This window comes from Naumannella cuiyingiana, from assembly GCF_013408305.1.
Lineage (GTDB): Bacteria > Actinomycetota > Actinomycetes > Propionibacteriales > Propionibacteriaceae > Naumannella > Naumannella cuiyingiana.
The window spans coordinates 3,172,035-3,229,705 of record NZ_JACBZS010000001.1 but is presented as its reverse complement, the minus strand read 5'-3'; the positions used below and the strand labels follow the sequence as shown (position 1 = coordinate 3,229,705).

General features: G+C 70.6%; 51 protein-coding genes and 3 rRNA genes (2 of these 54 cut by a window edge). 9 read left to right on the top strand and 45 right to left on the bottom strand.

The features are described from left to right. The 5 genes from GGQ54_RS15170 to hisF all read right to left on the bottom strand — a co-directional run. Positions 1–518 carry the 5' portion of an acetolactate synthase large subunit gene (locus GGQ54_RS15170; protein ID WP_179446118.1) on the bottom strand. It extends 1,273 nt beyond the left edge of the window, so only the first 518 of its 1,791 coding nucleotides appear in the window; its start codon is at positions 516–518; its stop codon lies off the left edge, out of view. Between the two features lie 283 nt (positions 519–801). Next, positions 802–2,532, bottom strand: coding sequence for a dihydroxy-acid dehydratase (ilvD, locus tag GGQ54_RS15165; protein ID WP_179446117.1), 1,731 nt, complete (start codon positions 2,530–2,532; stop codon positions 802–804). Between the two features lie 70 nt (positions 2,533–2,602). After that, a complete protein-coding gene (locus GGQ54_RS15160) occupies positions 2,603–3,019 on the bottom strand; it encodes an HIT domain-containing protein (RefSeq protein ID WP_179446116.1) in 417 nt (138 codons plus the stop codon). Between the two features lie 61 nt (positions 3,020–3,080). Beyond that, complete coding sequence (locus GGQ54_RS15155) at positions 3,081–3,998, bottom strand: 2-hydroxyacid dehydrogenase (protein ID WP_179446115.1); 918 nt, start codon at positions 3,996–3,998, stop codon at positions 3,081–3,083. After that, entirely contained in the window at positions 3,995–4,771 is a 777-nt protein-coding gene (gene hisF / locus GGQ54_RS15150; protein WP_179446113.1) for an imidazole glycerol phosphate synthase subunit HisF, read from the bottom strand. Before hisF ends, GGQ54_RS15155 begins: the two co-directional genes overlap by 4 nt. A gap of 33 nt (positions 4,772–4,804) precedes the next feature. Between hisF and GGQ54_RS15145 the strand changes: the two genes are divergently transcribed. Further along, on the top strand, positions 4,805–5,518 hold the full coding sequence (locus GGQ54_RS15145) for a FadR/GntR family transcriptional regulator (protein WP_179446112.1): 714 nt from the start codon (positions 4,805–4,807) through the stop codon (positions 5,516–5,518). A gap of 46 nt (positions 5,519–5,564) precedes the next feature. On the opposite strand, the gene GGQ54_RS15140 is transcribed toward GGQ54_RS15145, so the two are convergent. From GGQ54_RS15140 to GGQ54_RS15115, 6 genes are all read right to left on the bottom strand, one after another. Next, the gene (locus tag GGQ54_RS15140; protein WP_218843891.1) at positions 5,565–6,554 is read right to left on the bottom strand and encodes an ABC transporter substrate-binding protein; all 990 of its coding nucleotides are present in this window, start codon (positions 6,552–6,554) and stop codon (positions 5,565–5,567) included. Positions 6,555–6,650: 96 nt separating this feature from the next. Beyond that, positions 6,651–7,658 carry an ABC transporter permease subunit gene (locus GGQ54_RS15135; protein ID WP_218843890.1) on the bottom strand — a complete coding sequence of 336 codons (1,008 nt, stop codon included), beginning with the start codon at positions 7,656–7,658 and terminating at the stop codon, positions 6,651–6,653. After that, a complete protein-coding gene (locus tag GGQ54_RS15130; protein ID WP_179446110.1) occupies positions 7,655–9,181 on the bottom strand; it encodes a sugar ABC transporter ATP-binding protein in 1,527 nt (508 codons plus the stop codon). Before GGQ54_RS15130 ends, GGQ54_RS15135 begins: the two co-directional genes overlap by 4 nt. Continuing rightward, positions 9,174–10,052, bottom strand: coding sequence for an amidohydrolase family protein (locus GGQ54_RS15125; protein ID WP_179446109.1), 879 nt, complete (start codon positions 10,050–10,052; stop codon positions 9,174–9,176). The genes GGQ54_RS15130 and GGQ54_RS15125 overlap by 8 nt, the downstream gene beginning before the upstream one ends. After that, positions 10,049–11,035 (bottom strand): aldo/keto reductase, encoded by a 987-nt coding sequence (locus tag GGQ54_RS15120; protein ID WP_218843889.1) that lies wholly within the window; start codon positions 11,033–11,035, stop codon positions 10,049–10,051. Before GGQ54_RS15120 ends, GGQ54_RS15125 begins: the two co-directional genes overlap by 4 nt. After that, positions 11,019–12,338: an enolase C-terminal domain-like protein gene (locus tag GGQ54_RS15115; RefSeq protein WP_343045984.1), complete on the bottom strand. Its 1,320-nt coding sequence runs from the start codon at positions 12,336–12,338 to the stop codon at positions 11,019–11,021. Before GGQ54_RS15115 ends, GGQ54_RS15120 begins: the two co-directional genes overlap by 17 nt. Positions 12,339–12,532: 194 nt before the next feature. Between GGQ54_RS15115 and GGQ54_RS15110 the strand changes: the two genes are divergently transcribed. From GGQ54_RS15110 to GGQ54_RS15100, 3 genes are read left to right on the top strand one after another with little or no spacing between them, the layout of a single operon-like run. Then, positions 12,533–13,300, top strand: coding sequence for an SDR family NAD(P)-dependent oxidoreductase (locus GGQ54_RS15110; RefSeq protein ID WP_179446108.1), 768 nt, complete (start codon positions 12,533–12,535; stop codon positions 13,298–13,300). Between the two features lie 33 nt (positions 13,301–13,333). Continuing rightward, on the top strand, positions 13,334–14,818 hold the full coding sequence (locus GGQ54_RS15105) for a TldD/PmbA family protein (protein WP_179446107.1): 1,485 nt from the start codon (positions 13,334–13,336) through the stop codon (positions 14,816–14,818). Continuing rightward, positions 14,815–16,200, top strand: coding sequence for a metallopeptidase TldD-related protein (locus GGQ54_RS15100; RefSeq protein ID WP_179446106.1), 1,386 nt, complete (start codon positions 14,815–14,817; stop codon positions 16,198–16,200). The genes GGQ54_RS15105 and GGQ54_RS15100 overlap by 4 nt, the downstream gene beginning before the upstream one ends. Positions 16,201–16,269: 69 nt before the next feature. On the opposite strand, the gene GGQ54_RS15095 is transcribed toward GGQ54_RS15100, so the two are convergent. Beyond that, positions 16,270–17,808 (bottom strand): M20/M25/M40 family metallo-hydrolase, encoded by a 1,539-nt coding sequence (locus GGQ54_RS15095; protein WP_179446105.1) that lies wholly within the window; start codon positions 17,806–17,808, stop codon positions 16,270–16,272. A gap of 112 nt (positions 17,809–17,920) precedes the next feature. After that, positions 17,921–20,782 (bottom strand): DEAD/DEAH box helicase, encoded by a 2,862-nt coding sequence (locus GGQ54_RS15090; RefSeq protein ID WP_179446104.1) that lies wholly within the window; start codon positions 20,780–20,782, stop codon positions 17,921–17,923. A 40-nt stretch (positions 20,783–20,822) separates the two neighbouring features. Here GGQ54_RS15090 and GGQ54_RS15085 point away from each other — a divergent pair, with 40 nt between their 5' ends. Then, the gene (locus GGQ54_RS15085) at positions 20,823–21,149 is read left to right on the top strand and encodes a hypothetical protein (protein ID WP_179446103.1); all 327 of its coding nucleotides are present in this window, start codon (positions 20,823–20,825) and stop codon (positions 21,147–21,149) included. Positions 21,150–21,152: 3 nt separating this feature from the next. On the opposite strand, the gene GGQ54_RS15080 is transcribed toward GGQ54_RS15085, so the two are convergent. From GGQ54_RS15080 to GGQ54_RS15055, 6 genes are read right to left on the bottom strand one after another with little or no spacing between them, the layout of a single operon-like run. Next, positions 21,153–22,070: a diacylglycerol kinase family protein gene (locus tag GGQ54_RS15080; protein ID WP_179446102.1), complete on the bottom strand. Its 918-nt coding sequence runs from the start codon at positions 22,068–22,070 to the stop codon at positions 21,153–21,155. After that, the gene (gene tatC, locus GGQ54_RS15075; RefSeq protein WP_179446101.1) at positions 22,067–22,915 is read right to left on the bottom strand and encodes a twin-arginine translocase subunit TatC; all 849 of its coding nucleotides are present in this window, start codon (positions 22,913–22,915) and stop codon (positions 22,067–22,069) included. Before tatC ends, GGQ54_RS15080 begins: the two co-directional genes overlap by 4 nt. 19 nt (positions 22,916–22,934) lie before the next feature. Further along, a complete protein-coding gene (gene tatA, locus GGQ54_RS17705; RefSeq protein ID WP_179446099.1) occupies positions 22,935–23,201 on the bottom strand; it encodes a twin-arginine translocase TatA/TatE family subunit in 267 nt (88 codons plus the stop codon). A gap of 21 nt (positions 23,202–23,222) precedes the next feature. Then, complete coding sequence (locus tag GGQ54_RS15065; RefSeq protein ID WP_179446098.1) at positions 23,223–23,468, bottom strand: hypothetical protein; 246 nt, start codon at positions 23,466–23,468, stop codon at positions 23,223–23,225. 11 nt (positions 23,469–23,479) lie between these two features. Next, a complete protein-coding gene (locus GGQ54_RS17700) occupies positions 23,480–24,511 on the bottom strand; it encodes a WYL domain-containing protein (protein ID WP_179446097.1) in 1,032 nt (343 codons plus the stop codon). After that, a complete protein-coding gene (locus tag GGQ54_RS15055) occupies positions 24,508–25,476 on the bottom strand; it encodes a helix-turn-helix transcriptional regulator (protein WP_179446096.1) in 969 nt (322 codons plus the stop codon). The genes GGQ54_RS17700 and GGQ54_RS15055 overlap by 4 nt, the downstream gene beginning before the upstream one ends. A gap of 9 nt (positions 25,477–25,485) precedes the next feature. On the opposite strand from GGQ54_RS15055, the gene gluQRS reads away from it, so the two are divergent. The 4 genes from gluQRS to GGQ54_RS15035 all read left to right on the top strand — a co-directional run bounded on the left by gluQRS (position 25,486) and on the right by GGQ54_RS15035 (position 28,538). Beyond that, on the top strand, positions 25,486–26,451 hold the full coding sequence (gluQRS, locus tag GGQ54_RS15050) for a tRNA glutamyl-Q(34) synthetase GluQRS (protein WP_179446095.1): 966 nt from the start codon (positions 25,486–25,488) through the stop codon (positions 26,449–26,451). A gap of 20 nt (positions 26,452–26,471) precedes the next feature. Then, on the top strand, positions 26,472–27,098 hold the full coding sequence (locus tag GGQ54_RS15045; protein WP_179446094.1) for a biotin transporter BioY: 627 nt from the start codon (positions 26,472–26,474) through the stop codon (positions 27,096–27,098). A gap of 70 nt (positions 27,099–27,168) precedes the next feature. Next, a complete protein-coding gene (locus tag GGQ54_RS15040) occupies positions 27,169–27,837 on the top strand; it encodes an energy-coupling factor ABC transporter ATP-binding protein (protein WP_179446093.1) in 669 nt (222 codons plus the stop codon). Beyond that, the gene (locus GGQ54_RS15035; RefSeq protein ID WP_179446092.1) at positions 27,834–28,538 is read left to right on the top strand and encodes a CbiQ family ECF transporter T component; all 705 of its coding nucleotides are present in this window, start codon (positions 27,834–27,836) and stop codon (positions 28,536–28,538) included. The genes GGQ54_RS15040 and GGQ54_RS15035 overlap by 4 nt, the downstream gene beginning before the upstream one ends. A gap of 110 nt (positions 28,539–28,648) precedes the next feature. On the opposite strand, the gene GGQ54_RS15030 is transcribed toward GGQ54_RS15035, so the two are convergent. The 26 genes from GGQ54_RS15030 to argB form a co-directional block, all read right to left on the bottom strand. Beyond that, on the bottom strand, positions 28,649–29,701 hold the full coding sequence (locus tag GGQ54_RS15030; protein WP_343045983.1) for an FKBP-type peptidyl-prolyl cis-trans isomerase: 1,053 nt from the start codon (positions 29,699–29,701) through the stop codon (positions 28,649–28,651). A gap of 10 nt (positions 29,702–29,711) precedes the next feature. Then, complete coding sequence (gene pafA, locus GGQ54_RS15025) at positions 29,712–31,208, bottom strand: Pup--protein ligase (protein ID WP_179446090.1); 1,497 nt, start codon at positions 31,206–31,208, stop codon at positions 29,712–29,714. 4 nt (positions 31,209–31,212) lie between these two features. Continuing rightward, a complete protein-coding gene (locus tag GGQ54_RS15020; RefSeq protein WP_179446089.1) occupies positions 31,213–31,959 on the bottom strand; it encodes a pseudouridine synthase in 747 nt (248 codons plus the stop codon). After that, the gene (scpB, locus tag GGQ54_RS15015) at positions 31,952–32,698 is read right to left on the bottom strand and encodes an SMC-Scp complex subunit ScpB (RefSeq protein ID WP_179446088.1); all 747 of its coding nucleotides are present in this window, start codon (positions 32,696–32,698) and stop codon (positions 31,952–31,954) included. The genes GGQ54_RS15020 and scpB overlap by 8 nt, the downstream gene beginning before the upstream one ends. Next, positions 32,695–33,534 carry a segregation and condensation protein A gene (locus GGQ54_RS15010; protein ID WP_343045982.1) on the bottom strand — a complete coding sequence of 280 codons (840 nt, stop codon included), beginning with the start codon at positions 33,532–33,534 and terminating at the stop codon, positions 32,695–32,697. Before GGQ54_RS15010 ends, scpB begins: the two co-directional genes overlap by 4 nt. Then, complete coding sequence (locus tag GGQ54_RS17695) at positions 33,531–33,890, bottom strand: hypothetical protein (protein ID WP_218843888.1); 360 nt, start codon at positions 33,888–33,890, stop codon at positions 33,531–33,533. Before GGQ54_RS17695 ends, GGQ54_RS15010 begins: the two co-directional genes overlap by 4 nt. Continuing rightward, positions 33,875–34,759: a ParA family protein gene (locus GGQ54_RS15005; RefSeq protein ID WP_343046026.1), complete on the bottom strand. Its 885-nt coding sequence runs from the start codon at positions 34,757–34,759 to the stop codon at positions 33,875–33,877. Before GGQ54_RS15005 ends, GGQ54_RS17695 begins: the two co-directional genes overlap by 16 nt. 307 nt (positions 34,760–35,066) lie before the next feature. Beyond that, positions 35,067–35,981: a site-specific tyrosine recombinase XerD gene (locus GGQ54_RS15000; protein WP_343045981.1), complete on the bottom strand. Its 915-nt coding sequence runs from the start codon at positions 35,979–35,981 to the stop codon at positions 35,067–35,069. After that, positions 35,978–36,646, bottom strand: a complete 669-nt coding sequence (locus GGQ54_RS14995) for an NUDIX domain-containing protein (protein WP_179446087.1) — start codon at positions 36,644–36,646, stop codon at positions 35,978–35,980. Before GGQ54_RS14995 ends, GGQ54_RS15000 begins: the two co-directional genes overlap by 4 nt. Beyond that, positions 36,639–38,360 (bottom strand): CTP synthase, encoded by a 1,722-nt coding sequence (gene pyrG / locus GGQ54_RS14990; protein WP_179446086.1) that lies wholly within the window; start codon positions 38,358–38,360, stop codon positions 36,639–36,641. The genes GGQ54_RS14995 and pyrG overlap by 8 nt, the downstream gene beginning before the upstream one ends. A gap of 59 nt (positions 38,361–38,419) precedes the next feature. Beyond that, positions 38,420–40,123 (bottom strand): DNA repair protein RecN, encoded by a 1,704-nt coding sequence (gene recN, locus GGQ54_RS14985; protein WP_179446085.1) that lies wholly within the window; start codon positions 40,121–40,123, stop codon positions 38,420–38,422. Positions 40,124–40,160: 37 nt separating this feature from the next. Continuing rightward, on the bottom strand, positions 40,161–41,108 hold the full coding sequence (locus GGQ54_RS14980; protein WP_179446084.1) for an NAD kinase: 948 nt from the start codon (positions 41,106–41,108) through the stop codon (positions 40,161–40,163). 11 nt (positions 41,109–41,119) lie between these two features. Then, a complete protein-coding gene (locus GGQ54_RS14975) occupies positions 41,120–41,935 on the bottom strand; it encodes a serine/threonine protein kinase (protein ID WP_179446083.1) in 816 nt (271 codons plus the stop codon). Further along, positions 41,932–42,702, bottom strand: a complete 771-nt coding sequence (locus GGQ54_RS14970; RefSeq protein ID WP_179446082.1) for an SAM-dependent methyltransferase — start codon at positions 42,700–42,702, stop codon at positions 41,932–41,934. The genes GGQ54_RS14975 and GGQ54_RS14970 overlap by 4 nt, the downstream gene beginning before the upstream one ends. A 22-nt stretch (positions 42,703–42,724) precedes the next feature. Next, positions 42,725–42,967 carry a hypothetical protein gene (locus GGQ54_RS17200; protein WP_179446081.1) on the bottom strand — a complete coding sequence of 81 codons (243 nt, stop codon included), beginning with the start codon at positions 42,965–42,967 and terminating at the stop codon, positions 42,725–42,727. 52 nt (positions 42,968–43,019) lie between these two features. After that, the gene (locus tag GGQ54_RS14960) at positions 43,020–44,048 is read right to left on the bottom strand and encodes an HAD-IIA family hydrolase (protein ID WP_179446080.1); all 1,029 of its coding nucleotides are present in this window, start codon (positions 44,046–44,048) and stop codon (positions 43,020–43,022) included. Further along, entirely contained in the window at positions 44,045–44,752 is a 708-nt protein-coding gene (locus GGQ54_RS14955; protein ID WP_179446079.1) for a hypothetical protein, read from the bottom strand. The genes GGQ54_RS14960 and GGQ54_RS14955 overlap by 4 nt, the downstream gene beginning before the upstream one ends. 1,318 nt (positions 44,753–46,070) lie before the next feature. After that, positions 46,071–46,187 (bottom strand): 5S ribosomal RNA (gene rrf, locus GGQ54_RS14950). Between the two features lie 73 nt (positions 46,188–46,260). After that, positions 46,261–49,365, bottom strand: a 23S ribosomal RNA gene (locus GGQ54_RS14945). Positions 49,366–49,689: 324 nt separating this feature from the next. Then, positions 49,690–51,207 (bottom strand): 16S ribosomal RNA (locus GGQ54_RS14940). The 16S, 23S and 5S rRNA genes sit together here, the layout of an rRNA operon. A 681-nt stretch (positions 51,208–51,888) precedes the next feature. Then, entirely contained in the window at positions 51,889–53,166 is a 1,278-nt protein-coding gene (gene tyrS / locus GGQ54_RS14935) for a tyrosine--tRNA ligase (protein ID WP_179446078.1), read from the bottom strand. A 5-nt stretch (positions 53,167–53,171) separates the two neighbouring features. Beyond that, entirely contained in the window at positions 53,172–54,662 is a 1,491-nt protein-coding gene (gene argH / locus GGQ54_RS14930) for an argininosuccinate lyase (protein WP_179446077.1), read from the bottom strand. An 89-nt stretch (positions 54,663–54,751) separates the two neighbouring features. Continuing rightward, positions 54,752–55,279: an arginine repressor gene (locus GGQ54_RS14925; protein ID WP_179446076.1), complete on the bottom strand. Its 528-nt coding sequence runs from the start codon at positions 55,277–55,279 to the stop codon at positions 54,752–54,754. After that, on the bottom strand, positions 55,276–56,211 hold the full coding sequence (gene argF / locus GGQ54_RS14920; RefSeq protein ID WP_179446075.1) for an ornithine carbamoyltransferase: 936 nt from the start codon (positions 56,209–56,211) through the stop codon (positions 55,276–55,278). Before argF ends, GGQ54_RS14925 begins: the two co-directional genes overlap by 4 nt. Continuing rightward, positions 56,208–57,413, bottom strand: coding sequence for an acetylornithine transaminase (locus GGQ54_RS14915; RefSeq protein ID WP_179446074.1), 1,206 nt, complete (start codon positions 57,411–57,413; stop codon positions 56,208–56,210). Before GGQ54_RS14915 ends, argF begins: the two co-directional genes overlap by 4 nt. After that, positions 57,410–57,671, bottom strand: partial view of an acetylglutamate kinase gene (argB, locus tag GGQ54_RS14910; RefSeq protein ID WP_179446073.1) — the end only. Its footprint extends 695 nt past the window's final position; the window shows 262 of its 957 coding nt (coding positions 696–957); its start codon lies off the right edge, out of view; the stop codon is at positions 57,410–57,412. The genes GGQ54_RS14915 and argB overlap by 4 nt, the downstream gene beginning before the upstream one ends.

Genomic DNA, 57,671 nt, shown 5'->3' with positions numbered 1-57,671 from the left:
CGGCCGGTGGCCGCCAGGTGGAACGCCGCGGCGATGGCGTGCGGGATCTCCACCGGATCGGTGACGAGGAAGTTGTGCTTGGTGATCGGCATCGTGATGCCGCGGATGTCGGCCTCCTGGAAGGCATCGGTGCCGATGGCGGCGCTGTTCACCTGGCCGGTGATCGCGACGATCGGCACGGAGTCCATGTAGGCATCGGCCAGCGGGGTGACGAGGTTGGTCGCGCCCGGCCCGGAGGTGGCCATGCACACCCCGACCTTGCCGGTCGCCATGGCGTACCCCTGGGCGGCGTGGCCGGCGCCCTGTTCGTGCCGGACCAGGATGTGCCGGACGGCCTCGGAGTCGTACAGGGGGTCATAGGCCGGCAGGATCGCGCCGCCGGGAATGCCGAAGACGGTGTCCGCGCCGACGAGTTCGAGCGCCCGTACCAGGGCCTGGGAGCCGGTGAGCCGCGTCGGGCGGGGCCGGGCGGGGCGTTCGGGCTTCGGAGCTGCTTCGCTCGCTCGGGTGTCGGACATCGTGGGCCTTTCTGACCGTTTCGCTGTTGGCTCGGGGTGCTGCGGTGCCGGCACCCTCCTCGGTGATCATCAGGTGCTTCGCCGGGACTCGTGATCCCAACAAAAAACCCCGCTGCCGGTGGGCATACGGGGTGGCGCGTCGGAGAGCTGGTGGTCTCAGCCGACACGCCTGACGATTACGAGGAGGATGCTGCGCACGAGGACACTCAACCCGCGGCATCCCCCTCGTGTCAATCATCGGGACGGATTTTCCACATGCCGAGACGCGCGCGTCGTCATGCGGTCAGCCACAGACGGCTCCCCGGCTGGCGGACTGCACCGTGGCGGCGTACTTGCGCAGCACACCGCGGCGCGCTCGCTCCGGCGGCTCGGGAGCGGTCCAGGCCGCGCGGCGCCGGTCCAGCTCCTCCTCGGAGACGTCGACGGTGAGCGATCCGTTCGCGACATCGAGGGTGATGGCATCACCGTCGCGCAGCAGCGCGATCGGGCCCCCGTCGGCGGCCTCCGGCGCGATGTGCCCGACACACAGGCCGGTCGTGCCACCGGAGAACCGGCCGTCGGTGATCAACATGACGTCCTTGCCGAGCCCGGCGCCCTTGATCGCGCCGGTGATCGCCAACATCTCGCGCATCCCCGGGCCGCCCTTCGGGCCCTCGTACCTGATCACCACGACGTCGCCGGCCGCGATCGTGCCGTCTTCCAACGCATCCATCGCCGCGCGCTCGCCATCGAAGACCCGCGCCGTGCCGTTGATCACCGACTCGTCGAAGCCGGCGCTCTTCACCACCGCTCCCTCGGGCGCGAGATTGCCCGTCAGGATGGTGATTCCACCGGAGGGATGGATCGGCGCATCCATCGCCCGGATGATCGTTCCGTCGATGTCCGGCGGGGCGATGTCGGCCAGGTTCTCGGCCACCGTCCTGCCCGTGACGGTCAGGCAGTCGCCGTTGATCAGGTCGGCGTCCAGCAGGGCCTTCATCACGACGGGTACGCCGCCGACCCGGTCGACATCGGACATCACATAGCGGCCGAACGGCTTCAGGTCGCCCAGGTGCGGGACCCGGCGGCCGATCCGGGCGAAGTCGTCGATGGTCAGCTCGACGCCCGCCTCGTTGGCGATCGCCAGCAGGTGCAGGACGGCATTGGTCGAGCCGCCGAAGGCCATCGTCACGGCGATCGCGTTCTCGAAGGCCGGCTTGGTCAAGATGTCGCGCGCGGTGATCCCGCGGCGAAGCAGCTCGACAACGGCCTCGCCCGACCGGCGGGCGATGCCGTCGCGGCGCCGATCGACCGCGGGCGGCGCCGCCGAACCCGGCAGCGCCATGCCGAGCGCCTCGGCGGCGCTGGCCATCGTGTTGGCCGTGTACATGCCGCCGCAAGCGCCCTCGCCCGGGCAGATCGCCTTCTCCACCTCGGTGACCTGCTCGCGCGTGATCAGGCCCTTGACGCAGGCACCGACCGCCTCGAAGGCGTCGATGATCGTCACGTCCTTGTCGCCGAGGCGACCGGGCAGGATCGATCCGGCGTAGACGAAGACCGAGGCGAGGTCGAGGCGGGCCGCGGCCATCAGCATGCCGGGCAGCGATTTGTCGCAGCCGGCGAGCAGCACGCTGCCGTCCATCCGCTCGGCCGCCATCACCGTCTCCACCGAATCGGCGATCACCTCGCGGCTGACCAGCGAGTAGTGCATCCCCTCGTGGCCCATCGAGATGCCGTCGGAGACGCTGATCGTCCCGAACTCCAGCGGATAGCCGCCCGCGGCGTGGACGCCGTCCTTGACCGCCTTGGCGAGCCGGTCCAGGGAGAGGTTGCAGGGCGTGATCTCGTTCCAGCTCGATGCCACCCCGACCTGCGGCTTGGCGAAGTCGTCGTCGTCCATCCCGACCGCCCGCAACATGCCGCGCGCGGCGGTGGCCTCGAGCCCGTCGGTGACGGTACGGGAGCGGGGCTTGGGGTCCACGCCGACGGCGTTGCCTGGGGAATCGACGGCTGCGTCGGGCAGATCAACGGACATGGCACCACCCTAGACCCGTGCGAGGCGTTCCGGCTCCCGCGCCCGCAGGGTGACCCCGCATCCGGGCGGGTCAGGCCGTGAGCTCGGCGTGCACGATGTCGAGATCGTCGCCGGCGGCGAGATCGCGGTCGAACAGGCCGCGCAGGCCGGGGCGCTCGGCATAGCGCGGGATCAGGTGCACGTGGGTGTGGAAGATCTCCTGGCCGGCGACCGGACCGGCCGAGGAGAAGATGTTCATCCCGGCGGGCTGCAGCCGGTCGCGCAGCAGCCGTGCCGTGGCATCGACGGCCGGTGCGATCTCCCCCAGCCCGGCATCGCCGGCCAGCAGGTCCGGCGCGTGCTCCCGGGGCACCACCAGGGTGTGTCCGCGATGGAACGGGTTGATGTCGAGGAAGGCGATCGCCGCGTCGTCGGCATACACCTGCCGCGAAGGGATCTCCCCCGCGATGATCTTGCAGAACAGGCAGTCGGGATCCTGGGTGGCCATGCCCCATTCGACCACAACGCCGCCGGAGCCGACCCGCAGGAGTCAGTTCACGACGCAGGAGTCAGTTCACGACATTGAGCAGCGGCTCGCCGGCGGCGAAGGCACGCAACTGGGTACCGATCAGCCGCCCGATCCGGGGCGGGAACGATGACGCGGCCCCGCCGACGTGAGGGGTGAGCAGTACGCCATCGGTACGCCACAGCGGGTGCTCGCTCGGCAGCGGCTCGGGATCGACGACATCGAGCGCGGCCCGCAGCCGCCCCGATGCGGTCTCTGCCGTCAGGGCCGCGGTGTCGACCAGCGGCCCGCGTGAGACATTCACCAGCAGGGCCCCGTCGGGCATCCGGGCCAGCCGGGCGGCGTCGAAGAGCCGATCGGTCTGCGGGGTGTGCGGGGCGATCAGGAACACCACATCGGCGTCGGGCAACAGCTCGTCCAGCTCGTCGACACCGTGTACGCCCGGGCGCGCGCGGCTCGCCACCCGGGTGATCGACGCGGTCTCGAACCCGGCGAGCCGGGCCTCGATCGCCTTGCCGATGCGACCGTGGCCGACGATCAGGATCCGCTGATCGGCGATCGAGCGGCCCCACTGCGGATCCCAGGTCCCGCTCGCCTGGTCCCGGGCGTACTCACCGATCCGCCGCCCGCTGGCCAGAGCCAGCGCGATGGCCAGCTCGGCGGTCGCCGTGTCGTGCACCCCGGCCGCATTGCACAAGGTGACACCCTCGGGAATCAGGGGCGCGATGTTCTCATAACCCGCGGTCTGGGCCTGCACCACGCGCAGCGACGCCATCTCGCCGACCCGGTCGAGCGCCGTCGTGCCCAACATGTAGGGCAGCACGTAGAACTCGACCTCGCCGATGCTGTCCGGCCAGCCGCGGGCGGGCCCGCGGAAGAGGTCGATCTCGACCCCGTCGGGCAGCGGTCCGGCCAGCCGCTCGGCCTCCTCCATCGAGGCATACGGCAGCCAGGCCCTCATGCCTTGCTCCCGATCCGCACCTCGACCCCGGCGTCGGCCAGCGCGCGCTTCACCTCGTCGATCGAGAGAACCCCGTAGTGGAAGACGCTCGCGGCCAGCACGGCGTCGGCGCCGGCCCGTGCCGCCGCGACGAAGTCCTCGACCCGGCCGGCACCGCCGGAGGCGATCACCGGAATGTCCACCACCTCGCGCACGGCCGCGATCAGCTCGGTGTCAAAGCCGTCGGTGGTGCCATCGGCGTCCATCGAGTTCAACAAGATCTCCCCCGCGCCGCGCTCCGCGGCCTCACGCGCCCAGGCGATCGCATCCCGGCCCGCGGACCGCCGCCCGCCGTGGGTGGTCACACCGAATCCCGACGGCTGACCGGGCTCGCGCCGAGCGTCGACCGACAACACCAGCACCTGATCACCGAATCGCTGGCCGACCTCGCCGATCAGGTCGGGCCGCGCCAGCGCGGCGGTGTTGATGCCCACCTTGTCGGCACCGCTGCGCAACAACTGATCGACATCGTCGACGCTGCGCACGCCGCCACCGACCGTGAGCGGGATGAAGACCCGCTCGGCGGTCGCCCGCACCGTCTCGCGGGTGGTCGCCCGCTCCTGCGCGGAGGCCGAGATGTCGAGGAAGACGATCTCGTCCGCGCCCGCGGCCCCGTAGCCGGCAGCCAGGTCGACCGGATCCCCCGCGTCGGCCAGGTTCGCGAAGTTCACGCCCTTGACGACCCGGCCGTCGTGGACGTCGAGACACGCGATCACGCGAAGAGCCAACGCCATGGACGTGAGTCTACGTCGGCCTACACTGCGCGCATGAGTCTGACCGATGAGGCCGTCGCGAAGATCAGGCAGATGATCGCTTCCGGCGAGCTCGGCTCCGGTGATCGCCTGCCTCCGGAGAAGGAGCTGAGCGAACAGTTGGGGCTGTCGCGCGGTTCGCTGCGCGAGGCGGTGAAGGCGCTCGAGATGATCAACGTGTTGAGCGTGCGACGCGGTGACGGCACCTATGTGACCAGCCTGCAGCCCGCGATGCTGCGCGATGCCGTCTCGTTCATGGTCGAGTTGCAGCGCGATTCGTCGATCCTCGATCTGATGGCGGTACGCCGGGTGCTGGAGGCGTCGGCGGCCGCGCTGGCGGCGCCCCGGATCACCGAGGCGCAGGTTGCCGAACTGCGGGCCAATGTCGACGACGTGGACCCCGACGATGTCGAGGACGTGGTGGGCCACGACATGGCGTTCCATCACCTGATCGCGGAGGTCGGCGGCAACGGCTACCTGACCGGCCTGCTCGATGGTCTGGCGTCCTCGACCGTGCGGGCCCGGTTGTGGCGCGGGATCACCCAGAAGCGGTCGGTCGAGCGGACGCTGAACGAGCACCGCAGCATCGTCGATGCCCTCGCGATCGGCGACCCGCGGCTCGCCGAGTCGGCGATGATCGTGCACATCGGTGGGGTGGAGAACTGGATCCGGCGCGCCGTGCTCGACGAATCCGGCGCGGTGGCCGAGCCGTCCGGCGACGGGGAGTGAGCCCCGCCCGCCGCCGGATCGGTCGGATCCACCCGTGGAGCCGGGCTCACTCGTAGAGATTGGCCGCGATCTCCGGATCGTCGATGTTGTTCTTGTCGTACCAGTAGAACCCGGTGTCGACGAACGGTTCGACGGCCTCACCGCGGATCGCCTTCGCCGCGATCTCGACCGTCTTCTGGCCGATCCCGACCGGATTCTGGGTCACCGCACCGGCCATCACGCCGCTGCGGATCGCATCCGTCTGGGCCTTGCCGGAATCGAATCCGACGACCGTCAGGCCGCTCACGCCGGTCTCCTTGACGGCGTTCACGACGCCGATCGCCGAGCCCTCGTTGGTGCCGTAGATGCCCTTCAGGTCCGGGTTGGCGCTGATGATCGCCTTCGCCAGGTCGGTCGACTTCAACTGATCACCGCCGCCGTACTGGATGTCGACGATCTCCACGTCCGGCGCATTCTGCTTCATCCACTCGACGAACCCGTCGCGCCGGTCGCGTCCGCTGGTCGAGGTCTGGTCGTGCGCGATGACGGCGACCTTGCCCTTGCCGCCGATCAGCCCGGCCATGTTCTCCGCCGCGGCCGCGGCCGCCGCCGAGTTGTCGGTGGCGACGGTGCTGACGGGGATCTCCGAGTCGACTCCGGAGTCGAAGGCGACCACCGGGATCTTGCGGTCCTGGGCCTGCTGCAGCAGCGGCGCCGCCGCCTGGCTGTCGAGCGCCGCGACGGCGAGCGCCTGCGGATTGTTGGCCATCGCCGCATTGAGCTGGTCGACCTGCTGGGCGACATTGGTCTCGGTGTCCGGGCCCTCGAAGGTGATCCGGACGCCCTCCTTGGTGGCCTGCTCCTCGGCACCCGACTTCACGGCCTGCCAGAACTGGTGCTGGAAACCCTTCGACACGATCGCGACATAGGGCTGCTCACCCCCGGCCTGCCCGCCGGGCGCCGCGCTCTGGCCATTGCACGCCGCCAGGCCCAGCGCCACCACGGCCGCCGCCGCGGCCAGCAGTGTCGTCCGGCCTCGTCCTGCCATTCGTCCCATGATTCTCTCCTGACTCCTCTTCGAGTGCTGCGATTGGTCGAGTGCTGCGATTGGTCGAGTGCTGCGATTGGTCGAGTGCTCCGCTTGCTGGTTGGCTCACGCGTCGCCGGCCCGCCGACGACGGAGCATGTCGAGATAGACCGCCAGCAAGATGACGATGCCGACGGCGACGCGCTGCCATTCCTGGGGAATGGCCATGATCCGCAGGCCGTTGGTCAGCACGGCCATGATCAGCGCGCCGATCACGGTGCCGATCACCGAGCCCTTGCCGCCCTGCAGCGAGGTCCCACCGATGATCACCGCGGCGATCGCCTCCAGCTCGTAGCCCATTCCGAGTCCCGGCTGCGCGGACGAGAGCCTCGACGCCATCACCACCCCGGCCAGTCCGGTGAAGCCCCCGGCGAAGGCATAGATCGCGATCTTCCACAGCCGGGTGTTGATACCGGACAATGCGGTGGCGTCCTCGTTCGAGCCGATCGCGTACACATAGCGACCGAAGACGGTACGGCTCAGCACCAGATGGGCCAGCAGGGCCGCGGCGAAGAAGATCAGCACCGCATTGGGCAGATTGGGGATCACCTCGCCCATCGCGATCCGGTAGAAGTCCGGGGTGCGGGTGAAGTAGATCGGCTGGGTGCCGGAGATCACCAGGGCGAGCCCCTGGGCGACCATCATCATCGCGAGCGTGGCGATGAACGGCGGGACCCGGAGCAGCGAGATGATCACACCATTGATCAGTCCCATCAGTACGCCGGCCGCGATCCCGCCGAGCACGCCGACCAGCAGCGGCAGACCGAGATAGGTGAGCAGGACGCCGGTCATCACCGAGCACAGCGTCATCCCGGTGCCGATCGACAGGTCGATCCCGGCGGAGATGATCACGAAGGTGGTGCCGAGCGCCAGCAGGCCGGTCACGGCGGCGGACAACAAGATGCCGCTGAGATTGCCCAGGCTGAGGAACTGGGGGCTGGCCACCGCGAAGAAGATCACCAGGATCAGCAGACTGGCGAAGGCCAGCAACTGCTGCAGCGAGGATCGCCACCCACCCGGGCCGCGGGCCACCTTCGGCGGCTCGTTCGCCGTCGTCGACTGCGTTGTCGTCACTGGGTCACCTCCGTGGTGTCGGCGAGGAGCTCCGCCTCGCTGCGCGTCGCCAGTCTCATGATCTGCTCCTGGTCCGCCTCGGCCTGGCCGAGCTCTCCGGCCACCCGGCCCTGGGCCATCACCACGACGCGGTGGGCGAGCCGCAACACCTCGGGCAACTCCGAGGAGATCACCAGGATCGCCTTGCCCTGCCGGGCCAGCTCGTCGAGCAGCCGGTGGATCTCCTCCTTGGCGCCGACGTCGATGCCCCGGGTCGGCTCGTCGAAGATCAACACATCGGAGTCCTTGAGCAGCCAGCGGGCGATGATCACCTTCTGCTGGTTGCCGCCCGACAGGTTGCGGACGATCTGGCGTACCGACGGGGTACGCACTCGCAGCCGCTCGACCCAGTCGGCGGCGGCCGCGGCCGCCAGCTTGTCCCGGACCCAGCCGAGGCGGCTCATCCGCGGCAACGAACCGATGTCGATGTTGGCGGTGACGCTGCTCTCCAGCAACAGGCCGTAGCGCTTGCGGTCCTCCGACAGGTAGCCCACCCCGAGCCGCGCGGCCGCCGCGGGATCGGGGATCCGGACGGGGCGGCCGGAGCGCAGTAGGCCGCCGGCGGTGATCTTGTCGACGCCGACGATCGCTCGCGCGACCTCGGTGCGGCCGGCGCCCATCAACCCGGCCAGGGCGACGATCTCCCCCGGCCGCACCGCGAGGCTGACGTCGCGGATGTGGCGGGTGCTCACGTTCACCAGCTCCAGCGCCGGCGTACCGGTCCGTACCGGTTCGGGCTCGCGCGGGGCCAGGTCGAGCTCGCGGCCCACCATCATCGTGATCACATCGTCCAGCCGCGTGCCCGCCGTCGGGACCGAGCCGACCAGGCCGCCGTCGCGCAGCACCGTGATCCGGTCGGTGATCCGCTGCAACTCCTCCATCCGGTGCGAGATGTAGATCGCCCCGGTGCGCGGCCCGACGAAGTCGCCGATGATGGTCAACAACGCGTCGACCTCGGCGTCGTTCAGCGCGGCCGTCGGCTCGTCCAGGATCAGCACCCGGGCATCCACCGACAGCGCCTTGGCGATCTCGGTCATCTGTTGCCCGGCGACGCTGAGATCGCGCACCCGGGCGCGCGGCTCGAGCCGGATGCCCAACCGCTCGAGCAGCTCGCCGGCCCGCCGATTGAGCGCCGACTCGCTGAGCCAGCCGGCCACCCGCGGTTCGCGGCCGATGAAGATGTTCTGAGCGACCGTCAGGTCGGGCATCAGGTTGAATTCCTGGTGGATGATGCTGATCCCGAGATCGCGCGCATGCCGCGGACCGGCGATCCGCACCGGTCGGCCGTCGACCTCGATGGTGCCCGAGTCCGGGGCGTAGGTACCGGCGAGCAGCTTCATCAGCGTCGACTTGCCGGCGCCGTTCTCCCCGACCAGGCCGAGCACCTCACCGTGGTCGAGTGCCAGGTCGACATCGTGCAGTGCCCGCACGCCCGGGAAGGACTTGCCGATCCCGCGTACCCGCAGCAGCGTTCCGTCACTCATCTCGGTCACCGATCCCGCGATAGGTACGCCGGGCCGTCCCGGCCCAGATCGCGGCCTGTTCGGTCACCGACAGCTCGCCGATCAGCTCGGCGAGCACCTGCCAGGTCGGGAGGTAGCCGCCGGCCGGCAGGCTCATCGGCCAGTCGCCGCCATACATCAGCCGGTCCGGACCGAATGCATCGAGGGCGATCTCGATCGCCGGCCGCAGGGTGGCCACGTCGTAGCGGGCTCCCGGGATGCGCAGCCCGGACAGCTTTGCCACGGCCCGGGGCGCGGCCGCGACCGCGCGCATCTCGCGCGCCCAGGTCGCGAAGTCGTCGCTGCCCGGCCCGGCGGCCAGCGGCGGCTTGCCGAGGTGGTCGATCACGACGGTCAGCTCGGGCAGGTCGGCGGCCAGCCGGGCGGCGGAGGCGAGATCACGCGGAAAGGCGTCCGGCACGTCGAGGGGCAGGCCGGCACCGGCGATCCGGCGCAGGGCCGAGCGGACCTCGGGCGCATCCAGCAGGCCGGCGCGCGGGTCGTCGTGGATCAACTGCCGGACGCCGACCAGCCGGCTGGCGTAGGTCTCGAGGTACTGCGCCGTCCGGGCCTCGTCGTCGATCGGCAGCCAGCCGACGACGCCGACGATCCAGTGCTGGGCGGCGCGCTGGCCGAGGAGGAAGTCGGTATCGGCCAGGGTGTCGTCGGCCTGCACCAGGATCGCCGACGCGACACCGACGGTGTCCAGCTCGGCCCGGGCCCGGTCCGCGCCGATCGGCCCGCGCAGCTCTTCCGGCGCCCCGCCCAGCCAGGCGTACCCCCCGCCGCGCGGGTCCCACAGGTGCAGGTGGGCGTCGATCACCTCGCCGGCCGGCGCGTTCGCGGTCGTCATCGAGCACCCGCCAGCTCGGCCCGCAACAGCCCCGCGGCGACCAGCTCGGGCCACAGCTCATCCGGCACGGTCGCGGCCATCCGGTCGACATTGCTGCGGGCCTGTTCGGGGCTCGCCGCGCCGACGATGACGCTGCCGATCGCCGGGTGGCGCAGCGGGAAGTGCAGAGCCGCGGTCGGCAGGTCCGTGCCGTGCCGCTCACAGACCTCGGCGATCCGGCGGGCGCGCTCGATCAGCTCGCGCGGCGCGGCACCGTACTCGTAGGGCGCATCCTCGGGCACCCGCAGGCTCGCCAACAGCCCCGAGTTGTACACGCTCACGGCGATCACCGCGACGCCGCGGCTCAGGCACAGCGGCAACAGCTCCTCGGCCGCCGGTTGTTCCAGCAGCGTGTAGCGACCGGACATCATGATCACGTCCAGATCGCCCGCGGCGACGAAGTCGATCAGCGTCCGGGTGCTCTTCGAACCCACGCCGACGGCGCGCACCTCGCCGTCCTCGCGGATGCCGGCCAGTGCCGGCAGCCCGACGCGCAGTCCGTCGGCCTCGTCGTTCTCGTCGGGGTCGTGCAGGAAGGCGAGGTCGATCTCGTCGATGCCCAGCCGCTCCCGGGAGGCATCGAGCGACCGGCGGATGCCGTCGCGGCTGGCGTCCCAGCGACGCACCCGGCTGGCCGGCACGTCGAAGCCGTTGGCCAGGTCGTCGCCGACCGGACCGTCGACGGGGTCGAGCAGCCGACCGACCTTGGTGGACAGCAGGTACTCGGAGCGGGAGTGCTCGCCGAGCACGCGCCCGAATCGCCGCTCGGACAGGCCGAGCCCATAGTGCGGCGCGGTGTCGAACAGGCGTACCCCACCGTCCCAGGCGGTACGCAGGGTCGACTCGGCCGCCTCGTCGGTGACGGCCCGGAACAGATTGCCCAGGCCCGCGCCGCCGAGACCGAAGGCGGGCAGCGCCGGCAGCCTCTCAGCCGGCCCGGACACGGCTGTCCTCCGCGCGCCACTGCGGGCCGTCGGGGTAGGCGAAATTGCGCAGGCTCGACTCGTGCATCTCCGCCCCGGTGCCGGGGTCCGTCGGCGCGAGATAGCGGCCGTCGCGGATCACCACGGGGGTGACGAAATGCTCGTGCAGGTGGTCGACGAACTCGATCCGACGCCCCTGCTGGCTGCCGCTCAGCGCAACATGGTCGAACATCGAGAAGTGTTGGACCGCCTCACACAGCCCGACCCCTCCCGCGTGCGGACACACGGGTACGCCGAACTTGGCGGCAAGCAGGAGGATGGCCAGGTTCTCGTTGACGCCCGCGACCCGGGCGGCGTCGAGCTGGAGCACCTGCAGCCCGCCGGCCTGCAGGTACTGCTTGAACATGATCCGGCTCTGGCACATCTCGCCGGTCGCGACCGGGGTCGGGGCCACCGCGCGGGCGATGGTCGCGTGGCCGAGCACGTCGTCGGGACTGGTCGGCTCCTCGATCCAGGCCAGCGGGCCGACCTCGGCCAAGGCCCGGATCCAGTCGATCGCCTCGTCCACGCCCCAACGCTGGTTGGCGTCGACGGCGATGCCGATGCCGGGCCCGACCGCCTCGCGGGCCAGGGCGAGCCGCCGGATGTCGTCGTCGAGGTCGGCACCGACCTTGAGCTTGATCAGGTCGAAGCCGGCCTCGACGGCCTCCCGGCACAGTCGCTGCATCTTGTCATCGGTGTAGCCCAGCCAGCCCGGGGTGGTGGTGTAGCCGGGGTAGCCCGCACGCAGCAGCTCGGCCTCGCGCTCGCGCCGTCCGGGCTCGGCGTCACGCAGCAGTTGCAACGCCTCCTCGGGGGTCAGCGCGTCGGTCAGGTAGCGGAAGTCGACCAGACCGACGAGCTCCTCGGGGCTCATCCGGGCCAGTAGCTGCCACAACGGCAGGCCCTCGCGTTTGGCGCGCAGATCCCACAGGGCATTCACCACGGCCCCGATGGCCATGTGCATGACGCCCTTCTCCGGCCCCAGCCAGCGCAACTGCGAATCGTGCACCAGCTCGGCCCAGGCGGCGCCGAGATCGGCCAGCAGCGGTTCGGCATCGCGGCCCAGGTAGCGCTCGCGCAGCGCCTCGATGGCACCGGCCACCACGTCATTGCCGCGCCCGATGGTGAAGACGAATCCGTGGCCGGAGCCACCGTCGTCCAGCCCGATCCGCAGGTAGGCCGCCGAGTAGTCCGGGTCCGGATTCATCGCATCGGAGCCGTCGAGCAGCCGCGAGGTGGGGAAGCGGACGTCGATCACGTCGAAGTCGCTGATCAGAGCCACGTCGTGCCACCTCTCCTGCCGGATGCGGGGGTACGCTCCGGCGCGTACACCCGATGCCCGGCACAAACATCAGATGTATGGTGGCACACGATCGGCGATCCCGCCGCCGCGGGACGGCCGATGACTGCCAAACTGTTATCAACACCCGCTCGCACCGAGACCGGCACCGCACGTGCCCGGGACGGAGGATGATCATGAACCAATCGAGCACCCCGGGCCCCCTGCGCGGACTGGTGGCAGCGGTCACCGGCGGCGCGTCGGGCATCGGCGCCGCGATCGCCGATCGGCTCGCGGCACTCGGCGCGAGTGTGGCCGTGCTCGACGTGAATCCCGACGGCGCCGACGAGCGCTTCCTCGCCGTGGCCTGCGATGTCACCGACGATGCCTCGGTCCGCACCGCGATCGAACGGGTGGGCAACGAGCTCGGCGGCCTCGACATCGTGATCAACAACGCGGGCATCGGCGCCCAAGGCACGGTTGCGGACAATCCCGACAGCGAGTGGCAACGGGTCTTCGACGTCAACGTCTTCGGCATGGCCCGGGTCAGCCGAGCCGCCCTGCCCTGGCTGCGGCGTTCCGAGCACGCGGCGATCGTCAACACCTGTTCCATCGCGGCGACGGCCGGGTTGCCGCAACGCGCCCTCTACAGCGCGTCGAAGGGAGCCGTCCTCTCGCTCACCCTGGCGATGGCCGCCGACCACGTACGCGAGGGAATCCGCGTGAACTGTGTCAATCCCGGCACCGTCGACACTCCGTGGATCGGCCGCCTGCTGGACAGCGCCGCCGACCCGGCTGCCGAGCGGGCCGCCCTGGACGCCCGCCAGCCGACCGGTCGCCTGGTCAGCGCACCCGAGGTGGCGGAGGCCGTCGCCTATCTGGCCTCCCCCGCCGCCGGCGCCACCACCGGGACCGCCCTCGCGGTCGACGGCGGGATGCAGGGCCTGCGCCTGCGACCGCAGTGAGCGTGCCGCCGGCCGGGACGCTACGCTCGCCCGATGCCGCTTGATCAACTCCCCGTGGACGCGCTCGCCGACGCAGCGCTGCAGCGCGCCACGGAGCTGGGCGCCCGGCATGCCGACGTGCGGATCGAGAGCTCGCGCAGCCTGCACCGCCGACTGCGCGACGGGCGTACCGAATCCGCGACGAATTCCGTGACCGCCGGGATCGGCGTCCGGGTGATCGTGGACGGGGCCTGGGGCTTCGCCGCGGACAGCAGCCTGGACACCGGCGCGGCGGCCCGCGTGGCCGAGCGGGCCGTGGCCATCGCCCGCGCATCGGCGCCGCTGTCCGTTCCGGTCGAGCTGGCAGCAGAGCCGGCCCACCCCGACGGCCGCTGGCGCTCCGCCTTCCGGCTCGACCCGTTGGACGTCTCCGACGACCTGATCACCGACCGGCTGGTCGAACTGTCCGGGGCGCTGCTGGGCGGCCGCGGTGTCGATCATGCCGACGCCTCGTTGCTGGCGGTGTCGGAGGAGAAGTTCTATGCCGACCTGGCCGGGACCCGCACCCGCCAGCACCGGGTGCGCACGGTGCCGTCGTTCACCGCGACAACGATCGGTGATCATGGCTTCGCCACCATGCGCACCCTGGCGCCGCCGGCGGGCCGCGGCTGGGAGTATCTGCTCGGCGACGGGTGGGACTTCGACGCGGAGATCGCCGAGCTGCCCGAACTGCTTGCCGAACATGCGGTCGCCCCGAGCGTCGAGCCGGGTCGCTACGACCTGGTGATCGACCCGACCAATCTGTGGCTCACCATCCACGAGTCCGTCGCGCATGCGACCGAGCTGGACCGCGCGCTCGGCTACGAGGCGGCCTACGCGGGCACCTCGTTCGCCACCCCGGACCAGCTCGGCACCCTGCGCTACGGCTCGCCGGTGATGAACGTGACCGGGGACCGCACCACCGAACACGGCCTGGCGAGCGTCGGCTGGGACGACGAGGGGGTCGCCGCAACCGAGTTCGACATCATCCGCGACGGCACGCTGGTCGGCTACCAGTTGAACCGGCAGATGGCGCCCCTGCTCGGGCTGCCCCGATCCAACGGCTGCGCCTATGCCGACTCCCCCGGGCACATCCCGCTGCAACGGATGCCGAATGTCTCGCTGCAGCCGGCAGCGGACGGCCCCGACACCGCCGGGCTGATCGCCGGCGTGTCCGACGGGATCTATGTGGTCGGCGACAACTCGTGGTCGATCGACATGCAGCGCTACAACTTCCAGTTCACCGGGCAGCGCTTCTTCCGGATCCGCAACGGGCGCCTCGCCGGACAGCTCCGCGACGTCGCGTACCAGGCGACCACCACCGAGTTCTGGCGCTCGCTGGAGGCGGTCGGCGGCCCGCAGACCTGGCTGTTGGCGGGCGCCGCCAACTGCGGCAAGGGCCAGCCCGGCCAGGTTGCCCCCGTCTCGCACGGCTCGCCGAGCGCGCTGTTCCGCGGAGTGAACGTCCTGAACACCGTGACGGAGGGTGGTGCAGCATGACCGCAGCGCAGTGGGTCGAGGAAGCCCTCGCGGGGGCCGAGGGCGACGCCGTGCTGATCGTCGAAGACATCGGCCAGGTGAATCTGCGTTGGGCGAACAATGCGCTGACCACCAACGGGGTGCTGCACGAATCGCTGGCCACGGCCCACGCCTTTGTCAGCGGCACCCGGGGAGTGGCGGCCGGCTCGGCGAGCGGTCCGGTCGGCTCCGCGGCCGACTGCGCCGACCTGCTGGGCCGGGCGCGAGCCGCCGCGCTCGCCGGGGCGCCCGCCGACGATGCGACCGAGCTGGTCGACGGCGGGCGCGACGCCGACTTCGCCGAGCCCGCGCCGGTCACCGATGCCGCGGCCCTGGACGGCGTACCCGAGGCGCTGGCGTCGGCCTTCGCCCGGGCCGCGGAGCGTGATCATCTGCTGTTCGGGTTCGCCGAGCTGATGGTCACCACGACCTGGCTCGGCGCCAGCACCGGCACCCGGCGCCGGCACGTCCAACGATCCGGGCGGATCGAGATCAATGCCAAGCAACCGGACATGATCGCGTCGGCCTGGACCGGCCGGCACGTTCGCGACTTCGCCGATGTCGATGTCGCCGCGATGCACCAGGAGTTGATCAGGCGCCTCGGCTGGTCGGCGAACCGGATCGACCTGCCCGCCGGCCGGTACGAGGCCGTGCTGCCGCCCTCGGCCGTCGCCGACCTGATGATCTACCTGTCGTGGAGCCTGTCGGCCCGCGATGCGGCGCAGGGGCGCAATGTGTTCGCCGCGGCGGACGGGCGCACCCGGGAGGGCGAGCGACTGGCCGCGCTGCCGGTATCGCTGGTCAGCGACCCCGCGTACCCGGGGCTGCAACGCGCGCCGTTCGCGATCGTGCACGCCACCTCGGGCGCCGAGCAGTCGATCTTCGACAACGGGGCGCCCGTGGGCCGCGTCGAGTGGCTGCGCGACGGCGTCCTGACCGCCCTGGCCCGGGACCGCGCCCTGGCCGCCGGTGAGGGTGCGGCGGCCGGGCCGTTCGCCTTCCCCACCGAGAACCTGATCATGGACGCCGGCGGGAGCGATGATCTTGAGGCGATGATCGCCCGCACCGAACGCGGACTGTTGCTGACCTGCCTGTGGTACATCCGCGAGGTGGACCCGGAGACCCTGCTGCTGACCGGGCTGACCCGCGACGGCGTCTACCTGATCGAGAGCGGCGAGGTGGTCGGCATGGTGAACAACTTCCGGTTCAACGAGTCACCCGTCGCGCTGCTCGGCCGGATCAGCGAGGCCGGCCGCGCCGAGCCGGCGCTGCCCCGGGAGTGGCAGGACTGGTTCGCCGACGCCGTCGCGCCGCCGGTCCGCGTACCCGATTTCAACTTCTCCACGGTCTCCGACGCGCACTGACCGGCGAACCCGGCGGACCTGCGCGGGGCCCGGTCGGTCGACCGGGCCCCGCCGAACCGTCAACCCCGGTCAGGATGCCGCGAGGTGCGGAGCCGCCTGGGCGCCGACCTTCTTCGCCTTGCCCTGGTTACCGGGCTTGATCTTGCCGGACTTGCCGGGGCTGGTCTCGCCGTTGACCATCGAGGTGTCGTAGGCGAAGACGATCGCCGCATGGGCCATGGCCTTGGTGTTGATCGCGATCGCCTCCGGGTTGATGTTGTCGATGTCGTCGGCGGCGGTGTGATAGTTCGGGTCGTACAGGAGGCCCGCGGTGCCACCGAACAGCTCGACCTCCTCGGGCGTCTTCACGCCGTCGGCGCCCGTGAACAGCCCCGAGGACGGTACGCCGTTGTCGATGAACGGCTGGTAGTCCGACCGCCCCGAGAACTCGGTGTCCACCCAGGGCTGGTCCACGCTGTCGTAGTAGTCGGTGAACACCTTCTCCACGGCGGCCGAACCCTCCGGCACGGGTACGGGCGCCGGGTAGGTCGACTGGTCTGCGTCATAGACGCCGATGATGTAGTTGGGCGAACCCACCATGTCGTAGTTCAGGTACAGCGCGATGTCGCCGAGCGCCTGCGGGTCGTTCTCCACCAGATCGTTGACATAGTGGCGCGCGCCCACCAGCCCGCGCTCCTCCGCGCCCCAGAAGGCGAACCTGATCTTGTTGTTGACCTTGTTGACCTTCGCCATCTGCACCGCGGTCTCGAGGTTCGCGGCCGCGCCCGAGCCGTTGTCGCTCATCCCGGGCCCCTCCTGCGCGCCGTCGAGATGCGAGCCGATCATCACCACGTTGTCGTCGCGACCGGTCGTTGTCTCGGCCAACACGTTGAAGGTCTCGCGCTCCTCGACGAGCGACTGCAGGTTGAAGGTGACGACCACGGGACCGGCGGCCGCCTCGGCCGCGAGCGCCTGGCCGTCGTCCTGGGTGATCCCGGTGGTCGGCACGTACCCCTCGTTCGGCGCGCTGAGCGTGCCGTTCAGCATCCCGGGCTCGTTGTTGTAGATGATCAACGCACTCGCCCCCGCCTCGCCGGCCGCCAGCGACTTCTGGCTGAACGAACAGGCGCCGCGGCTGACCAGGGCGATCTTGCCGGTGGCGTCGGTGTCACCCCACTCCGAGGCATCGCATCCGGTCACGGTGGCGGGCTGGACCAGCTCGCCGGTGATGCCGCCGACCGGGGTGTCGGGCCCGTAGCTCATCGGGCGCTGGTCGATCGATCGCGCGGTCGGTGACACCTCCTCCAGCGAGGTGGTGGTCTCGGTGTAGGTGAAGCTGAAGGGCTGGCGCCAGGTCTGATAGCCCGCCGCCTGCAGGGTCCGCTCCACATAGCGCGCGGACTCCTCGTAGCCGGACGTACCGGCCGCCCGGTTGCCGCCGTTGGCGTCGGCGATCGCCTGGAACTGCTCCAGGTGACCCATCACCGCCTCGGCGGTGACCGCCTTGGTGAACTTCTTCGGGTTGTTCGGGTTGCCCCCCGGGGCCGCCGTCGCGGGCGGCACCGAGACCGCGGCGAGCGCGATCGCCGCCGTCGCGGCCAGCACCGCGCTTCCTGGTTGAATCTTCATGAGTCTCCTCCGGTTCGACCCGGGCGGATCACACCCGGGCCAGACGTGATGTGTGTCACAGTGTGGCGGCAACCTACCCAGCCCGGAGGCGGCTGTCAGGCGATTGGCGCGCTCAGCTCCGGCCGGGATCGGTACGCCGGGGCGCGAACGCCTCGTCGGCGAGGTCCTCGTCCAGTCCCTCATCGGCCTCGACGTCCTCGGCGGTGAAGTCGACCACCCCGCGCCGCATGGCGCCGACGGCCCGGCGCGCGGTGTCGCGGACCGCGGTATTGCCGAGCTGCCCCGCCGCATTGCCGATCTGGTCGGCGAAGTCGATCACCTGGCGTACCCAACGGACGAAGTCGCCGGCGGTCAGCCCGGATTCGCCGAGCACGCTGGCCAGGCCGGCGCCCGAGGCCCAGGCATGCGCGGGGCCGGCGAACCCGGCGTCGGGATCGGGGCCGCGCTCCAGTCGGGCATCCCGCTCCGCCAGCGAGACGCGCCGATGAATCCGCCACACCTCGTCGATGGCGGCCTGCGCCGCCGCGTCGGCCACGCGCCAGACCGGACGGCGATCGTCGCTGCGCCGGGCCTCGTAGACCAGGCTGGACAGCACGGCGGCAAGCTGGGCGGGATCGAGATCGTCCAGCACGCCGGCGCGCAACACCTCGGCGGCGACCAGGTCCAGCTCGTTGTAGATCCGGGCCAGCATCCGGCCCTCCCGGGTCACCTCGTCACCGTCGAGATAGCCGTGCGACTCCAGCACCCGGCAGATCCGGTCGAAGCGGGTCGCGATCGTGTTGGTCCGCGTCTGCATCCGCCCCCGGAGCTTGGCGTTCTCGTCCTCCAGCCGCAGCGCGCGCTCGGCCCACCGGGCGTGGGCCTCGCGGTCGGGACAGCCATGGCACGGGTGGGCGCGCAGCTCGGCGCGCAGCTCCTCGATCCGCGCGGCCACCTCCGCGTCCATCGCGCCGGGCCGGAACCGTTCGGGGGTGGCGTCGATCTCCGCCAGCCGGGCATCCATCGCCGCGCCCAGGCTGCGCCGGGAATGCGAGTCGCGCGGGGAGAACCGCTTCGGTACGCGGACCCGGCTGACCGGTTGCACCGGCACCGCGAAGTCGGCCAGGCCGAGCCTGCGGACCTGCCGGTCCTGGCCCAGTACGAGCGGGCGCGGCCCCTGGCGGTCGTCGCCGACCCCCGGTTCGATCACCACGGACCAGCCGCCGTGCCGCCCGCTCGGCACCCAGACGATGTCGCCCGGCCGCAACGCCTCCAGCGCGACCTGGGCCTCCGCGCGCCGATCGCTGCGCCGACTGCGCGCGGCCTGCGCCTCCAGCGTGGAGATCTCCTCGCGCAACCTGGCATAGGAGGCGAAGTCGCCACGCTCGCAGGCGGCGCGCTGCCACAACTCGGCCGCGGCCTCCTCGTTGCGGCTCACCCTGCGCGCGAGCCCGACCACCGAGCGGTCGGACTGGAACTGCGCGAAGCTCTGCTCCAACAGGCTGCGCGCCCGGTCCCGGCCGACGGCGCCGACCAGGTTGACGGCCATGTTGTAGGTCGGCGCGAAGCTCGATCGCAGCGGATAGGTACGCCGCGACGCCAGGCCCGCCACCGCCCGCGGGTCGAACCCCGGCTGCCAGAGCACCACCGCATGCCCCTCGGTGTCGATCCCGCGCCGACCGGCGCGGCCCGTGAGCTGGGTGTACTCCCCCGGCGTGATGTCGACGTGGCTCTCGCCGTTGAACTTGACCAGCTTCTCCAACACGACGCTCCGGGCCGGCATGTTGATGCCGAGCGCCAGCGTCTCGGTGGCGAAGACGACCTTGATCAGCCCGCCGACGAAACACTCCTCGACGCACTCCTTGAGCGCCGGCAGCATCCCGGCGTGGTGAGCGGCGATGCCGCGCAACAGGGCGTCGCGGAACTCGCCGTAGCCGAGCGCGGCCAGATCGGCCTCGGACAGGCCGGCGATGTGCCGGTCGGCGATCGCGGCGATCCGCGCCTTGTCCGCGCGCGTGGTCAGGTCGACCCCGTCGTGCAGCAACTGCCCGACGGCCGCGTCGCAGCCGGCCCGGGAGAAGATGAAGACGATCGCCGGGAGCAGGTTGTCGCGGCGCAGCGCCTCGACGACATCCCCTCGGCGCGGGATCTGGAACCGCTTCGGCACCTTGGCCCGGTGATCTCGGTGCGCACCCCCGCCGTAACCGGAGCGCCGCCCGCTCTTGCCGCGTCCCGACCTGCCCCGCGGCCGGCGGGCGTCGTCGCGGACCAGCCTGGACTCCTCCTTGGCGAAGCGCACCAGCGCCGGATTGACATCGTGCCGGGCCGCGGCGACGGGCTCCGCCGCGGCCGTCGGCGCCTCGTCGGCGAAAAGATCATGCAGCTCGCGGCCGACCATCACGTGTTGGTACAGGGGCACCGGGCGGCGCTCGGAGACCACGATCCGGATGTCACCGCGTACCTCGTCGAGCCAGTCACCGAACTCCTCGGCGTTGCTCACCGTCGCCGAGAGCGCAACCAGTTGCACCGAGTCGGCGAGCCCGATGATCACCTCCTCCCAGACCGAGCCGCGGAACCGGTCGGCGAGGTAGTGCACCTCGTCCATCACCACAAAGCCGAGATTGTCCAGCGCCGCCGACCGGGCATAGATCATGTTCCGCAACACCTCGGTGGTCATCACCACCACCGGGGCGTCGGCGTTGATCGAGGAGTCCCCGGTCAGCAGGCCGACCCGGTCGGCGCCGTGGCGGTTGACCAGGTCGTGGAACTTCTGGTTGCTGAGGGCCTTGATCGGCGTCGTGTAGAACGCCTTGCGGCCCTGCTCCAGCGCCAGCTCGACCGCGAACTCTCCGGCCACCGTCTTGCCGGCACCGGTCGGCGCCGCGACCAGTACGCCGGCACCGGCCTCGATGTGATCGATCGCCTCGCGCTGGTAGTCGTCGAGCTCGAAATCGAAGGACTCGGCGAACCGCTGTGCTGTCGAGGTCCGGGCCATGCCGCCCACCGTAGCCCCCGTGCCGTGCCAGACTCCGACCGTGGCACGCAGACATTCCCAGTCCTTCGTCGTCTCGGCGCCCCCGGAGCAGGTGCACCGCGCATCCTTCGACGCGGTGGCCGACGCGACCGGCCAGCCGGCCCGGTTGAACGGGGCGCAGATCTGTGGTTCGACGAGTGTCGGGCTGACCTCCTGGGGCGAGAACCTGACGGTCGAGGTGGTCCCCGATGCCCGCGGTGCGCGGGTGAGCATCGAGTCCGCCTCGGCGCTGCCGACCCAGTTCATCAACTTCAACCACAAGAAGAACGTGGAGAAGTTCGCGCGGGCGCTGGGCGGCAGGCTCGGCGTACCGGTCGAGCCGGCCTGAGCTTCAGGGCGCGTAGACGAGCAGCGCGCCCGGATCGGCGCGCAGCGACAGCGGGGGCGGCCCGAGCTCCTCGCCGTCGCCCATCGCGTACAGCCCGGCGCCGTCGATGTCGATGGCGGGCGTGCGGAAGCGCTCGACCGACGGATCGCGGACAAAGGAACCGCCGTACATGGTCGGCAGCAGCCGGAGCAGCGTGAACCGGCTGACCGGGTGGATCACGGTGACGTCGAGCAGGCCGTCGGAGGGATCCGCGCCGGGCGCGATCTGCATCCCGCCGCCGTAGTAGGCGGTGTTGGCGACCGCGACGAACATCGCCGGCAGCTCCCGCAACCGCCCGTCGATGGTGATCTTGTAGTGCAACGGCTCGAAGGTGGCCAGCTCGGCCAGCGCCGATGCCGCATAGCGCAGCGAGCCGATCGGCAGCCGGATGTGATTGGCGCGGCGGTTGACCCGGGCGTCGAATCCGCTGGCGACGACGCTGCCGACGAACCGCTCGGTGCCGCCGCGGGCGAGCGAGCCGCGGACCGCGATGGCGTCGACGGGTCGCGGCCGGCCCCGCGCGATCAGCCGGGCGGCGGCCAACGGGTGGGTCGGGATGCCGAGGCCCCGGCAGATGTCGTTGCCCGTGCCGGCCGGGATCAGTCCGAGCGGTACGCCGGTGCCGGCGACGGCATCCATGCCGAGGCCCATCATCCCGTCGCCGCCCATCACGATCAGCGCGTCACCGGGCCGGGCCGCCGCGACGCAGGCACGCGCGCCCACATCGGCCTCGGCGAAGTCGGTGGCGCGGACCACGGAGAGCGCGACCTCGGGCAGCGACCGAACCAGGGCGGCGCTGACCTGGGGCAGGATGCGGCCGGCGCGGCCGCGGCCGGCCGACGGGTTGACCAGAAGGGTCAGCCCGCGGCGCTCGGGACTCACGAATCGGCCACCACGAGCTCGCCGCGGCGCCGCCGGCCCCGGTCGCGCAGCCGCGCGAAGACCTCCGCGGCCACGAACAGGATCGACAACGGAATCCCGAGCGCGATCATCGAGATCGGGTCACCCGGGGTGATCAGCGCGGCCGCGACGAAGCTGCCGAAGATGATGTAGTTGCGGGCCTTGCCGAGCTGCGCGCCGGTGACCACGCCGAGGATGTTCAGCATCACCAGGACCAGCGGCACCAAGAAGGCGAAGCCGAAGACCAGCATGGTGCGCATCATGAAGCTGAGGAACTCCTCGATGTTCAACAGGTTGGTGATGCCCTGGCCCTCGGGGGTGAAGCCGAGCATCACGGCGATGGCGAACGGCATGATGAAGTAGCCGAGCAGGATGCCACCGAGGAACAGCGGCGTCGCGAGGGCGAGGAACAAGATCGCCCAGCGCTTCTCCTTGGCGAGCAGGCCCGGGACGATGAACGCCCAGACCTGGTAGAGCCACAGCGGCGAGGTCAGCACCAGCCCGCTCAGCGCCGACACCTTCATGGCCAGCAGCAGCGGCGCACTCGCCCCGCTCGTCACCACCGAGGTGGCGAGCCCGGGATGGCTGATGGCGAGCGCCGCGGTCGCCCGCTGGTAGGGCAGCAGCAGCAGGCCGAGCAACTGCTGGTAGAACACCGCACTGACCGCGGCGCCGAGCACGACGATGATCACGGCCACGACCACCCGGTAGCGCAACTCCCTCAGGTGCTCGAACAGCGTCATGTTGCCGTCCGGTGGGACGGGCGGCGGCTTGAGCCAACTCAGGGACAGGCGACGGCGCTTGCCGGTCGCCTCCGTCGCGGTCATCGGCGAGGCGGCGGGTCGATCAGCGGTCGGTGCTGCGGGGCCGCTCGACGACCTCGGCCTCGGTCACGTCGTCGGCCGCTCGCTGGGTCTCGCCCGGGGTCTGGGGAGCGCTCGTGGTGGTCTGCGAGCCCGACCCGACGCCCTGGGTCTCCTCCTTGAACTCCTTGATCGCCCGGCCGGTGCTCTTACCGATCCCGGCGAGCCGGCTGCCACCGAACAGCAGCAGCGCGATCGCCAGGATGATGAGCAGCGTCCAGATGCTCGGTGTCCCGATCAGTGGAGCCATGTCTGGTTACCTCGATTCTGTTCAGGCCGGACGCGCGGCGTGTGGGTCCGGCCCGGGTCGGTTCCACTTTACGTCGTCCGCGTCCGGCGCGACAGCGGACTCCCCGCCGACCCGCGCCAGCAGATCGAGGCCCTCCCCCAGTTGCCGGGTCAGCCGGTCGGCCGACCGGAGCAGGGCGCGGAACTTGCGGTAGAGCCGGAGCAGCAGCCAGCCCGCGCTGACCAGCCAGATCAGCACGATCACACCGAACAACAGCGCCCACCACATCGAAGCGAACCCTAGTCGTCCGCGCCGTCCACGGGTCCGGCGGGGCCGTCCCCACCGGCGGCGGGTCCGGCCGGGTCGGCACCGAGCGCCGCATAGGCCGCCAACGCCTCGGCCGCGGCGCGGGCGGCATCGGCGGCGGCGGCAGGCGGATCGAGCACGGTCACCTCGGCCCCGCGCTGCAGCAACAAGCGCCGCAACCAGGCCGGGTCCAGCACCGGCAGACTGACCTCGAGCACCCCGTCGGGCCCCTCGACGACATCCTCGGTCGTGTAGTACTCCGCCACCCAGCGCGCCTGCGGGCTGAGCCGCAGCCGCACCCGCCGGGCGCCGGCCAGCGCGCCGGCCCAGTCCGGGGTGGCGAGCGGGCGGTCCGGATGGTCCTCGACGGGTACGCCGAGCTCGCGCGCCGCCACGATCCGATCCAGCCGGAAGCTGCGCCAGCCGGGCGGGTCGGTCAGGCTCCAGGCCTCGAGGTAGGCGTACCCGTCGCGCGTGCTCAGCTCGGCCGGGTCGACCTCGCGGGTGGTCCGCTCGGCGCGGGAGTCGGCGTCATAGGTGAGCTCGACCCGCCGGCCCGCGGCGATCGCCGCGGCCAGCGTGGCGCGGACGGGCGAGTCCGCCCCCTCGACGGCGACGCTGAGCCGCTCGGCCCCGGCGGCGGATTCGCCGGCGACGACACGCAGCTTGGCGAGGGCGCTGTCAACGGCCTCGACCACGCCCGGACCGGCCAGCCCGCGGACCAGGTCCAGCCCGATGATCAGCGGCGCCACCTCCGCCGGGGTGAACCGCATCGGCCGCGCCAGATAGTCGGCATTGCTGAGATTGATCACGCCGCGGCCGTCGACGGCCTCCATGTCGATCTCGATCAGGTCGCCGGGCAACAGGCCCGGCAGCCCGCACATGTAGAGCACGCCCAGGTCCGCGCGCAGTTGCGCCGGGCTGACGCCGAAGTGGGCGGCGACCTCGGGCAGCGGGGCATTGGGCCGCGCCTGCAGATAGGGCGTCAGGGCCAGCAGCCGGGCCACCTGGTCGACGGCGGTCACGGCGTACCCTCCACGGACGCGCCGGCGGTCTCCCGGAGCCGCGCGACCACCAGCTCGCGCAGCTCGGGCGGGTCGAGGACCAGCACGTCCGCGCCGTGGCCCGCGACCTCGGCGACCAAATCGGCGGAGTTGCGATAGCCGACGGCCAGCGTCTCGCGCCCGTCGCCCGCACCGCCGCGCGCCGTGCCGCGCCGGCGCAAGGCCGGCGCCCGGCCGGGGCGTACCGCCAGCAGCGCGGTGCGTTCGGTTCCCGTCTCGGTGATGCCGACCCGCCTGGTGTCCGCGCCCGCAGGCACCTCGAAGGCCTCGGGCCGCGAGGTGACGCGGACCCGACCGCGGATCCGGGACAGCTTGAACACGCGCCGGTCGGCGCGGTCGCGATCATGGCCGACCAGATACCAGGCGCCCCGCCGCGAGGTGATCCCCCAGGGCTCCACCGTGCGGGTCGCGAGGGCGCCGGTGCGCCGATCCGGGTAGTCGAAGGCGACCCGGGTCCGTTCGACCACGGCCCGCCACAGCGGCTCGAAGGCCGGCTCCCGGGCCGGCACCGCCGGCGCGACCCCGGCGGCGCTCGGCTGATCGACGTCCACCCCGGCGGCGCGCAGCTTGGCCAGCGCGCCCTGGCTGGACGAGCGCAGGCCGGCGGCGTCGAAGGCCCGCGCGGCCAGGCCGACGACGGCGGCCTCCTCCGCGGTCAGCTCGACCGCCGGCAGCTCGAAGTCGCGCGGGTCGATCCGGTAGCCGACGTCGTCGGTGAAGTAGGCGTCGTTGGACCCGGTCTGGATCGGTACGCCCATCGCGCGCAGGTCGTCCTTGTCGCGCTCGAAGGTCCGCTCGAAGGAGGCGTCGGACTGCCCGGCGTAGCCGTCGACCGCCGTGCGGATCTGCTCGCGGGTGAGGAAGCGGCGGGTCGACAACAGGCAGATGGTCAGGTTCAGGATGCGCTCGGACTTGCTGGCTGCCATGCTGGCGCGATGCCTCCCCTCCCACCCGGCGAATCGACCGCCGCGGTCGGGTCGAAACGCTACCAAGCGCGCCCGGGCGCCGGGCGCTACGCGCCGAGCCCCACCTCGGACCTGCACCTGGGCAATCTGCGCACGGCGCTGTTGGCCTGGCTGTTCGCGCGCTCGACCGGGCGTGCGTACCGGCTGCGGATCGAAGATCTGGACACCGCGCGGGTCGCGGCCGCGCCGGAGGTGGCGCGGCGGCAGTTGGCCGACCTGGCCGCGCTGGGGATGGACCACGACGGCGAGATCGTCCGGCAGAGCGAGCGGCTGGATGCCTACGCCGCGGCGGCCGCGGGCCTGGAGACCTATGAGTGCTTCTGCACCCGGCGCGACATCGCCGAGGCCTCCCGGGCCCCGCACGACGGGTGGCGGCCCTACCCGGGCACCTGTCGCGACCTGACCGGGGCCGAGCGCGCGGTCCGGCGTACCGAGCGACCGGCGGCGCTGCGGGTGCGGGTGCCGCCGGGTAGGACGATGACCGTCACCGATGCGCTGGCCGGCCGCTACACCGGTCCGGTCGATGACTTCGTGCTGCGCCGCGGGGACGGGGTCTGGGCCTACAACCTCGCGGTCGTGGTGGACGACCTGGCGGCCGGCGTGGATCAGGTGGTACGCGGCGCGGATCTGCTGGATTCCGCGCCCCGGCAGGCCTGGCTCGCCGAGCGTCTCGGCGGCACCGCCCCGGGCTATGCCCACGTCCCGCTCGCGGTGAACCCGCAGGGTCGGCGGCTCGCCAAGCGCGACGGCGCGGTGACCATGGCCGAGCTCGGTTGGCCGGCCGGTCGCGTGCTCGGCCTGCTGGCGGGCTCGCTCGGGCTGGCCGCGCCCGGCGAGCCGGTGGACGCCGAGCTGCTGCTGGCGCGCTTCGATCCGGCGGCCCTGCCGGGCGAATCGTGGCGGGTCGACGCGCAGGCGCTGCAGCACGCGACTTGAATGGTGTTCAATGATCCCTCGTGAGCACCGAGAATCCCTCCTCCGCCCCCGCCGGCACCGCTGCCCGATCGAACGACGGGGCGGCCCGTGCGCTGGTTCGGGTCGCCGTCTTCGCCGCCCTGATCGCCGTCTTGTCGATCCTGCCCGGGGTGCCCGTCGGTCCCGTGCCGATCACCCTGCAGACCCTCGGCGTGCTGCTCTGCGGGATGCTGCTCGGCCCCCGGCTGGGCACCCTCGCGGTGCTGCTGTACCTGCTGTTGCTGGCGATCGGGCTACCCGTCGGCAGCGGGATGCGCGGGGGGCTCGGGCTGTTCGTCGGCCCGACCGGCGGGTTCCTGATCGGGTTCGCGGTGAGCGCGCTGCTGGTCGGGCTGTTGTCCCGGCCGGCGGTCCGCGGGTTGGCCGCGGGACGGATCGGACCCGGCCGGGCGGCGGCCGGACTGGCCGTCGCGGGCGTGCTCGGCGGGATGGTGCCGAGCTATGCCCTCGGCGTACCGGTCCTGCAACTGGTCACCGGGTTGCCGTGGCCACAGGCGCTGGTCTCGGGAATGGTGCTGTTCCTGCCCGGCGATCTGATCAAGGTCGCGCTGGCGGTGCTGATCACGATCGGCGTGGTCCGCGCGTTGCCGAACGCCTTCGCGCGGTGATCCGGTACGCCCGCGAGGCCGTCGCGGCCGAGCCGGGCGTGCACGCCGTCGGCGCGCTGGCCGGCCGACCATGATCAGCTTCGAGAATGTCAGCGTCCGGCACGGCGACCGGCTCGCGCTGGCCGGGATCGACCTGGCGCTGCCCGAGCGGCGGATCGGCATCCTCGGGGCGAACGGGTCCGGCAAGTCGACGTTGGTCCGCTGCCTGAACGCCCTGACCGTGCCGGACACCGGCCGGGTCCGGGTGGCCGGCATCGACGTGGCCAGGCATCCGGCGCGGGCGCGCCGACTGGTGGGCTTCCTGTTTCCCGACGCCGACGCGCAGATCATCATGCCGACGGTCCGCGAGGATCTGGCCTTCTCGCTGCGCGGCCTGCCGCGGGCCGAGGTGGACCGGCGCGTCGACGCCGCACTGGACCGCTGGGGCCTGGCCGGGCACGCCGATCACCCGTGCCATCTGCTCTCCGGCGGGCAGAAGCAGGTCCTGGCGCTGGCGGCGGTGTTGCTGGTGGAGCCGGCGGTGCTGGTCGCCGACGAGCCGACCACGCTGCTCGACCTGCGCAACACCCGCCGGCTCGGCGCGGCATTGGCGGAGCTGGACCAGCAGCAGGTCGTGGTGACCCATCACCCGGAACTGTTGGCCGACTTCGACCGGGTCCTGGTCCTGGATGCCGGCCGGGTCGCCTGCGACGACGCCCCGGCGGCCGCGATCGCCTTCCATGATCGGCTGATGCGGTGAGCGGCCTCGGGCTGTACCGGCCGGGCGCCACGGTGCTGCATCGTGCGGGCGCGGGCGGGAAGTTGCTGGCGCTGCTGGCGGCAGGGGTGCTGGCCGGGGTGGCCGGCGCGCTCACCGGCGCGCCCCAGCTCGCGCTGAGCGGCGCGCTGGCGCTGGCCGGAGCGATCGCCTGGCTGGTCGCGCGCCTGCCGGTGTCGCTGCTGCGCCCCGCGCTGGCGCCGTTCGGCGTGCTGCTGGTCGCGTTGGCCGCGGCCCAGTGGTGGAGCCGCGGGCCCGAGGCCGCGGCCGGCACCGCGGCGCGGCTGGTCGGGCTGTTGCTGCTGGCGGTCACGGTCTCGGCGACCACCCGGGTCAGCGCGATCCTCGACGCGGTGATCGCGGCGCTCGGACCCCTGCGCCGCCTCGGCGTACCCACCGCGCGGATCGGCCTCGCGGTGGCGCTGGCGATCCGCGCGATCCCCGTGCTGGCCGGCGGCATGCGACGCGCCCGCGAGGCCCGGATCGCGCGGCAGGCACCGGGCGGGCTGCGCGGCCTGCCGGGGCTGGCGGTGCCGACCGTGGTCAGCGCGATGCGGACCGCCGATGCGATGGGCGATGCCCTGGTGGCACGCGGCGGCCCCGATCTCTCGGTGCCCGATCACCCGCCCCCCGCTCCCACACCCCCCGGTCCCGACGACGCCCACCCAACACTTCCTCGGTGACCCAACACCTATAGCTGTCGGGTCACCGAGGAAGTGTTGGGTGGCGCGCGATGGCGGGGCCGGGCCGACTGATCCCGGAGCGACCCGCCGGGATCGCGATTCCTGACCCGTCAGCCGCCCGGGGTCTGCTGGGCGGGCTGGGTGTAGAGGATGTCGACGACGTAGACCAGCGTGTCGCCCTTCTCCACCACGGGCGGGCCGGGCTGGTTGCCCTCGGGGTAGGACTGGGCGGGCGGGATCACCAGCTCGACGCGGCTTCCGACCGTCTGCCCCTTCAGACCGGTACGCCAGCCCTCGATCACGCCCGAGAGCGGCGTCGTCTCGTTGCGTCCCGCATCGATCTCGGCGCGGGTCTTCCACGAGTAGCCGACGTAGTTCACGGTGACCTGGTCGTTCTCGCCAACCTTCTTTCCCTTGCCCTTGATCAGGGTCGCCGTCTGCAGCTTGGCCGGCGGATCGCCGGCGGGAATCTCGATGCTGACCTTGCCGTCGGCGCCCTCGCCGACCGCTGGCATGCCGGCCGGCGCGGCCTGCTTCTCGCCCTCGGGACCGCTGAGGGAGGTGGAGACGATGTCGACGACGAAGATCAGCGTGTCGCCGACCTGGATCGTGCCGTCGCCGGATCCACCGGAGGAGTCGTAGCCGTCGCTGCCGGGCATGGCGATCAGGACCCGGCTGCCCTGGCGCTGCTTGGCCAGGCCCTTCTGGAAGCCCGGGATCACCTGGTCGAGCGGGAACGTCACGGGCTGGCCGTTCTTGTAGGACTCGTCGAAGACCTTCCCGGTCCGGCCGTTCACGCCGATGTAGTTGACCTCCACCGTGCCGGCCTCGCCCACGGTCGGACCATCGCCTTCCTTGAGCACCTTGCTGCGGGTCTGGTCGATCGCCCAGGGCGCCTTGACCTCGATCTTCGGCGGGTCGCCGGTCACCTTGATCGCGTCGAGGTTGTCGGCCGGTTTGATCGTCGGCGTCGGGGTGGCCGACCCGCTCGGCGCGGGCTCGCCGGTCGGGGCAACGGTCGGCATCGGCTCGCCCGGGGTGGCGCCGGGTGCCGGGGCCGCGGGGTTGCCGCAGGCCGCCAGCAGGAGCAGTCCGGCCCCGGTCAGTGCCAGCGCGCGGCCGGCCGGGCGGAGGTCGAAACGATGGGTCTTCTTCGTGCGCACCCGCCGAAGGCTACCCGGTGGGTCCGGCCGGCGACCGATCCTCGCCGGCGCCGGGTCCGGGCTCGGCCCGCATCGAGGCGATCAGGCGGTCGACGCGGTCGTCGTGTGCCGCGAACGGGTCCTTGCAGAGCACGGTGGTGTTCGCCCACGAGCCGCCGGCCGGGCTCGGCCGCGGGGTCGCCCAGGCCCGCGGCACCTGGTCATTGATCTTGAGGTGTACCCAGTCGACGGTGTAGTCCACCCGCGCCTGTTGTGCGGCCTCGATGAACGCGCCGCGCAACCGCGCCCGGGTCGTCGCCGGGGCATGCTCGATGGCCTCGGCCACCTCGACGTCGTCGCAGACCTGGGCCGCGTCGCCGCGAGCCTCGAGCATCCGGAACAGGCCCCGGCCCGGGGCGATGTCGTGATAGGCCAGATCGAGCTGGGCCAGCCTCGGGTGATCGGCGGCGAGGCCGTGCCGCGCCGCATACCGGTCGATCAGGTGCCGCTTGATCACCCAGTCGATCTCGGTCTCGACCGAGCCGAAGTCGCCGGTCTCGATGGCGGTCAGGCAGCGCCGCCACAGATCGATGCTGCGCTTGATCTCCGGGGTCTCCGGGACCCGCTCCCCGACCAGTCCGGTGACGGCCTCGAGATAGCACTGCTGCAACTCCAGTCCGCTGATCGTCTGACCGCTCGCCCGGACGACGGTACGCCGCCCGGTCACGTCGGTGGCGATGTCGCGGATCGCCCGGATCGGGTTCTCCAGGGCAAGATCGCGGATCGCGGTTCCGGACTCGATCAGCCGCAGCACGAGATCGGTCGAGACGATCTTGAGCAGAGTGGTCGTCTGGGACAGGTTGGAATCGCCGACGATCACGTGCAGCCGACGGTAACGCTCGGGATCCGCGTGCGGCTCGTCGCGGGTGTTGATCATCGGCCGGCACCGGGTGGTCGCCGAGGACACGCCGTCCCACATGTGTTCGGCGCGCTGGCTGATGCTGAACGCCCCACCCGGCTGGACCTTGCCGGCCCCGCAGATCAGTTGCCGCGAGACCAGGAAGGGCACCAGCACATCGGCATAGGCGGAGAAGTCTCCGGTCCGGTCCACCAGGTAGTTCTCGTGGCAGCCGTAGGAGTTGCCGTGACTGTCCGAATTGTTCTTGAACAGGTAGATGTCGGCATCGATGCCCTCGTCCACCAGGCGACCGGCGGCCTGCTCGGCGAGGTCGTGCAGGATCCGCTCCCCCGCCCGGTCGTGGGCAACCAGTTGGCGCGGGTCGTCGCACTCGGCGGTGGCGTACTCGGGGTGGGAACCGACGTCGAGATAGACCCGCGATCCGTTGCGCAGGAAGACATTGCTCGACTTCCCCCAGGCGACGACGGTCCGGAACAGCGCGCGGGCGATCTCGTCAGCGGTCAGCCGGCGGCCCTCGCGTACCGTGCAGGACACGCCGTACTCGGTCTCCACTCCGAAGATCCGCCGGTCCCTCGGGTGCGGCGGACGGGACGCAATGGTCGGGGTCATCTCCTCACAACCCCACCCGGTCCAGCAGCGCACCGAGCTCCTCGCGGGTCAGGTCGCGGCTCTCCCCCGGCTTCAACCGACCGAGCCGGACCGGGCCGATCGCGGTGCGGGACAGCTTGCGTACCGGGTGGCCGATCTCGTCGAACATCCGCCGCACGATCCGGTTGCGGCCCTCGTGCAGGACCACCCGGAGCAGGGTGTTCTCGGCGCTCGTGGAAACGATCTTGACCCGGTCGGGCCGGACCGGCCCGTCCTCGAGCTCCACGCCGTCGGCGAGTCGGCGCAGCGTCGCGCGGTCGACCAGACCACGCACCTCCGCCAGATAGGTCTTGTCCACCTCGTGCGACGGATGACTCATCCGGTGCGCGAACTCGCCGTCGTTCGTCATGATCAACAGCCCCTGGGTCTCGGCATCCAGCCGGCCGACGTGGAACAACCGTTCGCGGGACTCGAGCAGGTCGGCGACGGTACGCCTGCCCTGCGGGTCGTCCATGGTGGTCACCACCCCGCGCGGCTTGTTGATCACCACGTAGCGGTGCCGACGCGGTGGCGGGATGCGCGAGCCGTCCACCCGGATCACGTCGCGTTCGGGGTCCACCCGGCGGCCCTGCTCGGTGACCAGGGCGCCGTTCACCTCGACCCGGCCCTCCTCGATCAGCGCCTCGGCCGCCCGGCGCGACGCCACGCCGGCCCCGGCGAGGACCTTCTGCAGCCGGACCCCGTCCTGGTCGGCCGGGTGCTCGTCAGCCATCGTCGCGCCCAGCCTGATCGGCGGGTTCCTCGGGAGCCGCATCCTCGGCGGTGGCCTCCTGATCCGGCGCCGACGCGGGCCCCGGATCTGCGGCGGCGAGCTGGCCGAGCTCGGCCTCCAGGTCGGCGGCATCGGGCAGGTAGGGCGCCAGGGCCGGCAGCTCGTCCAGGCTCTGCATTCCCATCCGCTCGAGGAAGTAGTCGGTGGTCCGGAACAGCGTCGCCGGACCGCCCGCGGGATCGGGTTCGGCCTCCGCGACCAGGTTGCGCGCCACCAGCGTTCGCATCACACCGTCCACGTTAACCCCCCGGACCGCGGCGACCCGCGATCGTGAGACGGGCTGCAGGTACGCCACGACCGCCAGCGTCTCCAAAGCCGCCTGGGACAGCCGGGCCTGCTGCCCCTCCAGCACCGCGCGGGCCAGCACGTCGGCGTGCTCGGGCCGGGTCCACAGCCGCCACCCGCCGCCGACATTGCGCAACTCGAATCCACGTCCGGTCCGGTCATAGCTGGCCTGCAACTCCGCCAGGCAGGCGGCGACCGGCGCCACCGGTACCTGCAGGGCGCTGGCCAGTTGCTCGGTCGAGACCGCCTCCTCGGCCATCAGCAACAGCGCCTCCACCGGACCGCCCAGGTCGGTCGGCGCGGGGCTCGCGGCCTCGCTCCCGGGCTCGGTCCCCGGCGCGGGCCCGGCATCGGGCTCCGCGATCACCTGCGGCTCGTCCTCGGCCGTGCTCATCTGCTCACCTTCCGCGCATCGGGCGTACCGGAATCGGAGTCGGCCGGCGCCGCCTCCTCGTCGAACTCGTCGCTGATCGCCAGGTCTCCGGAATCGCTGCCGACCCAGGCGATCTGCAGCGGCCCCAGCGGATCGGGCTGCTCGAAGCCGACCGCCCGCTCGCGGTAGAGCTCCAGCAGCGCCAGGAACCGGCACACGGTGGTCAGCTTGTCCGGTGCGTCGGCGACCAGGTCGGCGAACGTCAGGCGTCGTTGCTGCCGCAGCCGGCGCACGACCAGCCTGGCCTCCTCCACCACGCTCACGGTGGAGGCATGCAGGTGGCTCAGCGAGACCTCGACGGCCTCCTTCGGCGCGAGCGCACGCGCCGCCAGGCGGGCCAGATCGTCCGGGGTGGCGCGGATCTCGACCTCGGGCAGCAGTCCGCTGAAGCGCTCCTCCAGGCCGCCGGGTCGGGGCGCCCGACGCGACTGCTGCTCCAGCCGCGCGGCGATCCAGTGCGAGACCTCCTTGAAGGCGCGGTACTGCAACAGCCGGGCGAACAACAGGTCCCGCGCCTCCAGCAGGGCCAGGTCCTCGGGATCCTCGACCTCGCCGCTGGGGATCAGCCGGGCGGCCTTCAGATCGAGCAGGGTGGCGGCGACGAGCAGGAAGTTGCTCATCAGCTCCAGGTCCCACTCGGGCCCCATGGCCCGCACATGGGCGATGAACTCGTCGGTGACCCGGGACAGCGCCACCTCGGTGACGTCCAGCTTGTGTTTGGCGATCAGTTGCAGCAGCAGGTCGAAGGGGCCCTCGAAGTTGTCCAGCCGAACCACGAAGGCCGGCTCGGAGGTCACGCGCCCCTCAGTCGCTTCATCAGCTCCGAGTCGCTGCCGCGCTCGACCAGGTCGCCGAGCGCCGCGGCCACGGCCTCGCGCACGATCCGGCCCCGGTCGACGGCCAGCCCGTGTTCGGCCCGCAACGCCAGCCGGGCGTGCTCGAGCGCCAACAACTCCTCGGTGGAGATGTAGACGGTGATCTTCTCGTCGTGGCGGACCCGCCCCGTGCCACGGTGCGGCGGGGTCTGGGTCGCCTCGTCGGCCTGGGGCCGGTCCGCGGCCGACACGTCGCTGCCGTCGAGTTGGTTGACGTCGAGTTGGTTGACGTCGGGCAGTGCATTGCCCGACGTGCTCGCGTTCACTGTTCGTGGCATCTTTGCAATACCTCCAAAGCCAAGGTCCGATACGATCCCGCGCCGGCCGAGGCGGAGGCGTACGTGGTGATCGGCTCACCGGCGACGGTCGTCTCGGGAAACTTCACGGTGCGCCGGACCACGGTGTGGAAGACCTGCTCGCCGAATGCCTGCACCACGCGCTCCAGCACCTCGCGGCTGTGTAGCGTTCGGGCATCGTACATCGTCCCGAGCACGCCGAGAACGGCCAGACCCGGATTGAGCCGCTTCTGCACCTTGCGGATCGTGTCGGTGAGCATCGCGATCCCACGCAGCGCGAAGTACTCGCACTCCAGCGGCATCAGCACCTTGTCGGCTGCCGTCAGTGCGTTAACCGTCAGCAGGCCGAGCGACGGGGCGCAGTCGATCAAGATCACGTCGTAGGAGTCCCGGAACCGGTCGAGCACCCGGCCGAGGGTGTACTCACGCGCCACCTCGGAGACGAGCTGGATCTCCGCGGCCGACAGGTCGATGTTGCTGGGCAGCAGGTCCATCCCCGGCACCGAGGTCGCGGTGAGCACCTCGTCGACGTCGGCCTCGTCGTCGAGCAGCAGGTTGTAGATGCTGGTCTGCAGCGTGTGGGGGTTGATCCCCAGCCCCACCGACAGCGAACCCTGGGGGTCGAAGTCAACCAGCAGGACCTTCCGCCCGTACTCGGCCAGCGCGGCGCCGAGATTGATCGTGGTCGTGGTCTTGCCGACCCCGCCCTTCTGGTTGCACATGGCGATGGTGACTGCCTTCGTCACCTCCGGCGGCGGCCCGGGCGCCCGCAGATGCGGCAGCGGCCGGCCCGTCGGGCCGAGCCCGTCGTCATCGACCGGCCCGATGCCGGCCTCGATCAGCTTGGCGATCGGATCGCCGCTGCCCGCTGGGATCGGCTCGGCGCCGTCGCCGGCCCGTTCGCCCACCGTCTGCTCGCCCACCGTCTGCAACGTACCGCCTTCCCCCGGGGCGAGCCCGGGTCCGACATCCACCGGATCACGCCCCTGCCAGCCAGATCCTGCGATCGGTTTCACCCTACCGCTTCGCCGCGCCGCCACCCGGGACCCGAGGCGAGCCATCAGTCCGCCCCTCTCGATTGTTTCCGTAGTTATGCCCGCCAACCGAGCCCGATAGCGGGCATAACTACGGAAACAATCGAGAGGCGGGGGCGAGAGGTCACCGCGCCCGGGGGTGGGCGCTCAGGTAGACGTCGCGGAGCTGGTCGACGGTGACCAGGGTGTAGAGCTGGGTGGTCGTCACCGAGGCGTGGCCGAGCAGTTCCTGGACGACCCGGACATCGGCGCCGCCGTCCAGCAGGTGGGTGGCATAGGAGTGCCGCAGGGCGTGCGGTGTCACCCGCCCGGCGAGGCCCGCCCGGGCCCCCGTCGCGGCGAGCACGTTGTGCGCGAGCTGGCGGGTGAGCCGCGTGCCGCGGCTGTTCAACAACAGGGCGGGTACGCTGCCCGCCCACGCCGGGCGACCACGCACCAGCCATGCCTCGACGGCCTGCCGGGCATAGCTGCCCAGCGGCACCACCCGCTCCTTGTCGCCCTTCCCGATCAACCGCAGTCCCCCACCCTCCAGGGCCGCGGTCACGTCGTCGACGTCCAGCGCCGTGATCTCGGAGACCCGGGCCCCCGTCCCGTAGAGCAGCTCCAGCAGCGCGGCGTCGCGCAGCCCCGCGACTGTCGAGGTGTCCGGCGCGGCCAGCAGCGTCTGCACCTCCGCGACGGCCAGCGCCTTCGGCAGCCGGCGCGGCAGCTTCGGCGGCTTGATGGTGGCCGCCGGGTCGCCGGGGGTGATCCCCTCCTGCGCGGCGAACCGGTGCAGGCTGCGCACCGCGGCAACCGCGCGGGCAATGCTGGCCGGCGCGAGCGGCGGTCCGGCGGAGGGTGGCGGCTCGGCGAGCACCCGGGCGAATCCGGCGACCTCCGCGGGGCCGATCGCGGCGGCATCGTCGATCCCGGACCCGGCCAGGTGCGCCAGGTAGCGGTCCAGATCGCGCCGGTACGCACCAACGGTGTGCCCGGACAGCCCCCGCTCGACCACGAGATGGTCGAGAAAGGCCCGCACCAGGGAGGGCGGGTTCACTGCCGGACCGAACGCGCCGGCCAGGGCGAGTCGGCGGGCCGCAGCTCCCGTCCGGTGGCCAGGGCCTGTGCCGCGGCCAGACTGCCGGCGACCAGCAGCGGATTCTGCAGGCGCCCGGCGTAGACCCCGTCGACGACCCGCGCCAGCGGCGCCCGCGCGACCCGCATGTCCGCCTCCTCCCCGACCAGGTCGAAACCGTCGGGCCGCGCGGCCGGGCGCAACCCCCGGGCCAGGAAGATCCGCGTCGACTCCGCGCTGGACCCGGGGCTGGTGAACAGGTCGACCAACACGGACCACTCGTCGGCCGCGAGCATCGCCTCCTCGGCAAGCTCGCGCTGCGCCGCGACCAGCCAGGACTCGGCCTCGACATCGAGCAACCCGGCGGGCGGCTCGATCAGCCGGAACCCGGCCGGATGGCGGTACTGCTCGACCAGCACGACCCGCTCCTCCTCGTCCAGGGCGATCACGCCGACCGCGCCGGGATGCAGCAACCAGTCGCGACCGATCGTGGAGCCGTCCGGCGCCTGCACGGTGTCGGTGACCGTCGTGGTGACGCGGCCGCGGTGGCGTACCTGCCGGTCCAGGATCGGCCACCGCTCGGGCCGGTCCGCGAGGTCGGCGCCGCTCAACTCCGGCAGCTCGACCGGCGCCGGCCGCTCAGACATCGGCACGCTCCGGTACGCCCGCGTCCTGGGCAGTGGCGGGCTCGTCGGCGCGGTCCGGCTCGTCGGTGGGCAGCCGGGCCTCGATGGTGTGCCGCAGCGCGGCCCGGACCAGCGCGGAGAACAGCGGATGCGCGGCGGTCGGGCGCGACTTCAGCTCGGGGTGGGCCTGGGTGGCGACGAAGAACGGATGCTTGTCGCGGGGCAGTTCGACGAACTCGACCAGCGTCGAGTCCGGCGAGGTGCCGCTGATCACCAGGCCGGCGGCCTCCAACTGGGCGCGGTAGCGGTTGTTCACCTCGTAGCGGTGGCGGTGCCGTTCGGTGACCCGATGGCGGCCGTACGCCTCGGCGGTCAGCGAGCCTCGGGCCAGATCGGCCGGATAGGAGCCCAGGCGCATCGTGCCGCCCAGATCGCCGTCGCCGCCCACGATGTCGACCTGCTCGGCCATCGTGGCGATCACCGGGTGCGGGGTGTCGGGCTCGAACTCCGAGGACGCCGCGCCCTCCAACCCCGCCAGGTTCCGGGCGACCTCCATCACCATCGTCTGCAGCCCGAGGCACAGGCCGAGGATCGGTACGCGATTCTCCCGCGCGTAGCGGATGGCGCCGATCTTGCCCTCGACCCCGCGTACCCCGAAGCCACCCGGGATCACCACGCCGTCGACGTCACCGAGATTGCGCGCCGCACCCTCGGCGGTGACGCACTCATCGGACGGCACCCAGCGCACGTGGACCCGGGCGCGGTTGGCGAACCCGCCGGCGCGCAGGGCCTCGACCACCGAGAGGTAGGCGTCGGGCAGATCGATGTACTTGCCGACGAGGGCGATCGTCACGTCCTCGGCGGGATTGTGCACGCGTTCCAGCAGGTCGTCCCAGCGGGACCAGTTGACATCGCGGAAGGGGAGGTTGAGCCGGCGTACCACGTAGGCGTCGAGCCCCTCGGCGTGCAGGACCTTGGGGATGTCGTAGATGCTCGGGGCGTCGATGGCGGCGACCACGGCCTCCTCGTCGACGTCGCACATCAGCGCGATCTTGCGCTTCACGCTCTCCGGGATCTCCCGGTCCGAGCGGCAGACCAGCGCATCGGGCTGGATGCCGACCTGCCGCAGGGCGGCGACCGAGTGCTGGGTGGGCTTGGTCTTCAGCTCACCCGACGGGCCGATGTAGGGCACCAGCGATACGTGCAGGAAGAAGACATTGTCGCGGCCGACATCGCGGCGTACCTGCCGGGCGGCCTCCAGGAACGGCAAGGACTCGATGTCGCCGACCGTGCCGCCGATCTCGTGCAACACGACGTCGACGTCCGCCCCGCCCATGGCGAGCATCTCGTCCTTGATCTCGTTGGTGATGTGCGGGATCACCTGGACCGTGTCGCCGAGGTAGTCGCCGCGGCGCTCCTTGGCGATCACCTGGGAGTAGATCTTGCCGGTGGTGACATTGGCGTCCGCGCTCAGGTCCCGGTCGAGGAAACGCTCGTAGTGGCCGATGTCGAGGTCGGTCTCGGCGCCGTCCTCGGTGACGAAGACCTCCCCGTGCTGGAAGGGGTTCATCGTGCCCGGATCGACATTGAGATAGGGGTCGAGCTTCTGCATCGTGACCCGCATCCCGCGGGCCGCCAGCAACTGGCCCAGGCTCGAGGCGGTCAGCCCCTTGCCGAGCGAGGAGGCGACGCCTCCGGTGACGAAGATGTGCTTGGTCTGATGCGCGGCTCCCACGGGCTTTCATGCTACGTGGCGCGGTCGCCCAGCGCGGAATCCACGCCGAACGAATGCGGTCACTTCCCCGCGCGCGCCGCCTCCGCCAGCAGTTCGCGCGCATGGGCCCGGGCACTGCCCGTCTCGGCGAGCCCGGCCATCATCCGCGCCAGCTCGGCCTCGCGGGCCTTTCCGGTGACCTCGGTCAGCCCCGAGGTGGTGACCTGGCCGTCGGAGGACTTCTCGATCACGAAGTGCCGGTCGGCATAGGCAGCGACCTGGGCGAGATGGGTGACGACGATGACCTGGTGGCCGCGCGCCATCGCCGCCAGCCGCTTGCCGATCTCGAGGCCGACCTGACCGCCGACGCCGGCGTCGACCTCGTCGAAGACGACGGTGCCCCCGGTGGCCGCGCCGGCGTCGCCGAGGACGGCCTCCAGCGCCAGGCGAACCCGCGACAGCTCGCCGCCGGAGGCGGCCTTGACCAACGGCTGCGGTGCCATGCCGGCATTTGCGGAGAACACCAGCTCGATCCGGTCCGCGCCCCACGGCCCAGCCTCGACGGCCGGCTCCACGGTGAAGGCGAGCCGCGCGTGCGGCATGGCGAGCGCGGCCAGCTCGGCGCCGACCGTCGAGGCGATCCGGTCGGCCGCGGCCCGGCGGTGTTCGGTGAGGCGCGTGGCGCGCTCGGCCAGCTCTCGCGCCCGGCTCTCGGTCCGGGCGGCGAGCTCGTCGATCCGATCGTCGCTGCCCGCCAACCGTTCGAGTTCGGCGGCCGACGAGGTACGCCAGGCGAGCACCGCGTCGATGTCGCTGCCGTACTTGCGCGTCAGGCCGGCCAGCGCCGCCCGACGGTCCATCACGGCGGCCAGCCGCTGCGGGTCGGCCTCCAGGGTCGATTCGTAGCGCGACAGTTCCCCACCGAGGTCCTGCGCGGCGACCAGCAGCTCGGCGGCCGTGTCGGCGATGCCGGCCGCGGCGCCGTCGCGGTCGGCGAGTTGCCGGGCCGCAGCGGCGGTGGCGGCGAGCGCGGACTGGGCCCCGGTCCCGGGTTCGTCGTCGGCGCCGGCGAGGGCTTCGCCGGCGGTGCGGGCGGCGACCCGGAGCTCGTCGACATCGGTCAGCCGGTTCGCCTCCTCGGCGAGCCGATCGTCCTCGCCCGCCTCGGGCGCCACCTGGTCGATCTCGGCGATGCCGAACCGCAACAGGTCGATCTCGCGCGCGCGGGCCTGGGCGTCGGCGCGGAGCGCGGCGAGTTCGTCGAGCTCCGCGCGTTGGGTCGAGAACAGTTCGTGGTACGCCGCGCGCAGCTCGAGCAGCTCGGGACCGGCATAGCTGTCCAGGATGTCGCGCTGTCGGTCGGCGCGGGCAAGTTCGAGCTGCCCGGACTGCCCGTGGATGGTGATCAACTCCGCGGCCAGCGAGCCGAGGCGATCGAGATTGGTCTGGGCGCCGCCGACGAAGGCGCGGGAGCGCCCGGTCGCACCGACCTGGCGGGCGATGAGCAGCTCACCGTCCTCGAGCTCGCCGCCCGCCTCGGCCACGGCCTCCGACAGCGCGGACGGCAGCCGGTCGGCGTCGAACCGCCCCTCCACCAGGGCCCGGTCGGTGCCGGTCCGCACGGTTGCGGGGTCGGCCCGCTGCGCGAGCAACAGTCCCAGGCTGGAAACGATCATGGTCTTGCCGGCTCCGGTCTCGCCGGTCAGCACGGTCAGCCCGGCGTCGGGTTCGAGGACGGCATCGGAGATCACCCCGAGATTGCGGATGCGAACTTCGGTGATCATGGTGTGGCCTCGGTGATCATGACCCGCTGCGCGGTGATCACGACTCCCGGCTCCCTCGCCAGCCCTCCACCTGCAGCCCGAACTTGTTGACCAGCCGATCCGTGAACGGCGCACTGGACAGGCGGGCCAGCCGGAGCCGCTGCCCGCTCTTGTGCGCACGCACGCTCATCCCGGGCAGCAGCGTCACCGAACGGCGTCCGTCGCACCAGACCACGCCGCGGCGCGCGGGCGGGGTGTCCAGCAGATCGATCCGGACATCGGAGGAGGGGCCGAGCACGAGCGGGCGAGCGAACAGCGCGTGCGCACTCAGCGGCACCAGCAGCAGGGCATCCACCTCGGGCCAGACGACGGGGCCGCCGGCGGAGAAGGCGTACGCGGTCGACCCGGTCGGAGTGGCGAGCAGGATGCCGTCGCAGCTCCAGCGCGACAGCGGGCGGCCGTCCACGTCGACCATCACCTCGAGCATCCGCTCCCGGGCGTCCTTCTCGATGGACACCTCGTTGATCGCGAAGGACGACCACACGGTGCGGTCCTCGGCGTCCTCGACGAGCACCTCGATCACGAACCGTTCCTCGACGGTCCAGTCGCGATCGATCACCCGCCGGGCAATGGTGTGGATCTCCGAGGACTCCGCCTCGGCGAGGAAGCCGACGTGGCCGAGGTTCACGCCGAGCAGCGGGGTGTGGCTGGCCAGCGCGAGTTCTGCCGCGCGCAGGATGGTGCCGTCGCCGCCGAGCACGACGGCGAGCTCGCAGCCGGCGAGCGAGGTCGCATCGGCGGGCAGCGCGTGCACCTCGATGTCGCCGAACTGGCCGGCCATCTCGGTCAGGTCAGCGGCGGGCACGATGGGCTCGATGCCGGCCTCGGCGAGGTCGCGGGCCAGATCGCGCGCGGCGGCGATCGCGGCGTCCCGCCCGGTGTGGGTGAGCACCGCGACGCGACGCGGTTCGGTCGGCCCGGAGGTGGTGGTGCGCTGCTCGGTCATCGCGGCTCAGCTTAGGGGTCCGGTTTGCCCGGGGCCGGTTCCGGCCGCGGCGCCGGGATCATCCGTGCCGCCATCCAGGCGGTGGCGAAGGTCGCGACCCGGGCGTACCGGTCGGTCGGGTCGTCGGCGACCGCCCGGAGCACGACGGAGAGCAGGTCGGGGCCGATGCGCGTGCGTCCGGTACGGCCGAGCAGGACCTGAGCGGTACGCCCGAGCGCGAACACCGTGGCCGGCTGGTCGATCGCCGCGCCCCGCCGGAACTCCTCCGGCGCCATGAACCGGGGATCCCCGGGCGCCCGGTCGGAGTCCAGCCGGTACGCCCCGCGATAGCTCTCGAGCCCGACCAGATGCGGCTCCAGGGCATCGAAGTCCCATCGGATGCGGCCGCTGTGGAAGGCCACGGCGATCAGTCCGTGCCGGGCCAGCGCAACATGTGCCCCGATCACCTTGTCCAGGCAGCCGAGAACGGTCTCGGTGTCCTGGGCCACGAACAGCTCCAGCGCCGAGTCCCCGGGGCGCGCGGGATCGACCTCGAGCGGCCGGCCCGGGAGCCAGGGCCGGACCAGGGCGAGGCCGCCGCCGGTGAGTTCGATGCGGTCGCTGATCGGGGCCAGCAGCGGAATGCGGGCGCGCACCGCCAGGGCCGCCGCGGCGTCGAGCGGGCCGCGGCTCGCCCGCGGTGCGGCGGTGACCGCGTGGCGCTGCCCGGCGCGATCGCGGATCGCATAGTCGACGGTGCCGGGCGCGCTGCCGGGCGTCGCCGCGACGACCTCGCCGAGCGCGGCGACCTCGGCGGGCGGCGGGGGCGGACCGGCCTGCGGTGTCATGGCGTACCTCCCGGTTCGGCTCCGCGCCCGTCCGGGTGTCGGGGGCCGAGCAGGTGCACGAAGTACTCGCGGTTGCCGTGGGTACCGACCAGTTCGCTGGGCACGGTCGCCGCGTGCCGCCAGCCCAACCCGACGCCGGTCGCGACGACACCGTCGACGGCCCGTCGGTGGGCGTCGGGGTCGGTGACGACGCCGTGCTTGTCCAGCGCCGCGCGGCCCAGCTCGAACTGCGGCTTGACCAGCAGCAGGGCCCAACCGGCCGGGTCGACGACCCGCAGGATCGGCGCCAGCACCTTGGTCAGCGAGATGAACGAGACATCGGCGACCGCTTGATCGACCGGGGCCCCGAGGTCTGCGACGGTGAGGTCGCGCAGGTGCAGCCCCTCCAGGTTGTGCACCCGGTGGTCGCCGCGGACCGGTTCGGCCAACTGGCCGTGGCCGACGTCGACGGCGTACACCTCGGTGCAGCCGCGGCGCAGCAGCACCTGGCTGAAGCCACCGGTGGACGCCCCGGCATCCAGTGCCCGCCCGCCGACGGTCAGGTCGAGGGCGTCCAGCGCGCCGGTCAGTTTCAGTGCCGCACGCGAGACCCAGCGCTCGCCGTGGCCGGCAAGTTCGGCCGCTGCGGTGACGATGGCCGCCGGCTTGTTGATCACGCGACCATCGACCGTGATCGCGCCGGACCGGATCAGCGCTGCGGCCTCCGAACGCGACCGGGCCAGCCCGGCCGCGGCCACGGCGATGTCGAGTCGCTCGCCCTCGGTCACCGCGGCGCCCGTCGCCGGCCGTTCACTGCGGGCGGCGGCCTTCGATGATGCCGTGCAGCGCCTCGTGCGCGCTCGCGAGTCGTTCCCGAGCGATGACCGGTTCGGCGCTGTCGATGTCGGCGAGTGCGGCGAGGACGGCGTCCACCTCGGCGTGGCCCGTGCTCGGGTGGCCGGTGCTCGGCGGGTCAGGCCGCGCGGGCTCCGGGGTGGCGTCGGCGCCGGGATCGGAGCCGGCAGGCGAATGCTCGGGGTGGTCGGCGGCCATCGGTCCTCCTCAGTCGGACGGGCTCGGGTCGGTGGGCGGGCAAGCGTGTCGTTCAGGGCAGCCGATCGAGTGCCGCCAGTGCGGCATCGGTCCGCGCCGCGGGTACGCCGGCCGAGTCCCGATTCCAGCACAGATTGGCCAGCGCCCACAGCAGGTCGAGCTGCTCGTCCACCGTCGTCGCGGGGCCATCGAGTATGCACACGCCCTGGTCGACGCTCGCCACGGCGGCATTCACCGCGACTTGGTCCGTGTCACCGTCGGCGGTCCGGGCCGGCCCGACCAGCCCGCCGAGCTCGGCGATCACCTGCGCCGGACGCTGGGCGGGTACCGCAGCCACCAGATCGGCCTTGCCGTGGGCCCCGGTCAGTACCAGGATCCCCGGCAGCCCTGCCGCGCGGGCGCCGGCGATGTCGGTGTCGAGGCGATCGCCGACGAAGACGGCGCTGCTCGCCCCGACCCGTTCGGCGGCCTCGAGGACCAGCGCGGGTTCGGGCTTCCCGGCGACCAGCGGCGCCCGGCCCGGGGCCGTCACGGCAACGGCCGCGAGGCCTGCGCCGGCGCCGGGTGCGAGGCCGCGTTCGGTCGGTCGGGTGGGATCGGCATTGCTCGCCACCCACAGCGCACCGCTCTGGACGGCATAGGCCGCCTCGGTCAACTGCTCCCAGACCACGCGCGGCCCGTAACCCTGGACGACCGCGTCCGGGTCGTCCGCCGCGGAGCCGACCACCCGCAGGCCCGCCCGGCCGACCTCGTCGACGAGATGGTCCGCCCCGACCACCAACACCTTGGCCCCGGGCGGTACGCGACGCGCCAGCAGGTGGGCCGCAGCCTGGGCCGCGGTGACCACCTCTCCCGCCGTGGCGTGTACGCCGAGCTCGGTCAGATGCGCCGCGACCTCCTCGGGCGGACGCGCGGCGTTGTTGGTGACGAAGGCGATGCCGAGGCCGCGCCGCCGCAGCTCCGCGAGCGCCCGGTCCGCGCCCGGGACCCGCTCGGGCCCCCGATAGACGACACCGTCGAGATCGCAGAGCACCGCATCATGGCCGGCGATCACGCTGCCGGCGGGGACGTCCGGGGTCACCGGCCCTGGCCTCGCGATTCGGGGTCGGTCTGGCCCGGCTCGGGTTGACCGGTCTCGTCGGGCCGCGCCGGTCCGGCCGGTTCGTCGGCCTCGGGTTCCGGACCATCGTCGAGCTCGAGGCCGAGCGGGTCGAGGCGCTCCTCGGCGTCGGTGGCATCGCCGCCGGTCTCGGCGGCCCGCGCGAACCAGGCGCGCGCCTGCGCGGAGTTGTCCTCCTGGGCGAAGAGGTCGGCGACGGCGTACGCCAACCGGGCACGTGCCGTCGCGGGCGCCCGGGCCTCGCGGTCCCAGGTGGTACGCAACAACCGGCGCGCCTCGGCGCGCTGACCCAAGTCGGCCCGCGCCCCGGCCTCGACGATCCGAAGCTCGATCCGGGTGGCCGGGTCCAGCGGCCTGCCGGCCCCGTCGCGAGCGACGTCCAGCGCGTCCTCGGGCTTGCCGAGGGCACGCAGACAGTCCGCGATCACGGGCAGGTACTCCTCCGAGCCGGTCATCCGGCGCAGGGTGCGGAAGTCCTGCAGCGCCGCGGAGTAGTCCCCGGCGGCATAGGCCGTCTCCGCCGCCGCCTCCCGCACGACCGGCAGCCGGGCCGCGTGCCGTCGCGCGACCTCGGTGTGCCGCCGCGCTTCATCGGGATCGGTGTCGACGAGTTGGCCGGCCATCAGCAGGTGCCCGGCAACCCGCTCCGCAAGCTCCGGGGGCAACCCACGCAGCTCGGCCCGGACCGCGCGCGGAAGCAGCCCGAGGTCGAGGTTGTCCGGCAGGGTGGGATCTCGATCGGTACGCTCGCGCGCCGGACGAGCACGGTCGTCGCGCCGATCCCGACCGCCACCGCGCCGCCGGCCGTCGCCGCCGCGCCCGCCCCGCGAGCGCTCATCGTTGATGCCAGCGCGGCGCGCGCCGGCGGGCCGTTCACTGCGGGCGGCGTACCGCGGCGAGCGCTCCCCGGATCCCGCGCGAGCACTCGCGCGGCCGCCAGACCGTTGGCCCGCCCCGCGGGACTCGCCGGCCGGGCCGCGGCGGGTACGCCCGTCGGCCCGGGATCCACCCGACGCCGCGCCGTTGTTGTTCGAACCCGAGCGATCGTCGGACAGGTCGTCGCGACGCCGCCGCTCATCCCCTCGCCCGGCACCCTCGCGCCGAAAACCGCCACCCGCCGACCTGCCGCGGGCCGGCCCTCCCCGGCCGCCACTGCCAGAGCCGAAACCTCTGCCTTCGCCTCGGCCGGAGCCTGCGCCGCGGGAACCGGCCGGACGCTGAGCGGCGCCCCGGGCGCCGGATCGACCCATTCCCTGGCCTCGGGAGCCGCCCGCACCATTGCCGGAGTCGTCAGAACCTGCTCGTCGAGAGCCGCCCGTGCCATCGCGCTTCGACCAACGCCCGGCGGGGCCACTCCCACGACCGCGTGGGCCGCCTCCCCTGCCGCGGCTGCCCGCACCCCCACTCGGCGGCCCGTCCCGCCTGCTGCGACGCGGCCGATCGCCCCGGGGCTCGCTCTCATCGCCACCGGCGCTCGAAGAATCCATCACCTACCCATCGTTGTGCATGCGAAGCCGGCCCGCAAACCAACCCCGGCCTGACCGCCCCACCCGGGCCAGCCCGACAGCCGCGAACCCAACCGACAGCCGTGGACTCAGCCGGCAGGCGCGGACTCAGCCGGCACCCACGAAGCGAGTCGGCACCCGCGAACCCAGCCCGCACATGCGGGCCCGGTCGGCAACCGCAGGCCGAACCGGCAGACGCGGCACGAATAACACTCGCGGCTGCCGGTTCTGCTCGCGGCTGCGGTTCACGCCACATCACGCGGGCGCACCCGGCAGACGCGGACTCAGTCGGCACCCGCGGGCCAGGTCGGCAGCCGCGAGCCCAATCGGCAGACGCGGCACGAGTAACGCTCGCGGCTGCCGGTTCAGCTCGCGGCTGGCAGTTCGCGCGAAGCCGTCGAGGCTACGCGGCACGAAAACGCCCAGAAATAGAACAACCCCCGGTGTCGCACGAATGCGACCCGGGGGTTGTTGTAATGTCCGGCGACGTCCTAGTCTCCCACACGGTCCCCCGTGCAGTACCATCGGCGCTGAGAGGCTTAACTTCCGGGTTCGGAATGGAGCCGGGTGTTTCCCTCTCGCCATGATCACCGAAACTCTATTGAGATGTGATCGGATGTTCCCGACCGTATCTCGGGAACCCCACAGTGGACGCGTAGCATCTTTGTAATGACAAGCCTTCGGTCTATTAGTATCGGTCAGCTCCACGCATTACTGCACTTCCACATCCGACCTATCAACCCGGTGGTCTTCCGGGGACCTTAACTCACAAGGAGTGGGAGCCCTCATCTTGAAGCGTGCTTCCCGCTTAGATGCTTTCAGCGGTTATCACTTCCCAACGTAGCCAACCAGCCGTGCTCTTGGCAGAACAACTGGCACACCAGAGGTTAGTCCGTCCCGGTCCTCTCGTACTAAGGACAGCTCTTCTCAAGACTCCTACGCGCGCAGCGGATAGGGACCGAACTGTCTCACGACGTTCTGAACCCAGCTCGCGTGCCGCTTTAATGGGCGAACAGCCCAACCCTTGGGACCGACTCCAGCCCCAGGATGCGACGAGCCGACATCGAGGTGCCAAACCATGCCGTCGCTATGGACGCTCGGGCAAGATCAGCCTGTTATCCCCGGGGTACCTTTTATCCGTTGAGTGACGGCGCTTCCACATGCCACCGTCAGATCACTAGTCCCGACTTTCGTCCCTGCTTGAGATGTCTCTCTCACAGTCAAGCTCCCTTGTGCACTTACACTCAACACCTGATTGCCAACCAGGCTGAGGGAACCTTTGGGCGCCTCCGTTACCTTTTGGGAGGCGACCGCCCCAGTCAAACTACCCATCAGGCACTGTCCCTGATCCGGATAACGGATCTAGGTTAGATAACCAGAACAACCAGAGTGGTATTTCAACATTGACTCCACGACCACTGGCGTGGCCGCTTCAAAGTCTCCCACCTATCCTACACAAGTTGCACCGATCACCAATACCAAACTGTAGTAAAGGTCCCGGGGTCTTTCCGTCCTGCTGCGCGTAACGAGCATCTTTACTCGTAGTGCAATTTCACCGAGTTCATGGTCGAGACAGCGCCCAAGTCGTTACTCCATTCGTGCAGGTCGGAACTTACCCGACAAGGAATTTCGCTACCTTAGGATGGTTATAGTTACCACCGCCGTTTACTGGGGCTTAAGTTCAGCGCTTCGCCGAAACTAACGCTTCCCCTTAACCTTCCAGCACCGGGCAGGAGTCAGTCCGTATACATCGTCTTACGACTTGGCACGGACCTGTGTTTTTGGTAAACAGTCGCTTGGGCCTGGTCTCTGCGGCCATCAACGCTTCAGGGGCGAACCCTTACACGTATCCGGCCCCCCTTCTTCCGAAGTTACGGGGGTATTTTGCCGAGTTCCTTAACCATGATTATCTCGATCGCCTTGGTATTCTCTACCTATCCACCTGTGTCGGTTTGGGGTACGGGCGGCCGGTGAACTCGCTCACGAAGCTTTTCTAGGCAGCTTAGGATCACCCACCCGACGGCACGTATGCCGCCGAGCCATCCTGTCTCGGGCACGTGAGGCGCGGATTTGCCTACGCCTCGCCCTACGCACTTGGCCCGGGTCAACCATCGCCCGGGTTGGGCTACCTTCCTGCGTCACTCCGCAGCTTGCCTAATACAAGTTTGGGTCGCAGAGTCAGTCGTCATCCGTCCGAAGACATCCGACGACCTTCCGTGCTTAGCATTACCTGCCTCGGCAGGGTCGTTCACAAGCCGGCTACGGGAATATCAACCCGTTGTCCATCGACTACGCCTGTCGGCCTCGCCTTAGGTCCCGGCTCACCCAGGGCAGATTAGCTTGACCCTGGAACCCTTGGATATTCGGCGGACGGGTTTCTCACCCGTCATTCGCTACTCATGCCTGCATTCTCACTCGTGTGCTCTCCACGGCTGGGTCACCCCGCCGCTTCTTCGCGCACACGACGCTCCCCTACCCATTCACGCGCCTGGGTACAAGTACCGGGCTAGTACGTGAATGCCACAGCTTCGGCGGATTGCTTGAGCCCCGCTAAATTGTCGGCGCGGAATCACTTGACCAGTGAGCTATTACGCACTCTTTCAAGGGTGGCTGCCTCCAAGCCAACCTCCTGGTTGTCTGCGCAACTCCACATCCTTTTCCACTTAGCAATCGCTTAGGGGCCTTAGCTGGTGATCTGGGCTGTTTCCCTCTCGACTATGAAGCTTATCCCCCACAGTCTCACTGCCGCACTTTGACTTGCCGGCATTCGGAGTTTGGTTAATTTCGGTAAGCTTGTGGGCCCCCTAGACTATCCAGTGCTCTACCTCCGGCAAGAAACATGCGACGCTGCACCTATATGCATTTCGGGGAGAACCAGCTATCACGGAGTTTGATTGGCCTTTCACCCCTATCCACAGCTCATCCCCTCCATTTTCAACTGAAGTGGGTTCGGGCCTCCACGACGTCTTACCGTCGCTTCACCCTGGCCATGGATAGATCACTCCGCTTCGGGTCTAGGGCATGCGACTCAGTCGCCCTGTTCGGACTTGCTTTCGCTACGGCTTCCCCACACGGGTTAACCTCGCCACATACCACTAACTCGCAGGCTCATTCTTCAAAAGGCACGCCGTCACCCCGTAGGGCTCCGACGGTTTGTAGGCGATCGGTTTCAGGTACTATTTCACTCCCCTCCCGGGGTACTTTTCACCTTTCCCTCACGGTACTGGTCCGCTATCGGTCACCAAGGAGTATTTAGGCTTAGCGGGTGGTCCCGCCAGATTCACATGGTATTTCAGGGGTACCGTGTTACTTGGGGTGACGTCCGAGAGTGATCACATTACGACTACAGGGGTATTACCTTCTGTGCCGAACCTTCCCAGAGTTCTTCGTCTTCTGAGATCATTTATGACTCCCTGACCAGTCGACAGCCTGGTCTGGACGGCCCCTCAACACCGCAACTGCAACGCCTGTCAGCTATCACACAGATGCGGTTTGGCCTCTTCCGCGTTCGCTCGCCACTACTTACGGAATCACTGTTGTTTTCTCTTCCTGTGGGTACTGAGATGTTTCACTTTCCCACGTTCCCTCCCACTGCCCTATGTGTTCAGGCAGGGGTCGCCGGACATGACTCCGGTTTCCTTCGAGGTTTCCCTATTCGGAGATCCCCGGATCGAAGCTTGTTTACCAGCTCCCCGGGGCTTATCGCAGGTTACAACGTCCTTCATCGGCTCTTGGTGCCTAGGCATCCACCGATCGCCCTTAGTAGCTTGTTGTTACTACAAAGATGCTCGCGTCCACTGTGAAGTTCTCAAGATACGGGCGGTACCAGGTGTTCGGCCGTTGCCGGCCTCCCATACCTGGTCCGCGAAGAGTGGTTGCTGACGCGACCGACCCTTCAGGACCCAACAGCGTGCCCGGGCCGAGCTCCGCTCCGCGAGGTTCCACTCCTGTGCCACGAGGGCCCGGGTTGTACTGACGCGATGCTTCGACTCGGCTTAATGGTCAATGTTCCACATTCCGTAGCCTGCCTCGCCGAGAACGAACGACTCGGTACGAAGCGCTTGGACGACACATCGTGTCGCCAATGGGCTCCTTAGAAAGGAGGTGATCCAGCCGCACCTTCCGGTACGGCTACCTTGTTACGACTTAGTCCTAATCACCAGTCCCACCTTCGACGGCTCCCTCCACAAGGGTTGGGCCACCGGCTTCGGGTGTTACCGACTTTCATGACTTGACGGGCGGTGTGTACAAGGCCCGGGAACGTATTCACCGCAGCGTTGCTGATCTGCGATTACTAGCGACTCCGACTTCATGGGGTCGAGTTGCAGACCCCAATCCGAACTGAGACTGGCTTTTTGGGATTCGCTAAACCTTGCGGTCTCGCAGCCCTTTGTACCAGCCATTGTAGCATGTGTGAAGCCCTGGACATAAGGGGCATGATGACTTGACCTCATCCCCACCTTCCTCCGAGTTGACCCCGGCAGTCTCCTATGAGTCCCCGGCATTATCCGCTGGCAACATAGGACGAGGGTTGCGCTCGTTGCGGGACTTAACCCAACATCTCACGACACGAGCTGACGACAGCCATGCACCACCTGTATACCGACCTTGCGGGGCACCTGTCTCCAGATGTTTCCGGTATATGTCAAACCCAGGTAAGGTTCTTCGCGTTGCATCGAATTAATCCACATGCTCCGCCGCTTGTGCGGGCCCCCGTCAATTCCTTTGAGTTTTAGCCTTGCGGCCGTACTCCCCAGGCGGGGCACTTAATGCGTTAGCTACGGCACGGAACTCGTGGAATGAGTCCCACACCTAGTGCCCACCGTTTACGGCGTGGACTACCAGGGTATCTAAGCCTGTTTGCTCCCCACGCTTTCGCTTCTCAGCGTCAGGAAAGGTCCAGAGAACCGCCTTCGCCACCGGTGTTCTTCCTGATATCTGCGCATTCCACCGCTCCACCAGGAGTTCCGTTCTCCCCTACCTTCCTCTAGTCTGCCCGTATCGGAAGCAGGCTCAGGGTTAAGCCCTGAGTTTTCACTTCCGACGCGACAGACCGCCTACAAGCTCTTTACGCCCAATAATTCCGGACAACGCTCGCACCCTACGTATTACCGCGGCTGCTGGCACGTAGTTGGCCGGTGCTTCTTCTGCTCCTACCGTCACGTTAGCTTCGTCGGAGCTGAAAGCGGTTTACAACCCGAAGGCCGTCATCCCGCACGCGGCGTTGCTGCGTCAGGCTTTCGCCCATTGCGCAATATTCCCCACTGCTGCCTCCCGTAGGAGTCTGGGCCGTATCTCAGTCCCAGTGTGGCCGGTCGCCCTCTCAGGCCGGCTACCCGTCGAAGCCTTGGTGAGCCGTTACCTCACCAACAAGCTGATAGGCCGCGAGCCCATCCTTGACCGCCGGAGCTTTCCACCCACTCAGATGCCTGTGTGGGTCGTATCCGGTATTAGACGACTTTTCAATCGCTTATCCCAGTGTCAAGGGCAGGTTGCTCACGTGTTACTCACCCGTTCGCCACTCGTGTACCCCCGAAGGGGCCTTACCGTTCGACTTGCATGTGTTAAGCACGCCGCCAGCGTTCGTCCTGAGCCAGGATCAAACTCTCCGTTGAAATTTGGCCCACATCACGCGAGGTGATGCGGAAGTCAACTTCGAGATGCCTGACCGGGTCCAAGGAAACAGGACCCATATCATTCATCAAAGGAACTCATCGTCGTCACTCTCCGGCAAGCCGGATCGTCACGACTGACGAGGTAAATGCATTGCTTGGCATTGACTTTTAAGCACGCTGTTGAGTTCTCAAGTTTCGCTCGCGCTCCGCGCTTCGATCTTTCGATCTCCGCTTGGGGCAACTCGACTTACTTTATTGGGGCTGCTCGGCGGAGTCAAATCCGCTCTGCGGCCTCGGTCCGACCGTCGTTCGAACCCCGGGTGCTCGTGGATCCTGTCCAGGACGCGCACGTATCCCGTTGTCTTCTCGCGGTTGGTGCCTTCTGGCTGTGCTCCTCAGGAGCTTTCTGCCTCAGAAGGCTTGGCCTACTCTACCGGCCTCGTCGAGCTCTGTCAACTCGGCCGATCCGGACTCTCACCGGGAGGCGCACCGCTGCGGCGGGCCTCAGCGGGTCCAGACTGGACGCACGCCTTACCCCTCGCTCATCGGGTGGTGCCCACGCCGTCGCGCCGAGCGCAACCGCCTCATTGGGCTTTGCCTACTGTACGGGTTGAGCCGACCCTTGTCAACTCTCGCCGCCGTGGTCCCGGTTGCCCGGTTCCGTCGAGGCGGATGGCGAGATTACGCGCCCGCCACGCGCTGGGCAAATCGGAGGCCGCCGACCGTCTTGCGGCCGCGGCGGAGGACGGCGTACCGCCCATGGAGGAGGTCGTCGGGGCCGAGCCGACGGTCGGCATCGGCCACCCGCTCGTTGTTCAGGTACGCCCCACCCTCGGCAACCATCCGCCGGGCCTGCGACTTGCTGCCGACCACCCCGGCGAGTTCAAAGGCGTCGGCGACGGTCGGCAGCTCGGGCCGCTCCACGACCGGTGCACCGATCTCGGTCAGCACGCTGTCCAGGGTCGCGGCGGACAGGGCACCCAGTTCCCCGCGTCCGAACAGGGCCTGCGCGGCAGCGTTGGCAGCCTCGGTTTCCTGCGCCGAGTGAACCAGCGTCGTCACATCGTCTGCCAGGGCATGTTGGGCCCGGCGCTCGTGCGGCCGCTCGGCGGTGTCGACCTCCAACTGACCGATCTCGTCGGCATCCCGGTCGGAGAACACCTTCAGGTACTCGATCACCTTGGCGTCCTCGGCATTGAGGAAGAACTGGTGGAAGGCGTACGGGCTGGTCAGATTCGGGTCGAGCCAGACCGTGCCGGATTCGGTCTTGCCGAACTTCGTGCCGTCGGCCTTGGTCAGCAACGGGCTCGCCATCGCGTGCACCCGCTCGCCGGTCACCCGCCGGACCAGCTCGGCGCCGGCCGTGATGTTGCCCCACTGGTCGCTGCCGCCGAACTGCAGGGTGCATCCGTAGCGGCGGAAGAGCTCGAGGTAGTCCAACGACTGCAACAACACGTAGGAGAACTCGGTGTAGGAGATGCCGTCCTCGAGCCGGTTGCGCACGACGTCACGGGCCAGCATCCGGTTCACCGGGAAGTGTTTGCCGACATCGCGCAAGAAGTCCAGCACCGACAGGCCCGCGGTCCAGTCCAGGTTGTTCACCAACCGCGCGGGGTTGTCGCCCCCGAGATCGATCAGCGAGGAGACCTGCCCCTGGATGCGTGCCACCCACTCGGCCACCACCTCGGGCGCGTTGAGAGTGCGCTCGCCGGAGTCCTTCGGATCCCCGATCAGTCCCGTCGACCCGCCGACCAGCAGCAGCGGCCGGTGTCCCGCCGCCTGCAGGCGACGGGCAATTGTCAACTGCACCAGATTGCCCATGTGAATGCTCGGCGCGGTCGGGTCGAACCCGACATAGAAGGTGAGCGGGTCGCCGGCCAGCGCCGCGGACAGCGCCTCCGGCTCGGTGGAATTGGCGATCAGGCCGCGCCAGGACAGTTCGTCGTACACAGTGCTCACGGCCGTCATCCTGCCCGACCGGCGCCGTCTGCCGGCAATCCGGTTTCGGCGCGCAACCGGGCGGCCAGTTCCGCCACCTCGGCCAATTGCTCCTCGACCCGGGCCGGGGCGGTGCCGCCGCGCCCGCTGCGGGCAGCGATCGCACCGGGCGCCGTGAGCACCTCCAGCACCTCCGCGTCGAGTTCTGGTGAGATCTCGGCGAGATCGGTGGCGGTCAGGTCGGTCAGCTCGATCCCCCGGGCCTCGCACAGGCGTACCGCCTCGCCGGCGATCTCGTGGGCGCGCGCAAACGGCACCCGGCGCCGCACCAGCCAGTCGGCGAGATCGGTGGCCAGCGAGAACCCCTGCGGCGCGAGGGCTGCCAACCGGTCGCGGTGGAAGGTCAGCGTGCCCAGCAGGCCGGCGACCGCCGGCAGCAGGATGCGCAACTGGTCGATGCCGTCGAAGATCGGCTCCTTGTCCTCCTGCAGATCGCGGTTGTACGCCAACGGCAGGCCCTTGAGGGTGGCGAGCAGACCGGTCAGATTGCCGATCAGCCGGCCCGCCTTGCCCCGGGCGAGCTCGGCGACATCCGGGTTCTTCTTCTGCGGCATGATGCTCGACCCGGTGGACCAGGCATCGTCCAGCGTGACGAAGCCGAACTCGTGCGTGCTCCACAAGATCACTTCCTCGCTGATCCGCGACAGGTCGACCCCGATCTGCGCGAGCACGTAGGCCGCCTCCGCGGTCAGGTCGCGAGCGGCGGTGCCGTCGATCGAATTGGCGACCGAACCGGCGAAGCCGAGGTCGGCGGCGACGGCCTCCGGGTCCAGCCCGAGCGAGGTCCCGGCCAGGGCTGCCGAGCCGTATGGGCTCTCGTCCAGCCGCCCGCGCAGGTCCGCGATCCGTTGCAGATCGCGCAGCAACGGCCAGGCATGGGCCAGCAGATGGTGGGAGACGAGCACCGGCTGCGCGTGCTGCAGATGGGTACGCCCCGGCATCGGTACGCCGAGCAGGTCCTGCGCCTGGGCGGTCAGGGCGGCGATCACGGCGAGCACGCCATCGGCGATCACCGTGAGTTCCTCGCGCAGATAGAGCCGGATCAGCGTCGCGATCTGATCGTTGCGGGACCGCCCGGCCCGCAGTCGGCCGCCGAGCTCGGCGCCGACGATCTCGATCAGCCCTCGCTCCAGCGCTCCGTGCACATCCTCATCGGTGGGCGCGGGCCCGAACTCCCCGGAGGCGACCCGGGCATCGAGCTCGTCGATCCCGCGCAGCAGGCCCGCCAGCTCGTCGGCGGTGAGCAGCCCGGCCGCGTGCAGCGCGCGGGCGTGCGCGCGCGAGCCGGCGAGGTCGTGGCGGGCGAGCCGCCAGTCGAACTGCGTCGACCTGCTCAGCTCGAACATGGCCTCCGCGGGGCCGCCGGCGAACCGGCCACCCCACAGCCGCCCCTGTCCGGCCGCGCCGGCATCGGGCGCGCGGTTCGGCTCCGGCGTCGCGGTGGCGTCGGCTGGCATGCAAATCTCCTCGGGTCCCGCGAGCACTGCTGCCCGCGTCGGTCGGTGGCTCGGTACGGGCGACGCTAGCGGCCCGCGCCGGGCAGTGATCAGTCCCCGTCACCCGCAGGGCGACGGCCGTCGGCCGGACGCAGGGCCACGAAGCGCTCCACCAGCGCGGCCGCACCCACCGGGTCCCGGCTGATCACCAGGATCGTGTCGTCACCGGCGATGGTGCCGAGGATCTCCGGCCAGGCGGCGTGATCGATCGCGGAGGCGAAGTACTGCGCGGCCCCCGGCGGGGTACGCAACACAGCGAGATTGGCCGAGGCGTCCGCGGAGACCAGGACCTCCTCACAGACCCGCGCCAGCTTCTTGTCGAACGCATCGGACTCTCCCGCCACGACCGAGCGGTCGCCGCCCTCGCCCGGCACCGCATAGATCAACTGCCCCTCGGCGGCGCGGATCCGGGTTGCGCCGACCTCCAGCAGATCCTTCGACAGCGTGCCCTGGCTCACCTCGATGCCGTGTTGGCCGAGCAGTTCGGCCAGCTCGGCCTGGGAGCGGATGAGCCGCGAGCCGACGAGCGTGACGATCAGGCTCTGCCGGGCGGCCTTCGTGGTGATCGGTACGCTCATTGCTCCCCCGCCCATTCGTCGAGCATGATCATGATCGCCTTCTGCGCCGGACGGCGGTTGGCCGCCTCGTCCCAGACCAGCGACCTCGGCCCATCCAGCACCTCGGCGGCGATCTCCTTGCCGCGGTAGGCCGGCAGGCAGTGCAGCGCGACGGCGTCGGGCGCCTGGGCCATCAGCTCCGCGGTGACGGCGTACGGCGAGAACACCCGCGCGCGCTCCTCCGCGCCGTCCTGGCCCATCGACAGCCAGGTGTCGGTGACGACCGCGTCGGCGCCGTGCGCGCCCGGCTCGTCGGTCACCGACACCGCCCCGCCGGTCTCGGCGGCGATCGCCTGCGCCCGAACCAGGATGTCCGGGTCGGGGTGGTAGCCCTCCGGTGCCGCGATCGCCAACCGCATCCCCGCCAGCGCGCACGCCAGCGCGTAGGAGTGGGCCATGTTGTTGCCGCCGTCGCCCAGATAGGTCATCCGTATCCCGCGCAGCGACGCCGCGCTGCCGTCGCCCCGGTGCTGGGCCAGGGTGAGCAGGTCGGCGAGCACCTGGCACGGGTGGTGGGCGTCGGTGAGCGCGTTGATCACCGGTACGCCGGCATGGGTCGCGAGCTCCTCGATCCGCTCGTGCGCGCCGGTGCGCCAGACGATCTGGGCGACCTGACGGCCGAGCACCCGGGCCGAGTCCGGGATCGACTCCCGGGTGCCGATGCCGGCGAGGTTGCCGTCCACCATCACGGCATTGCCGCCGAGGTCGGCAATCCCGACCTGGAACGAGAGCTGCGTGCGCAGGGTCGGCTTGTCGGAGATGATCGCCACCGAGCGCGGGCCGTCGAACGGGCGGTACGCGTAGGGGTCGGCGGCGAGCTCCGCGGCCAGATCCAGCGCGCGCGCCTGCTCGGCCGCGCTCAGGTCGTCGTTGGCGAGGAAGTGCCTGGTCATGCGGCCGCCTCGTGCGCGTCGAGCAGGCCGGGCAGGGCCGCGACGAACCCGTCCAGCTCCGCATCGGAGATGATCAACGGCGGCGCGAGGCGCAGCACGTCCGGCCGCGGTGCGTTGATCACGAAGCCCGCATCGAGGGCGGCATCGCTGACCGCGGCCGCGATCGGCGCGTTCAGCACGATGCCGCGCAGCAGGCCGCGCCCGCGTACCTGCGCGATCAGCGGGTGCGCCAGCGCGGCCAGCGCGTCGGCCAACCGATCGCCGGCGGCCCGGGAACGCTCCAACAGGCCGTCGCGCTCGATCACGCCGAGGACCGCCAGCCCCGCCACGGCGGCCACCGGATTGCCGCCGAAGGTGCTGCCGTGCGATCCGGGCTGCAGCAGTCCCGCGGCGGGGCCGAGCGCCAGGCACGCGCCGATCGGGAACCCGTTGCCGAGCCCCTTGGCGATCGTGATCAGGTCCGGCGTGACCGACTCCGCGGAATGAGCGAACCACTCACCGGCCCGCCCGATGCCGGTCTGCACCTCGTCCAGCCAGAGCAGCGAGCCGTGTCGCGCGGTGATCTCGCGCGCGGCGGCCAGATAGCCCGCGGGCGGGACCACGATGCCGTTCTCGCCCTGGATCGGCTCCAGCACCACCGCGGCGACGGTGTCGTCGACGGCTGCGGCAAGCGCGTCGGCGTCGCCGTAGGGCACGAAGGTCACGTCGCCCGGCAACGGCGCGAACGGGTCGCGGTACTTCGGATTGTGGGTCAGCGCCAGCGCGCCCATGGTGCGTCCGTGGAAGGAACCCTCGGCGGCGACGATCCGGCTCCGGCCGGTCATCCGGGTGATCTTGAACGCCGCCTCGTTGGCCTCGCTGCCCGAGTTGGTGAAGAAGACCCGGGCGTCCTCGCCCGCAAGCTCGGTGAGCCGCTGGGCGAGGGCGACCTGGGCCGGGGTGGCGAAGAAGTTGGAGACGTGACCCAGCGTGCTCAACTGGCCGGTGATCGCCGCCAGCACCGTCGGGTGGGCATGGCCGAGCGCATTCACCGCGAGCCCGGACAGCAGGTCGGTGTAGCGGCGGCCGTCGGCATCCCAGACCTGACAACCCTCGCCGCGCACGAAGACGCGCTTCGGCGTACCGAAAGCGTTGATCATCGCGTCGGCGTAGCCGCGCAGCACCGTGGCGCTGCCCACCTGGGGCGGAACGAGGTCGGTCACGGTGCTCCTCCGTTGTAGTACTCGTGTTGCGGGATGCCGGTCTCGGCGGAGAACACCCGGCTGCCAAGCCGGATCATCCCGTCGCGGGTGATCATGGTCCCGATGCCGGCATTGGTGAAGATCTCCAGCAGCAGCGCGTGCGCGACCCGGCCGTCGCTGATCGTCGCCCGGCTGAGGCCGCCCTCGACCGCGCGCAGACACGCCTCCATCTTCGGCAACATGCCCGATTCGAGACTGGGCAAGAGTTCGCGCAGCCTG

Excerpts from the sequence above, each read along its gene's own strand:
- GGQ54_RS14995 (WP_179446087.1), bottom strand. The coding sequence starts at position 36,646 with ATGTCTGAGCGGCCGGCGCCGGTCGAGCTGCCGGAGTTGAGCGGCGCC.
- GGQ54_RS17200 (WP_179446081.1), bottom strand. The coding sequence starts at position 42,967 with ATGGCCGCCGACCACCCCGAGCATTCGCCTGCCGGCTCCGATCCCGGC.
- GGQ54_RS14975 (WP_179446083.1), bottom strand. The coding sequence starts at position 41,935 with ATGACACCGCAGGCCGGTCCGCCCCCGCCGCCCGCCGAGGTCGCCGCG.
- GGQ54_RS14925 (WP_179446076.1), bottom strand. The coding sequence starts at position 55,279 with ATGAGCGTACCGATCACCACGAAGGCCGCCCGGCAGAGCCTGATCGTC.
- GGQ54_RS15095 (WP_179446105.1), bottom strand. The coding sequence starts at position 17,808 with ATGAAGATTCAACCAGGAAGCGCGGTGCTGGCCGCGACGGCGGCGATC.
- scpB (WP_179446088.1), bottom strand. The coding sequence starts at position 32,698 with ATGAGCACGGCCGAGGACGAGCCGCAGGTGATCGCGGAGCCCGATGCC.
- GGQ54_RS15065 (WP_179446098.1), bottom strand. The coding sequence starts at position 23,468 with ATGTGGTGGGCGCTGTTGTTCGGTGTGATCGTGCTGATCTGGCTGGTC.
- GGQ54_RS15130 (WP_179446110.1), bottom strand. The coding sequence starts at position 9,181 with ATGAGTGACGGAACGCTGCTGCGGGTACGCGGGATCGGCAAGTCCTTC.
- GGQ54_RS15160 (WP_179446116.1), bottom strand. The coding sequence starts at position 3,019 with ATGGCCACCCAGGATCCCGACTGCCTGTTCTGCAAGATCATCGCGGGG.
- GGQ54_RS15140 (WP_218843891.1), bottom strand. The coding sequence starts at position 6,554 with ATGGGACGAATGGCAGGACGAGGCCGGACGACACTGCTGGCCGCGGCG.
- tatC (WP_179446101.1), bottom strand. The coding sequence starts at position 22,915 with ATGACCGCGACGGAGGCGACCGGCAAGCGCCGTCGCCTGTCCCTGAGT.
- GGQ54_RS14980 (WP_179446084.1), bottom strand. The coding sequence starts at position 41,108 with ATGACCGAGCAGCGCACCACCACCTCCGGGCCGACCGAACCGCGTCGC.
- GGQ54_RS15040 (WP_179446093.1), top strand. The coding sequence starts at position 27,169 with ATGATCAGCTTCGAGAATGTCAGCGTCCGGCACGGCGACCGGCTCGCG.
- GGQ54_RS15145 (WP_179446112.1), top strand. The coding sequence starts at position 4,805 with ATGAGTCTGACCGATGAGGCCGTCGCGAAGATCAGGCAGATGATCGCT.
- tatA (WP_179446099.1), bottom strand. The coding sequence starts at position 23,201 with ATGGCTCCACTGATCGGGACACCGAGCATCTGGACGCTGCTCATCATC.
- ilvD (WP_179446117.1), bottom strand. The coding sequence starts at position 2,532 with ATGTCCGTTGATCTGCCCGACGCAGCCGTCGATTCCCCAGGCAACGCC.
- GGQ54_RS15155 (WP_179446115.1), bottom strand. The coding sequence starts at position 3,998 with ATGAGGGCCTGGCTGCCGTATGCCTCGATGGAGGAGGCCGAGCGGCTG.
- GGQ54_RS15125 (WP_179446109.1), bottom strand. The coding sequence starts at position 10,052 with ATGACGACCGCGAACGCGCCGGCCGGCGAGGTGATCGACGCCCACCTG.
- GGQ54_RS15100 (WP_179446106.1), top strand. The coding sequence starts at position 14,815 with ATGACCGCAGCGCAGTGGGTCGAGGAAGCCCTCGCGGGGGCCGAGGGC.
- argF (WP_179446075.1), bottom strand. The coding sequence starts at position 56,211 with ATGACCAGGCACTTCCTCGCCAACGACGACCTGAGCGCGGCCGAGCAG.
- pafA (WP_179446090.1), bottom strand. The coding sequence starts at position 31,208 with ATGACCCCGACCATTGCGTCCCGTCCGCCGCACCCGAGGGACCGGCGG.
- hisF (WP_179446113.1), bottom strand. The coding sequence starts at position 4,771 with ATGGCGTTGGCTCTTCGCGTGATCGCGTGTCTCGACGTCCACGACGGC.
- GGQ54_RS15105 (WP_179446107.1), top strand. The coding sequence starts at position 13,334 with ATGCCGCTTGATCAACTCCCCGTGGACGCGCTCGCCGACGCAGCGCTG.
- recN (WP_179446085.1), bottom strand. The coding sequence starts at position 40,123 with ATGATCACCGAAGTTCGCATCCGCAATCTCGGGGTGATCTCCGATGCC.
- gluQRS (WP_179446095.1), top strand. The coding sequence starts at position 25,486 with ATGCCTCCCCTCCCACCCGGCGAATCGACCGCCGCGGTCGGGTCGAAA.
- GGQ54_RS15110 (WP_179446108.1), top strand. The coding sequence starts at position 12,533 with ATGAACCAATCGAGCACCCCGGGCCCCCTGCGCGGACTGGTGGCAGCG.
- GGQ54_RS15055 (WP_179446096.1), bottom strand. The coding sequence starts at position 25,476 with ATGGCAGCCAGCAAGTCCGAGCGCATCCTGAACCTGACCATCTGCCTG.
- GGQ54_RS15090 (WP_179446104.1), bottom strand. The coding sequence starts at position 20,782 with ATGGCCCGGACCTCGACAGCACAGCGGTTCGCCGAGTCCTTCGATTTC.
- argH (WP_179446077.1), bottom strand. The coding sequence starts at position 54,662 with ATGCCAGCCGACGCCACCGCGACGCCGGAGCCGAACCGCGCGCCCGAT.
- GGQ54_RS17695 (WP_218843888.1), bottom strand. The coding sequence starts at position 33,890 with ATGCCACGAACAGTGAACGCGAGCACGTCGGGCAATGCACTGCCCGAC.
- GGQ54_RS15020 (WP_179446089.1), bottom strand. The coding sequence starts at position 31,959 with ATGGCTGACGAGCACCCGGCCGACCAGGACGGGGTCCGGCTGCAGAAG.